This is a genomic window from Rossellomorea sp. y25, assembly GCF_038049935.1.
Classification (GTDB): domain Bacteria; phylum Bacillota; class Bacilli; order Bacillales; family Bacillaceae_B; genus Rossellomorea.
This window is the reverse complement of record NZ_CP145886.1, coordinates 3,876,626-3,934,296: the sequence shown is the minus strand read 5'-3', so window position 1 is coordinate 3,934,296 and position 57,671 is coordinate 3,876,626. Positions and strand designations below refer to the sequence as shown.

Below are 57,671 nucleotides of genomic sequence, written 5' to 3'. Positions count from 1 at the left end.
ACCAGGGCAGCAAGGCCATTAACATAATCATTTGTTTTCTATTCTTCATAGAAGGACACCCTTTTCATCATAGTGGTAAATATATTCTTCCTTTTTTATGAAAAACTTATGTACATTCGTGCACGATTCTTTAATCTAATGGTAGTTCTGAATGAAGTCCTTCTTTTTTCACTCCTAATTAAATATATAAATAATAAAAAGGGGGTAAAAATGTGGCGAATCAAATGATCACGACATGGGAGGAGCACTTATTCTGGCTTGAGGTATTACAGGATCATGCTTATTTCATCAGAGACCACTTATCTGCCGCTGAAGCAGAGTATGTGGGTGTTTCACAGCAGTACATTCAACTATTCGGGGAGCTTATCGACCAATTAAACCGCGTTCCGCGTACAGCAGACCATCAGGATGAAACCATGGTCTGGTTTTCGAATAAGGTGTGGCCGGTGGCCAAAGGTTATTTCGAATTTGAAGGAATGCTGCAATCGTTAAGGATCGATAATAAAGTTAATCTAAATTTATCCCCTACTTACCTAAATGGCACGCTTGCAGAAAACCAGGAATACTTGCGGATTTTAATGTATCTCCAGAAGGGTGAAGAGCCAGAGCCGCTTCCTTTGGTGAATTTGATGGATTTATGGCTTGAAGATCAGCTGGGGCACGCGGTATTATTTCAAAACATACTCGATCCCATAGAAATTAACGCGAGCAGGCAGGCAGAGGCTTATATTAACCAATATCAAGTGTATATCATTCAAAATCGGCATCTGAAAGGATATCTCCGATTTAAGCAGCCTGGCTTCGCCCGGCAGAGGGAATTTGCCCATGAAGTTGGTCAAACGACTTTGGAAATGAGTCAGTATATCTCTGGAATGGTTATGAAATATAATAAGAAAAAACTGCTGAATAAAACCACTCTCCGTTTTTTAGAACATCATTTCCCTGAAACCTGTTATTTCATTAAAAAGCTCAGCTATTATTCTCCAAAGCTCAAGGAGGCTGCCGGGACTTGCTCTTTAAAAAGAGCCACCTATTTATGATAGGTGGAAGGGGATATCTGAAAGGTGATTGGTATTAGATGCCTTTCACGGAAAGAAGTTATGTAGGGTTTAATCATCAGCAGGAGGGTTTTATATAAAGGTTGAACGGCAGTGGTAAGGGAATCTTACTTTTCTAAATAATCAATTCATAAACCGCTCTCAAAATTATTCTTGAATAATTTTGAGAGTTATTTTTTTGAGATGTGAGAAATTCTTTCCAACATTGTTACCGTTCTGTGAATAAACTTCGACGAAATTTCGAAAATCTGTTTAAAGTTAAGTGAAACAAGGGTACCTTTTAATAGAATTTGATAGTATAGGTCTACAGTGATAAATCCGACATAAAGGAAGGTGATTTCCCCTATGTTCAATAAATTCAAGCCATACTTGATTGTCTTGATCAGTCTGGTTTCCTTATTTTTCATCATTATATTCAGTTCGGGAAGTGAAATGATCATTCTCGATCCGAAAGGGCCGGTAGGGGCCGTTCAGAAAGATCTCATCATGCTGTCAATCTACTATATGCTTGGCATCATGGTTGTCGTTCTTTCCTTCTTTACTGTTATTCTCCTAAAATATCGCAGCAGTAAAAAGGATAGCGATTACAAGCCCGAAATGCACGGGAGTACGAAATTAGAAATAATATGGACGCTTATTCCAGTTTTGATTGTTATTGCCTTGTCTATCCCAAATACAAAGGCATTATATGAATTAAAGGAAGCTCCAAAAGCAACTGCTCATAAAGATCCGATTGTGATCCATGCGACTGCTGCTGATTGGAAATGGATCTTCAGTTATCCAGAGGAAGGTATTGAGACAGTTAATTATGTCAATGTACCGGAAGATCATCCCATTTTATTTAAGGTGACGGCTGCAGATTCCATGGCTTCTTTCTGGGTGCCTCAAATCGGCGGACAGATTTATGGTATGCCGGGAATGGTGAATGATTTATACTTACAGGCTGATGAGCCGGGAACGTATGATGGAAGAAATTCAAACTTCACTGGTGAAGGGATGACCCACCAAAAGTTTGATTTTGTTGCGTTAGAAGAAGAGAAGTATAGAGAGTGGGTAAAAGATGCTCAGGAAAATGAGCCGAAGCTGACGGAAGAAACGTATGAAAAGCTCATGCTTCCTGACACCGTAGACAAGATGACTTTCTCATCTACTCACTTATCCATCGTCGACCATGGGAAGAATTCTGAATATGCCATGGCGATCCGTGAGAAATATGGTGTAGAGGCATCTTCACATGGTGCGGATAAAGATGCTGAATCAAGTCATGGAAATCATGGTGATCATGGAGACATGGAGGATCATGATCACCATGAAGACCATGATAATGAAGAGCATAAAGGCCATGAAAATAACGAAGGACATGAACACTAAGAAAGGAGGACTTCTAGATGTTTGATTTTATAAAGGATAATTTAATCCTCAATGATCCGTTGATTCTTGGAGCCAATATTTCCATCGTTTTCACCGTAATCGGGATCGTCGCAACCCTAACATACTTTAAAAAATGGAAATGGCTATGGAACGACTGGATCACGAGTGTTGATCATAAAAAAATCGGTATCATGTATATCATTGCTGCATTGATCATGCTCTTCCGCGGAGGAGTCGATGCACTTTTAATGAGGGCGCAATTAACGGTGCCCAATAATGAATTTTTATCATCACAGCACTACAATGAAATTTTTACGACACATGGTACGATCATGATTCTATTCATGGCAATGCCATTCTTACTTGGACTAATGAACGTCGTAGTCCCTCTCCAAATAGGTGCAAGGGACGTCGCGTTCCCATTCCTGAATAACTTAAGTTTCTGGTCATTCATGTTTGGGGCGATCCTTTTCAATATGTCATTCGTATTCGGTGGATCACCGGATGCCGGATGGACGAACTACGCACCATTGGCAATCGAAGGAAGTCCGGGACCGGGAATTAACTATTACCTTCTTGGCTTGCAGATTTCCGGAATTGGTACATTATTAACGGGGATCAACTTTGTTGTTACGATCATCAAAATGCGTGCACCAGGCATGACGCTTCTTCGTATGCCGATGTTTACGTGGACGACATTGATTACTGCATTCATCATCGTATTTGCTTTCCCGATCTTAACGGTGACATTAGCGTTGATGACATTTGACCGATTATTCGGTACGCATTTCTTCACGCTGACAGCCGGCGGGAATCCGATGCTCTGGTCGAATTTATTCTGGTTATGGGGACACCCGGAAGTATATATCGTTATTTTGCCTGCTTTCGGTATTTTCTCAGAAATCATTGCAACATTTGCAAGAAAAACATTGTTTGGTTATAAATCAATGATTATCTCACTAGTAGCCATTTCAGGGTTAAGCTTCGTTGTGTGGGTTCACCATTTCTTCACGATGGGCGGAAGCGCTGCGGTGAACAGTGTATTCTCGATTTCGACGATGGCGATCGCCATACCGACCGGGATCAAGATATTCAACTGGTTGGGTACTCTTTACAAGGGACGGATTGAATTTACCGTCGCCATGATGTGGTCCGTTGCGTTTATTCCAACCTTCCTGATCGGTGGAGTGACAGGGGTCATGCTCGGTATGGCTGCAGCTGACTTCCAATATCACAACAACTACTTCCTGGTTGCTCACTTCCACTACACGCTGATTGCCGGTGTGGTATTTGCCTGCTTCGCAGGACTCGTATACTGGTATCCAAAAATGTTTGGTCATAAGATGAATGAACGAATCGGAAAATGGGCTTTCTGGTTCTTCTCTATCGGTTTCAATGTATGTTTCTTACCGCAATTCGTCTTAGGGTTTTCCGGTATGCCAAGACGTGTGTACACATACGGACCAGAAGATGGCTGGACAGCATTGAATGTCATCTCTTCTGTCGGGGCTTTCGGAATGGGAGTAGGATTCATGATCATCGTCTATAACGTCTACTATAGCTATCGTTTTGCAAAACGGGAACTATCAGGGGATGCTTGGGATGGACGTACGCTTGAATGGGCGACCAGCTCTGCGATTCCACCCCATTATAACTTCGCTCATGTTCCTGAAGTGAAGAGTGCGGATGCTTTCTACTATATGAAACAAGAGAGAAAAGAATCTGGCAAACCTGAAAAGGTTGAGTATAAACCGATCCATATGCCAAGTAATGCAGGGACACCATTTATCATGTCCGGGTTATTCTTCGTTGGAGGATTCGGCTTGGTGTTTGAACTGTGGTGGATGGCGATTCTTGCCCTTATCGGTATCTTCGGATGCATGGCATACCGTTCACTATTCTCACACAAACAGGATGCTGGTTACTATGTAAGTGTGGAAGAAATAGAAAAAACTGAAAATCCGTATAAGAGGGAGGCGTGAATATGGCACATAGTACAAATGTAGATCCAAATACGCCACTTGAATATCAATCGGAGATCGGCAAACTGAATATTTTCGGATTCTGGGTTTTCCTTGGTGCGGAAGTAGCTCTATTTGCCACTATTTTCGCTACATTCTTTGCCCTTGAAAGCGGCACGGTTGGAGGACCGCTTCCATCTGAAGTATTTGATCTGAAGAATACAATCATCATGACGTTACTATTATTGATCAGTAGTTTCACGTCCGGGTTATCGATAAATGAATTAAGAAGAAGAAATGTCAAAGGGATGATGGTCTGGCTGATCATCACACTGCTCTTTGGAGCAGGATTCCTTTACATGGAAATCACGGAATTCCTTCACCTGATCCATGAGGGAGCAGCCATGGGAACCAATGCATACTGGTCTTCTTTCTATCTATTGACCGGAACGCATGGTCTCCACGTATCACTAGGTATTTTATGGATTATACTGGTTATGTTCCAGGTGAAAAGACAAGGATTAAATCCAGATACCGCTAAAAAACTATTCGTATCCAGCTTGTATTGGCACTTCCTGGACTTTGTATGGATCTTCGTGTTTACAAGCGTGTACTTACTAGGGATGGTGGGATAATGGAACACAATACAGCGAATCATAGTCGTATTCCTTGGACACAGATTATAGGTTTTGTTTTATCCATTGCATTGACATTTTTGGCCGTTTGGTTCGGACTTTACGCAGGACTCGCGTACAATGTGATGGTGGCTCTTGTATTTGTTCTTGCCTTTATCCAGGCGGCAATCCAACTGTTTATGTTCATGCACGTAACAGAAGGAGAAGGCAGATGGCAGGTAGGAAAAATGATGTCAGCTGCATTCATTGCCCTTGTGATCGTACTTGGATCGATTTGGGTATTGAGCAATATGCATTAATGCATTAATGCATTAATTTGAAATAGAGACCGTTGAATTCATTCAACGGTCTCTATTTTTATATTCTCAACAGAAACACAGTATATTCCTATAAATAGAAAAAATAGTAAAATTTTACTGGTGATTTCGCCTCTTATTTCGTCTTGCGAAATAATGTATGATTCAGTATATTCAAACTATTAATCTACCAGGAGGATTTGATTGTTGAAAAAACCGATTGTATCTCTTACTCTTGCCGCCACTTTATCCATTGGAGCCATTGGGTTACAGCCCGCTTTTGCTCAAAGTAGCGAAGTCGGATATCACCATGTTCAAAATGACTTTGATAAGAAACTATTAAAAAAGATTGATGGAGAAAAAATCTATCAAAACATTGATTACTTATCAAAAGTTCCACGTGTAGCCGGGACAGTTTCTGAAGAAAATGCTGTTCACTATATTAAGGAGCAATTTGAATCGTATGGATATGAAGTGGAAATCCAGCCATTTACGTTTTATGGCTACACACCACCTACTACGATTGAGCTATCTGTAGAGAGCCAACAAGGGGAATATGCGCCAAGAGCATTTACATACTCAGTCAGTGGAAATGTAACGGGTGAACTTGTTGATGCGGGTCTTGGAAAGAAGGAAGACCTTCAAGACCATGACCTGACGGGGAAAATTGCCCTTGTTGAACGCGGGGAAATCAGTTTTAGTGAAAAGGTATTAAATGCAGCTGAAAAGGGAGCGGTCGGAGTCATCATTTATAACCATTCAGATGGACCATTAAGCGGTACATTAGGAGAACATAATGATGACTTTGTTCCGGCAGTTGCCCTATCAAAAGCAGAAGGGGAAGCACTTTCAGCTGAGTTGGGAAAATCAGTCACCATTACGATCGAAGGAGCGGAAACAGGAGAAAAAACTTCTCATAATGTGATTGCAACAAAGCATCCAAAAAATAAAAAGAAAGCAACTGACGATATTATTGTCGTAGGTTCTCATCATGATTCGGTAGCTGGAGCTCCTGGAGCAAACGATGATGCCTCAGGAACTGCTATGACTCTCGAGCTTGCACGTGTCCTGAAGAATGAACAGACAGATACGGAAGTTCGCTTTATCACATTCGGAGCAGAAGAAGTAGGCTTACTAGGTTCTTCACACTATGTTGAGACGTTATCAGAAGATGAAATCGATCGTACGGTGGCTAACTTCAACCTTGATATGGTAGGTAGTAAAGATGCAGGTGACCTTGTCATGCTTACTCTCGATGGTAAGCCTAACCTTGTGACGGAGCTTGCCCAGAAATCAAGTGAAAAACTAAACGGTGAGGCGACACCATACGGTCAGGGTGGACGCAGTGATCATGTTCCTTTTGCTGAAGTAGGAATTCCTGCTGCACTATTTATCCATAGCCCTTCAGAACCTTGGTATCATACACCTGAAGACACCATTGATAAAATTAGCAAAGCAAAGCTTCAAGATGTGGCCGAAATCGTGGGATCTGCTGTTTATGACCGTGCCAGAGTGGATTTTAAGGGTCCAAAGGCTAAAAAAGGTCCTAAACTAAAGGCGAAAGAAGAGATGTTTTACGAGCAGGATATTAAATAAACCCTATCAAAAATAATCAGACTTCAATCTTTACCAATCAACTAACAAACTACTAATAATGAAAAATCAGCCCCTAAAAAGGGCTGATTTTTTGAGTTTATTCTTCTTCACTCTCATAGTTAAATTGCCACTGAATACCGAACTTATCGGTCACCTGACCATACAACTTGCTCCAGAATGTCTCCTGAAGCTCCATATCCACCTTCCCGCCTTCTTTCAGTTTGTGGAAACGGGTTGTCAACTCTTCAGTATCGTTGCTTACCAGGGCCAGGGTGATATTGTTTCCTTCCACGAAAGGCATATCAGGAAACACGTCGGAAAACATGACGTTGCTGCCATCGATTGTCAGTCTTGTATGTAACACGAGGTTCCTGGCTTCTTCAGGAAGGGGATAATCAGGGTGGGGAGGTGCTTCTGCAAACGTCATGATCTGCGGTGGCTCCGTACCGAATACCTCTGCATAATACTCCACTGCTTCTCGACAATTCCCATTAAAATTAAGGTAAACATTGACTGACATGTCTATCACTCCTATTGATTATAATGACTACATTTTTTATTGTAGCATCATCTTGTCCTTGTTGGTTAAAAAATATGAATAATCAATCAATTTAACCAAACAAAAGAACGCCAACCTCAACGTCGGAGGTGGCGCTCACTACCTTCACTCTGCTTTCAATTCCTTCAAGACATTGATTCCAAACAAAAGGACACCGACTGTAGTCACTACACCACCGGCAGCAATAACCGGGACGACGCCTTCATTTCCAAGTATTAAGAAAAATAAACCAATCGTCATAAGGGGCAATCCGACATTGTGAAGCCAGAAATGAGCTTTAGCCAGTTTAGTAGAAGATACTGCCGGGAATAAGTGATAAATGAGACCTGCTAACGTTAGGGCAGTCCAGCCTAATAAGTTAATGTGGACATGGACCGGAGACAAACTGTAGTCATGGACCATGGACATATACAGTCCGATACACACACCAATCATAAAGTAGACGACAGAAATTTTGATCAGTTTAATCCCCATCTAATTTCCCTCCTTTTCTCTGGTAATATATGAGAATTTTGACCTATATAGAACTTGGGTTTCCGTCCATGTATCTAATTTAATTTCAAAAAATAGGCAGATAGTGTTTATTAGGTGTTATACTGAAAGAAATGGGTATTCATCTGTCTTTACAGAATTTTCGTGGAAGCCTCTCATAAAGTTCGAGAAGAATGTAAGCGTTTCCTGATGAGTGGAGTTCCTGAAAAAATGAAGGAGTGATAAGGTGGAAACTGAGACATCACTAACCGGCACGATATTCTTAAGTAAACTCATCACTCAATACGCGTATATACATCAAAAAACGGTAGGTAAAACAGCAGATGAATACATTCGTCAAATCGGCCTTCGTACAGGTGAATGGATTGAAGGATTATATGGGGATAAAGGTGAGGATTGGACGGTCGACCGATATGCAGAGGTCATTGTCGATTTGAAAAATTCAATCGGTGGGCATTTTTACATATCTAAAGTATATTCTGATCATGTCGTCGTAAAGGCTACGGCTTGCCCATTTGGAGAAGTCGTTCAGGATGCTCCACATTTGTGCAATATGACATCTAGCGTATTTGGAGGGATTGCATCCCGTCAATTCGGTTATTCTAAAGTGGTTCTGCGAAAACGAATAGCAGCTGGGGACTCAGGCTGTGAAGTAGCGGTATATTTCCGTGAAACAGAAGAAGAAGGAGACGTCTACCGAGACTTACATTATACTCCTAATCACGGTAGTCCATATCATTGGGAAGAAGAAACCATTCGACTATTAAATGAACAGCTAAGGCAAAGTGATGAGCTGGTCATGAAACTTGTTAATGAGCTGGAAGAGTTGAGGGAGCAGGTCAAACAGAATGAATAGATTGCTAGAAAAGCGGGATTTATCTGCAAAGGGTGCAGTTTTCGTGTGCAATTTGATTAAATGACGTATTAAACGTTTCGTGAATCGACACGAGACGTTTTTTTCTAGAATTTCACCTTTTAAGAACCGTTTTTATATGGAGAGTAATGAAATTATTGGGGTTTTGGTATTAATCGTTGCCTACTGTGTCAGGAATTGATAGAATCATCAATTAGAGAAACTGTAATTCGAAAATGGGGAGAAAAAAATGATAAATGTCACTAGTGGATTTAGAATCGAAAAAGATTTTCTTGGAGAAAAAGAAGTACCCGAAGATGTGTACTATGGAATTCAAACCTTACGGGCAGTGGAAAATTTTCCGGTTACGGGGTACAAAATCCATAAAGAGATGATTGATGCCTTAGCAGTCGTGAAGAAAGCGGCAGCATTAGCAAACATGGAAACCACACGTCTTTATGACGGGATCGGTCAAGCCATCGTGCAAGCTTCTGATGAAATATTGGAAGGGAAGCTTCATGAATTCTTCATCGTCGATCCCATTCAGGGAGGGGCAGGGACTTCCATCAACATGAACGCTAATGAAGTCATTGCCAATCGTGCCCTGGAGCTAATGTCCCATCTAAAAGGTGAATATGGAAAGGTAAGCCCGAACAGTCATGTGAATATGTCACAGTCAACGAATGACGTATTCCCGACAGTCATTCATATTTCCACACTGAAGTTATTAGAGAAACTACTTGTCACGATGGAACATATGCTGAACGCCTTTAAAAAGAAAGCACAGGAGTTCGATCACGTCATTAAGATGGGACGTACCCATCTTCAAGATGCTGTTCCGATTCGCCTTGGGCAGGAGTTCGAAGCGTATAGCAGGGTAGTGGAGCGTGATATTAAACGTATCGGACGAACACGGGAGCACCTCTATGAAGTAAACATGGGGGCGACTGCAGTAGGAACTGGATTAAACGCGGATCCTGTATATATCAAGAGTGTCGTGAAACATCTGGCCGATATCAGTGGGTTACCATTAACGGGGGCTGAGCACCTTGTCGATGCTACGCAAAATACCGACGCATACACAGAAGTTTCGGCTGCACTGAAGGTATGTATGGTCAATATGTCCAAGATTGCCAATGACCTGCGTATGATGGCTTCGGGCCCGCGCGCCGGACTTGGTGAAATATCACTGCCATCCAGACAGCCCGGTTCTTCCATCATGCCCGGTAAAGTCAATCCGGTCATGCCTGAACTAATCAATCAAGTAGCCTTTCAGGTCATGGGGAATGATCAGACCATCTCCTTGGCATCAGAAGCGGGCCAGCTTGAACTGAATGTGATGGAACCAGTACTCGTATTTAATCTCCTTCAGTCTATCAGTATCATGAACAATGCGTTCAGAAGCTTTACGGACAATTGTCTTGTGGGAATTGAAGCGAATGAGACACGTATGAAAGAGTATGTGGAAAATAGTGTGGGAATCATTACAGCTGTGAATCCTCACTTGGGGTATGAAGTCGTATCCAGAATCGCCAGGGAAGCCATTCTAAAAGGAAAATCAGTGAGAGAGCTATGCTTGGAATATGATGTTTTGACAGAAGAAGAGCTTGATTTAATTCTGAATCCTTATGAAATGACGAATCCTGGGATTGCGGGACGAGTGCTATTTGATCGGGAATAGGTTTTAACCAGTATAACGAATGAAGAGAAATTTACCTTTATAAATAGGGGAGGTTTCTCTTTTCTTATTTTTAGAAATCACACTTGGGAATGTTTATTAGCGGTCTAATTCTCTTTTCACTACACCCATAAGACTTTTGTAGGGTTTAATTGGTTTATACCATTAAGACCAATTAACTCATAAAATCCTGTACCTTGCCCTCAGAACACATTAATGACAAAAGCTGTCTATTTGAATTTATCACTTTCCTTGAAAAGGTAAAAATGTATATTTATTAATAATTTATATATATTACCCAATAAGATAAGGATAATTACTTCCCATTAATAGCTTATAAGAAACGAATATCCTATGTATAATGATAGATATATACAAGGGGGGAAGTGAAACAATGTCTATAGGCAGGATCATCTACTATCATCGAAAAAAACAAAATAAAACACAAGAGCAGCTTTGCAAGGGGATATGTTCAACCACTCATTTAAGCAAGATTGAGAACAGTTCTAAAGAAGGAAATCTGGAAACATTAGAATTACTTTGTAAGCGACTTGGTGTATCAATCGAAGAGGAAACGGCAAAGACACTTTACTTGAAACGCCAGCTAGCCCAATTCTATGAAGCGATTGAGAGACTTCATCGAGATCATGCCGAAAGACTGTATCAGGAGTTACAAAGACATAAAGACTATATCCAATGTACGGAAATGGTTTACTTATTTGAGCTTTACATGCTTCGATATCAATTATTCACGAACAATCCAACCGAATATGAACAGGCTTCTCTTGGACTCAAAAAGAATATGAGTAAATTTTCATCGTTTGAAAAGTATTTATGGGAGTTCTTTCAGGGAATTTATTACGGACAGAAACAGCAATACTCCAAGGCGCTTTCCATCTTTGATCAAATAGAGGATAGAGCCGATCTCTATAGTGAGAAAGTAACAGATTATTATTATTATAAAGCGGCTAATCATGGGTTATTGAAGCATTTTACATTGTCTCTGCATTACTCACACAAGGCATTGAGGATTTTTCAGAACACTGGGAACATTTTGAGGATACTCCATGTGAAAATCGGATTATCGGCTAACTTGATTTATATTAACGATTTTGAACGTGCAGAAGTCATGTTGCATACGGCCTTAAACGATGCAGAGATGTTAAAGGATAACGAAACGAAAATTACCGCCCTTCATAATTTCGGATTGCTAAATAGAAAAAAAGGAAGGCTGCAAGAGTCGTTAGACTGTTTCTCCCAGTCCCTCAAATTGAAAAAAAAGCATACAATGGGGTATTACGGCACATTGATTGAAATGGTACAAGTGTTGCTGGACTTGAACGAGAGGGAAATAGCAATCAATCTTTTGCAGGAGAACCTAAAAGATTTTAAAGATCAAGAGTCCGTTAAATATACGGAGTTGATGGTGTTGTATTTAGATGCGACAGAGGATGATAAACGGCTTAGCGACTATTTAATCGATCGTGGTCTGCCAATGATGAAGCAATATGATCGTTATAAGGCCGCGTCATTTTCAGAACGACTAGCGGTTTATTTTAAAGAGAAGGGGGACCTGATTTCTTCCAATCACTATCTTCAATTATCGAATGAGCTATTGAAAAAGTTAATCTTTAACCATATTGAACCTCTTCAAATAAAAAAGTAAAAACAAGCGACTGCTATTGGTTGCTTGTTTTTTTACTTTTATAAGAAATTTAATAGGGATTATTCACCTTTCGGTAAAGGGTGTATTTACCTATTTATAAGGGTGTAGGAAATAAAAAATAGGTACAAAGACTAACTCATGCGTAACTTTCCCAACTTTCTTCATGACTTAATAGAGAAATGTCATAAAAAAAATAGAATCTTTAAGATAAATGTCGGAAAGTGTAAAGAATTTTCCCAATTAACAGTCATATTAAAGAAGATTAAAATACAAACTGTAAACAACTCTACGCTAATGGATGAATATAAGAGGGGGAAAAGTATGAATAAGAAACGTTCAGCCAAGATCTTGACGGTTGCACTGGCTACAAGTTTACTAGGCACATCAGGGATGCCATTTAACGTGATGGCAGAAGGTTCGCCAAATCCGTCTAAGTTCACACAGGTAAAAGATGTAGAAAAGACGTTGATGAATCTATCGGATGAGCAGAGAAGTGCTCTTAAACAGATCGAAGCGAAACCGGATTTTGAAATCGCTCCGAATATTAATACAGAAAGCGAAGGACTCGTTGATGTCATCGTTGAATTCAAACAGGCACCTGCTAAAGTGGAAGTGATGAAGCAGGCGGCTAAGGGACTCCGAACGACTACTAAAGCAGCGGCTGAAAAGGTAGAGAAATCTCACAGTGAATTCAAACAAACATTCCATTCTATGAAAAATAAAAAGAGTGCAAGCTCTGGATTACAAGATGCGAAGATCACGAAAGAATATCGTTCCGCCATCAATGGTGTCGCGATGTCCATCCCGGGAAATGAGATTGATAGTTTGCTGGATTCCGGGGTCGTGAAACGTGTATGGAAAGATGAAGTCGTTCAGCTTGAACTTCCGGAAATGGAAGGGGAAGCTTCTGAATCTAAAATGATGGATAGTATCCCGCAAATCAATGTAGATAAACTTCATGATGAAAATATAACGGGTGAAGGAATCAAGGTCGGAGTACTTGATACAGGAATTGACTATCATCATCCTGATTTGCAGGATGCCTATAAGGGTGGTTATGATTTCATTGATAACGATAATGACCCTATGGAAACAACCTATGAAGATTGGCAGAATTCAGGTAAACCTGAGGTCAATCCTGCTTCTGGATCAGCCTACTACACGGAGCATGGTACACATGTCTCGGGAACGATTGGCGGCGAACAGAAGAATACAGTCGACTATGCGGTAAAAGGGGTTGCCCCTAATGTCGATTTATATGGCTATCGTGTTCTTGGTCCGTACGGTGCTGGAACAGCCACAAGTGTCCTTTCAGGAATTGAGCAAGCTGTCATCGATGACATGGACGTCATGAACTTATCTTTGGGTGCTTCAACGAACGATCCGCTATATCCGACTTCGGTTGCAGTTAACAATGCGATGCTCTCAGGAGTGGTGGCAGTAGTGGCAGCAGGAAACAGTGGGCCGGAAGAAGGAACACTTGGAGCTCCAGGTGCAGCGGCCCTCGGCATTACGGTTGGGGCAAGTGATTTTGACATGGATATCCCTACCTTCAAATCCATGAGTGTAAATGGTGAAACATTTGAGAATGTTTTATTATTGGGAAAGAACTTTTCCGATGATTTATCATCTCTTCAAAATCAGTCAAAACAAGTAGTTTTTGCCGGACTTGGATATGAAGCTGATTTTGAAGGGAAAGATCTAACGGGGAAAATTGCCTTGATTCAACGTGGTGAAATTGCCTTTGTGGAGAAAATGAAACAAGCGAAAGAAGCAGGGGCTGAAGCTGTCATCATCTACAATAATATAGACGGTGAGATTCAGGCCTATTTGGGAGAAGGATCAGACTATATCCCGACCTTTCGTATGACAAAAACGGATGGAGAGCGTTTGAAAGGGCTAGGCGATAACGCATCCATTACGTTTGGAGATGTAGCGTCTGTCCAAACAGAAGGGGATAACCTGGCCAGCTTCAGCTCAAGGGGACCTGTGGCTGGAAGCTATGATATTAAACCGGATGTTGTGGCACCTGGGGTAGCGATCTTCTCAACCATTCCAGAATATATCAATAGCCCGGAAGAAGGGGTAGACTATTCTGCAGCCTATACCCGCCTTCAGGGAACATCGATGGCAACACCTCATGTTGCGGGAGTGGTGGCCCTCATGCTTCAAGAAAATCCAAATCTCTCACCATTCGATGTGAAAGCCGCCTTAATGAACACGGCAGAAGATTTGAATGGTGACGTATCCGTATTTGAACAGGGAGCGGGACGTGTGGATGCCTATGATGCAGTACATGCCGATGTATCCATCAAAGTGATGGATACAACAAAAAATCTAAATGAAAATGGTGAAGAGGTCGAGATCGATGAAGAGACGGCATCCATCTCTTTCGGAAGTCACTACAAAGATGACGATGGAATTAAAGCAGACAGCAGGATGAACATCGAGAACAATGGCGGGGAAGACAAGTCATTCAAGGTTGAAGTCGAATACCATGGTGAACGTACAGGTATCAAGGATTCAGCTGCGAACGGCATTCACTTAGACGTTCCGACGAGTGTAGCGGTTGCCGCAAGCGGTTCGAAAGAGATTTCACCAACGATCACGGTTCCGGAAGATGCAGAAGAAGGGCGATATGAAGGATATATTCACCTGACGAATGCAAGTGATGCGAGTGAAACGTACCAGGTTCCGTTTGCGATCCGAGTCACTGGAAAAGGGTTCGACTATCTTGAAACAGACAGGCCCGCTCTTGCGAATAATACGCCTAAGTGGCAGTACTACAATCCATACCTAACAGCAATATTCAAAATGAAAAGCCCACTGACCAAGTTAGACATTATAGTGAAAGATGGACAATCGGGTCAAGCTATTGGATTCATTGCTTCCCTTGAAGATGCGAATGCAAAGCCTGACAAAAAATATTACATTCCTTATGTTTTCTCAGGGGTCGTTTATCCGTTTACAAATGACAATCAAAATCCGATATCAGACCAAAGTATTGATTTGCCTGAAGGGGATTATGAATTAGAATTCATAGGGTACGACGAAGAGGGTAAAACGTATACGATCGACACACCTGTCATCGTCGACAATACAAAACCCCAAGTGACATTTGATAAAGCTTCAGATGTGTATGAAATCAGTGAAGATATGTACACAGAAGAGTTTGGAAAGACAGCATTCTGGCTACACGGAAATGTGCAGGATGAAACAGTGGATGTCCTGCAATCAAAAGGAATGAATTATGATCAATCATCAAACAGATTTTTTATAGCAACTGGCATCCGTCCATACTACAATTGTTGTTTCCCTTCAGCCGATTCAGAAGGGGATACTCAGTTTGGAATCGAACCTTCTGATATTGCAGATGGAGCATTAAGATTAAGTTTAGCCGGTGCTGATATGGCAATGAATGTCAATTACCAAAGTTATATCTTCTTACAAGAGGGCACTGAATATGTAACATCTTATTACAACAAGAATGAAGTTGGGTTAGACGATACAGTGACCATGACTCTGAGCTTGAATAACGTAAAAAATCTTATGTCAGGAGAGTACACGATTCAATATAAAGGGGAAATGTACTCATTTGAATCGGCAAAGTTGAATGATGAATTTAAAGCCTATGCAGAAGAGAACGGGCTTCAGGCATCCCTTCAGGATCCTGTAGTAAGCGATTCTGGATATTACGCTAACGTAACGGTAGGAGCTGCATTGAACGGAGAAGGGTACTCCGGGTTGAATGGTGATATGCCTGTTGTGGATGTGACGTTCAAGGTCACTCAAGATGACTGGTTTTATGGATCTGATAAATTGGATGTCACAAAGTCAAGCTACACAAAGGCCGGTGAAGATAAGGCTGTGTCTCTTCCATATTACAGCACTTCATCCTATGATTTCGTGTCCAAACATTCAAAGGTTGAAGGGAATATCAAACCAGAAGCATTTTTGAAGAAAAGTGGCAGCGGAAATCTCTATTTACCAAATGGTGTAGTTCAAAATATCGGAGCGAAGGTATATGCCCTATCACCGGATGGTGAAAAATACGAAGGCAGCATTGCTGCAAATGGGAAATACACCATTTATGGGGTTCCGGCTTCACGTGAGACATACAATGTCGTAGTGGAAACACCAGGACATATAAAGACTTATACTCCATTCATACCTGGATTTGAATTAAAGGGTGAAGAGTATGGAAGGTTCGTTTCCGGAGGAACCAAAATGGGTCTTGCAGGAGATGTGAATAGTGACAGTTTGATCGACATCAAAGATGTTCAGGATATCGTTGAATATTACGGTAAAGAAAACCCTGAGATTCAAACATATGACCTGAATCAGGATGGAGTAGTAAACGAGACGGACGTTCGATTCATTGAAAAGAACTTCTTAACAAAAGGACCGGATGCGCCTAAAGGGAAATCACCTAAAGAAACCAACGGAAAAAAAGATCTAGCCTATTATTTGAATATGATGGGATTAGAACGAACTGAATAACAAGTAGGCATTAACTAACAAAAGGGAAAGAAATGTTCATGAACATTTCTTTCCCTTTTTCTTATTTCCAATGGGTAGCTTTTTAAACATATAGAGCAATCAGTATGGTGAGTCTATTTTCTTATAATGAATTCTTTTGACATCCTTCTATTCTTTTATTATTAAAATTCCCCTGGTTCCCCCAATTATTTTATAGAATTTTCATTCTTTTTAACTAACAGTCAGGGCTATTTGAAGAGAAATGCAAAAAATGTTGGTATTTTCAGGGTAAAAAGACCCGTTGTGCCCTTGTTGGTAAACCGGAACTCCCCCAACAGGAAACCTGATCACTTAACAGAAATGGTTAGAGTATGGTACTCCGTATTCAAACTGATTGAAGGAGGAGGGGAAGTGAAGGGGGATATTCATGATACTTACACAGGAGTACTGTTTCTTCTATGAGATACGTAAAAAGAAAGATACTATTCTATCAAAAAGGGTGAATACATGATGGTTTCGAAGAAAAGTACGTTATCCATTGGATTGATGTCCGTTCTCCTAAGCAGCAGTATGATTACGCCAGCAAGTGCTGAATTCTATCAGTCTAAGGAAGAAATGGATCCTGCTCATATCCATAAAGGGAAACTCCCATTGATGGATATGGAAAAGAAAGCTACAGATGATCCTTTATACGGACAGGACCTTAAAGCATTCAACTCAAATGAAAGTATTCGCCTAATTGTAGAGGTGGACGTAAATAAGAAACTGAAAACGGCACCTGAAAAGCAGGTAGAGCAAGTGAAAAATACGTTTATGAAAAAGAGGGATGCTTCTTCTAAAATCATACATACGTATTCAACAGGTTTTTATGGATTCAGTATGGAAACGACGATGAAAGACGCAGAGAAAATCAAAGAGCTAGAGGGCGTAAAGGATATTCGTATTGCCAAAACCTATGAGCATATGGATGTAAAGAGCAACGAGCTTGTGGAAGCGATGAATGTATGGACGAAATATAATTACAGCGGCGATGGAATGGTCGTAGCGATCGTGGATTCTGGCATCGACTATCGCCATGAGGCCATGACGCTTTCTGAAAAAGGAAAGAAAAAAGCGAAGTATAATGAACATAACATACAAGAGAAGCTTGATGAGTCGGAAGTAGATGATGTTTGGTATACAGACAAAGTACCGACAGGCTATGACTGGGCAGATAAAGACACCAATGTCATTCCTGCAAGTAATTCCCACGGAACCCACGTAGCAGGAATTGTAGGGGCATACGAAGAATCCCAGAAAAAGGCGATGGGAGTGGCACCGGATGTACAGCTATTGGCCGAAAAAGTATTCTCGGATAGTAGAAGTGGTGCATATGACGATGATATCGTGGCTGGAATCTATCATGCGGTGGAGTTTGGGGCTGATGTCATCAATTTAAGTCTGGGATCTGACGCAGGAAGCGTAGACCCGAATGATCCGGTACAACGTGCCATTCAATATGCAACAGAACATGGGGTATTAGTCGTAGCTGCGGCAGGTAACGCTTCTTATAGTACAAAACAAAACTTGCTGGAAAGATCACAATTACCATGGGCCAAAAATCCTGATATCGGTCTTGTTGGCGACCCTGGTGTAACACCATCCGCACTGCAGGTTGCTTCATCAGAGAATGATCAGATGAGTGTCGATGCTTTAAGTTTGAATGATGGAAGTCAGCTTGGATATCAAACACAATCCAGTTCCAAAAAGCTTAGTGATGAACTCGAAGCCGGTCAAGATTACGAATTGATTTTCGCCGGTGAAGGATTTGGCAGCCATCTGGATGGTTTGGATCTAGAAGGGAAAATTGTAGTTGCAAAACCTGCAAAATCGTATGCTGTTTATTCGACTCTTCAATATGACTCAGCAAAAAAAGGGGCAGTCGGACTGATCGTCATTCCACCGGATAAATATCCATCTTATGCAAATTTAAATTTCTCAAGATACACCATTCCAGCCGTTACGACTGGACATACAGAAGGAGATCAATTAATCGAGCGATTACAAAGCGGAGAGAAGATTTCAGTGCAACTGTCAGATGAAGGTGTTTGGGTACAAAACCCGACAACAGAACCGATGTCTTCATTCTCTTCTTATGGTTCACCAACGGATTTAAGCTTTAAACCAGAAATCACAGCTCCTGGAGGAAAGATCAGCTCGACAGTATTGAACAACGAATATGAAACCATGAGTGGAACATCCATGGCAACTCCACACGTAGCAGCTGGAGCGGCTTTACTTCTTGAGAAGTATTACGAGGAGTTAGGTTTACCAAAAAATGAAGAAACGGTCTTAAAAGCGAAGAATGCATTAATGAACACGTCCCAGGTGTTAACGAATCCCGACGATGAAAATTCCTTATACTCACCAAGACGTCAAGGTTCAGGTTTGATGAAGATTGAACAAGCGATTAAATCTCCTTACCTTGTGGAACATGTAGGTGCCCCTTTGGAAAAGGCTGCATCCGTTGCGTTAAAGGAAGTGGACAGAACGTTCGATTTCACATTGGATGTAGAGCCCTTGGCAAAAAAGCTTGAAAAAGCCAATGACCAATATGAAATCGTAGTAGATGTGTTAATGGATGAGACAGAGAAGAAGACATATGGCGGTGTAGAAAGAGAATATCTAACTTTACATTCGATACCGATAGAGGGAGCGGTCGTTAAAATCAACGGAAAACAGATGGGAGACAAGAAAATTCAATACAAACCACGTCGTGATGGCGAAGTGAAGATCTCTGTCACACTCCCGGAAGGGTTAAGCGAAGGTCGTTTTGTTGAAGGGTTTGTCCGCTTTGTTCCTAAAGGAACCTCTGTAAAAGATTTAGCAACTTTAACGATGCCTTTCATGGGATATTACGGCGATTGGGATTCCCTTAATAATATTGATGTGAGTCCGGTGAATGGAGATCCATACTTAGGATATACCGTTCTTTGGAATGACGTAATGGAGTTGCCTATGGGGTATGATACTTCCACAGGAACATTTGATCCAAATAAGATTGGATATTCTAAGAATGCGGTTGCGTCAGGTATATATCCTTCCTTCACGGCGTTTCGTAATTTGAAAGAAATGTCTCTGAAGGTAGAGGATGAGAATGGAAAAACTGTTGCCAACATCACGAATTTCGGTGAATTTACGGAAGATGGCAGCCCGTACCCATTCAGAAAGAACATTATGGGCTATGGAAATTACTCTTATAAGTTCGATGGGATGTTCTGGAGTGGGGAAGATGACGGCGGGAACCAACTTCCTGACGGGAACTATACGTATGTGTATGAGAGTACATTGAATTATGAGGGAGCAGAGCCTCAACAAACGAAAATTCCGTTTAAACTGGATTCTGTTGCGCCTGTTGTTAAAAATATCAAGATTACAGAACAAACGGATGGGAAGTATAAAATTACGTGGGATGTCACAGAAGAAGGAACGAAACATATCGGAAATTTCATCTGGGTAAATGGCGGTAGTCGTAAAAGCGTATACAGTGATGCAAATGAGTACATTACCGACGAGAAACCTGAAATTGTCATGATATCAGCCATAGATGCTCTCCAAAATGTTGGTGTTGGTTATAATGGAAATGAGGAATTGCTGAATGCAGATCCATTTATCAATTATTGGAATGTGTCACGATCCAATGTGAATGAAACGAAACCGGCTTCCATCTTAATTTTTGGCTATAAACGAATAGATTGGCATATAGAGATTTCTAATTCAGCAGGCGAAGTGATCGAGTATGCCGATATTGAAAATGAACATTCAATTTATGGGTTGAAATGGTATGCTGGCACTGAATATCCGGACGGTGATTATTATGTGACTGTCACAGGAACAGATGAAACGGGATTATCGTTGACTTCCGAACCGAAGAAAATTACGGTTAAACATTAATGAAAAAAGCCAAGAACGTGATATCGTTCTTGGCTTTTTTTATTGATTTACTTTTTTAATAAGGACTAAGGAATTTCGGGTGAAATTGCATTTGTTGATAAAATTGAAAAATGGCCAATTCTTTCTTGTAAAGAAGGAGATTAACCCGGCACTCCCTAAACTAGTTTGCTCTATGAGAATTCCTCCTGACACCTATTCATTAAACAGATACAAGTCATGTGCCTCTAGTACCTTGTGCAAACCAACATACCTATCTTCTAAACTGAAACTCATTTGAGATAAAATTTGAATTTGATGAAATTTTGCAAAAGTTAGATTCTATCAAATCTAAATAGTATGAATATATCATCAGATAAGAAAGAAGGGAAAAGACGGATGAAAAAGAGAATCACCAAAAATGTCACAATGTTGGCACTTAGTGCAGGACTTGTAGGCAGTAGTCTAGCACCAGCCACACTAACACACCAAGTGCATGCACAGCCCTCTTCAGGCATTGATCAAGTACTATCGAAGCTTACTCCGGAGCAGCGTCAAGCGATTAAACAATTACAAACGAATGTCCAAGGAGGACTACAGCTATCCCCTGAGGTAGATCAAAAGAGTGCCGATTCCATTTCTGTCATTGTAGAATTTAAGGATAAGCCGGAAAAGACAGCGGTGCTGGAAGCGGAACTCGAAGGGAAATCCCTGTCTAGGACAAAAGCAAAAGAAAAAGTAGATGCAGCTCATGAAACCTTTCAAAGAGACCTGCAAACAATTTTCGAAAATGAGATGAAACAAAAGAAATCATCTTTCAAAATCAAGCAGTCTTATAAGCATGCCTTTAACGGTGTGGCGATGACCATTCCTGCCAACAAGGCAAAAGAGTTACTTGATTCTAAAGAGGTAAAGGCTGTTTGGAGTGATTTGGAAGTACACGTCGAGCCTCCTGTCACAGAACAAGAAAAATCAGAGAAACAAACAGAACCGAATAAGATGACCACGTTTCCTGGCATCGAAAAGCTTCATCACGAAGGATTCACAGGAGAAGGTGTGAAGGTAGGGATCCTCGATACTGGAATCGACTATAATCATCCTGACTTAAAAGATGCCTATAAAGGCGGATATGATTTCGTGGATAACGATAATGACCCGATGGAAACAACGTATGAAGATTGGGTGAAGGCAGGAAAACCTAAAGGATCTCGAGACTATTTTACGCAGCATGGAACTCATGTGGCTGGAATCGTTGCCGGGCAGGGGGCGAACGAGTCTGACTTAGCGGTGACCGGAGTAGCACCGGATGCTGATATTCATGCGTATCGTGTGCTAGGTCCATTCGGTACTGGTAGCACCGGGGCGATATTAGCCGGTATCGACCAAGCAGTGGAGGACGGTATGGATGTGCTTAATATGTCGCTTGGTGCGAGTTACAACGATCCGTTGTATGTGACGAGTATTGCCGTTAACAATGCCGTGCTTGCCGGTGTAACGGCAGTGGTGTCAGCAGGAAACACAGGAAATGGAATGTATACACTTGGTTCACCAGGTACCTCTCCATTGGCGCTTACTGTCGGGGCGAGTGACACATCTGTTACGATTCCAACATTTAAAGGAACGCTTCATGCAGATGCAAATGTATCAGCTGATTTAAAGCTGGTTGCCAGAGGTTTTGACAATAAAATAGAAGAATTAAAAGGACAAAATTTTCAGGTTATAGATGGAGAAAACGGTTCTTATTTTGACAAAGATGTGGATGGAAAAGTTATCCTTGATACACGCGGATATATTGATCTTCGCTCTATGATAAATAATGCGAAAAAAGGAGGAGCGAAGGCTCTTCTATTATACAACGCCTATCCGCTGGAAGATGTGTATTTAGGAGAAGGGTTTGATTCCATCCCTGTATTCTCACTAAGCGATGAACAAGGAAAAGCAATGAAGCAAGCAATGGATTCAGGGAGTGCAACATTCTCCTTTGATGAAATGGGTGATCCAATTGTAACTGGAGGGGATGTATTAGCTGACTTCAGTTCTCGCGGTCCGTCCCGAGTATTGTATGATATTAAGCCGGAAGTAACCGCACCGGGGGTAGCTGTCATGTCTACAGTACCGTCATATATACATGGAGAAGATCAAATCGGAAACTATCAATATGCGTATGAAGGTTTATCCGGTACATCCATGGCAGCACCAAATGTAGCGGGGGTTGCGGCACTTTTAAAACAAGCTGATCCTGACATGACGCCTGCCGATATCAAAGCGAGGCTCATGAATACGGCAACTCCATTAAATGGAGAATATAGCGTTTTTGAAGTAGGAGCAGGACGTGTGGATCCGTATAAAGCCATTCATGCTCAAACGAGCATTCAAGTAAATGATGAGACGGAAACGAGTGATGGAGGAGCCGCCACTCTTGCAGATGAGGGAATCCAAACGATTAAAGAAACGACCGGTGCTCTCAGCTTTGGCGGCCATGCTGTTGATGGAAAGCATATAAGAGAGACCCGCTCTGTCACACTGATCAACAACAGTAATGAAACGAAAACATATGATGTGAAGGTCGAATTCCAAACATTAGAAGGAAGATTTGCTAATGATTATTCCCGCGAAGCTAACGATGCGGCGGCCAACGGTGTCACCTTGGAGACAAAGAAATCCGTGAAGGTGAAGGCTGGTAAGAAAAAGAAAACTGCGGTGACGATGCTAATTCCAAAAACCGCTGAATTAGGAAATTATGAAGGATACGTTGTGTACACGAATAAAGCTGATCCGGATGAAACGTATCGCGTTCCATTTGGCATTCATACAGCGGAAGAGGGCATTGATCATATCGAGGCAAGTCCTCCTGCGTTTACAGTAGCGAGTGAAGCTGGATATAACGGTATAAAATGGGGTGTCGGGCTTTACTTCCAATTAAAATCTCATATGCGTTCACTGGATCTATTCCTGGTCGATCCGAAAACGAATGAAGAAATCGGATTCCTTGGCTCTTTGGACGGCATGGGTGCAGATGAGCAAATTGAATATCGCCTTGGCGGGGCAATGAACGAAGGGTATTACTATCCATTAACGGGAGACCCGGATAATCCGATTGCGTATGATACGAAACAAACAGAACCAGGGCTGTACAAAATCAAGATGGTAGGGACAAATGATCATGGAAAAACCTTTAGTTCAGATACGCCGGTTTACTTTAGCGTCACGCAGCCAACCCTGGATCTCAACGTGGACTCTGGTGTGGTTGAATATAGTCCGGATCAAACAACAGTCCCATTAACAGGATCTGTTTACGATCCAGGTGTGGAAGAAATGAAAGCTGGGGGTATGGATGTATCACAAGCTAATAATAAATTTGTCTATCAGTTCGGCAGATTTAGCACCGAAGTTCCTTTAGACCCTGACGGAAACTTTACTACAGATCTTCCACTCGTCCCAGGTGTATCAGTGCTACCAGTCAAAATGTATGCAGAAAACATTGCGACAGTACGAAACTATGCTAGTTATAAACAGGTATATTATGTGAAGCAAGGCACTCAATACGGAACAGCTCTTCCGGTTAAAAAGAAAGTAACAGCGGGCGATACGGTGACGCTTACCCTTTCAATGAACAATATGACAAACATGAAGCAAGCAGAATATTCATTTATAAATCCAATGTCAGCGGGTGTCGAGCTTGAAAGCGTTAAACCGCACGAGACATTGAATGGGAAAGTGGATATTGAGACAGTGAATACGGATGTAGAAATAGATGGGTTTACGGGGACAAAAACAGCCATTTCCGCGACATTAACCGGTGATGCGGCACAAACTGGAGTAAGCGGAACGATTCCGATGGTGGATGTCACATATAAAGTGAAAGATGATGCCGATGGTGGAGATGTAAGTATTGATCAATTCAAAGCATCATACACCGATACAGAGGATACGATGAAATCCGTAGAAAGCATCACTATTCCTTATCTGGTGGAACGAACGCACTCTGTTTTGAAGTCTCACGTCAATCCAGAGGCATTTGAGAATCCTTACCTTCCAGGAGAACCATTAACAACATTTGATTACGTAAAAGCTGGTGCAAAAGTGAGAGTAACAGATGAAACAGGAATAGAGTATCCACATACTCTTGGAAGTAGTACAATTAATTATTATTTCAGTTCAAAATTACCAATTACTGATAAGCCATTCACATTAGAGGTAGATATGCCGGGACATTTCACTGTTAAGAGAATCTTTACAGTCGGTTTGAAAGAAAATGGTGAAATAAAGCCTTTTACAGAAACAATTTATTATAATACTGCCCATGCTGGGGATGTGAACAAAGATAATGTGATTGATGTGAAAGACGCGCTTTCTATTCAATCGAGTTGGAACACAGACAAGCGCGAAGCAGACATTAACTTTGATGGTGTAGTAGACGCAATGGATATGCACTTTGTCATCAATAATTACATGAAGCAAAATCCTTGGATGGATAACTCTCCAGAACCTGTGAAAACACATAACGGACAAACATTAGAAAGTGTGTTGGAGGAATTAAATATTCAGTAAGGAAAAAATGTGAGCAACGGCCAATGGTCGTTGCTTTTTTTTGTGAAATAGACCTTGGCAGCAGAATGCAAATGAATGACCTATCAATTATGAGGTGTGAAATATCCAAGGAGATAAACTGCACAGGCTTTGAAAGCCCTATTTTTAAAAAACTATCTTTGATTTTTCGACAACTCAAATTTCACCCTAACTGTTTAGACTATAAGATTGGCATTTTTCGGGGAGAATTTTTCTGGTGATTTTCAGGCCTTAACACCTATTGCTATTGTAATGGTTTAATAAGTTACAGGTTCAGAGGAGAATAGACTCACATTGAAATATTTCTAAGTACCTAAAGCTTTATTCTAGGAAAACAGCTAATTACAGATGCATAAGGAAACTTCAAATAACTACCAATTCGAATTAATTACATGTTCATTATAGATAACGCATCAAGTTCAGAAGTAGATCTTTTTTCCTGTTAGTGATTTAGATTTTATTGTAAAAGCTTGGATATTATCGAACAATTCCCCCCATTGTCGCATTATAGAAGGTTATATAAAATTTGAACTAGGGTACCCATTTGTTTTATATAGATCTATTTATTAGCCGGTGGTCTGTCTCTTCAATCATTCGTAAACAGTTGTATTAGTAGTGATTAACCATTAAAAACAATCAGGGGGAACGTTATGAATACAGGAAAGCTTAAACCTATTTTTAAGGGCACTGTAATTGCCAGTTTGTTAGTTTCCGCAGGTATTCCATCAGGAGCTATCGCTGTAGAAAATTTTCAGAATAAACAGAAAAACGTAGAACAGATGTTGATGAACTTAACGGATCAGCAAAGGAAGGCATTGAAAGAGCTGGAGATCTCGCCTGGATTCACCATATCGCCGGAGATAAACCAAAACAGCTCTGAAATGGTAGACGTAATCGTCGAATTTAATCAGGCTCCTGCAAAAGTAGAGGTCGCAAAGCAAGCTGTCAAAGGGAAAAGAGTGTCTCTATCTTCTGCAAAAGAAAAAGCTGAAAGCGAGCACGATACGTTCAAAAAAGAGTGGAAAAAGGTCAAAAAATTAAATAGACCAGATGATGAAAAAATGGAGGAGGCCAAGATAACGAAAGAATTCCATGCAGCTTTCAATGGGGTAGCGATGACGTTGCCGGCCAGGGCAGTTCAAGAGCTTCTCAGTACGGGAGTCGTGAAGCGAGTGTGGAAGGATAATGAAGTTAAGCTTGATCTCCCACAAGAGGCAAAAGAAATGAATTCAGGGACTCCATCCAATGTCGATGACAGTCTTTCACAAATTGGTGCGGACAAGCTTCACCAAGAGAATATTACAGGTGAGGGGATTAAAGTTGGGGTTATTGATACAGGTATTGACTATAACCATCCGGATTTAAAAGTCTCTTATAAAGGCGGATACGATTTTGTCGATAATGATTCAGATCCCATGGAGGCGACTTATCAGGAGTGGAAGGATTCCGGGAGACCTGAATTCAATGGTTCCAGTTATTATACATACCATGGAACACACGTATCAGGGTCCATCGCAGCATCCAAGGAAAACAGCTCTCCAGCAGCCGTAAAGGGGGTAGCCCCTGATGTCGATCTTTATGCATACCGAGTATTAGGTCCGTATGGGAGTGGGTCAACCGCTGCTGTAATGGCAGGTATTGATAAGTCGGTAACAGATGGTATGGATGTTATCAACCTGTCTCTAGGGTCTAATATCAATGACCCTCTTAATCCGTCGTCTATAGCGGTTAACAATGCAATGCTCTCTGGCGTTGTTACGGTAGTTTCGGCAGGTAACACAGGCCCTAATGAAAAAACACTGGGATCTCCAGGATCGGCTGCATTAGGAATAACAGTTGGTGCCAGCGATGTGTCAGTAACGATCCCGACCATTACTGCCAATTCGGGAGGTCAAGAAATTAAGGATATGAAGCTATTAGCACAAAATTTCACAGATAACTTGGAAGACCTCCAGAATATGACCCTTCCAATTATTGAAGTGGGAATCGGTGCAAAAAGCGATTTTACTAACAAAGATGTAGTTGGTAAGGTAGCGTTCATTGAGCGCGGCCTCATTACTTTCGATGAAAAAGTTCAAAATGCAAAAGATGCAGGTGCTAAAGCCGCGATTATTTATAACAATGTGGATGGTGAAATAGAAGCTTTTATAGGCGAAGGGACTAATTATATACCTGCTTTCCGCATATCAAAGGCTGAAGGGGAACAACTGAAATCACAATCAGAAATTACCTTTGAGTCGTTAGGAAGCGTCAAGACAGGGGGAGATCACTTAGCGGAATTCAGTTCGAGAGGGCCAGCTCACGGGAATGATGACATTAAACCAGATGTCGTAGGACCAGGTGTGGCGATATCCTCAACTTTTCCTGAGTTTATCAATCATCCTGAAGAGGGAGAAAGTTATGATGCTGCATATGGCCGTCTAAGTGGAACATCAATGGCCTCTCCTCACGTAGCAGGTGCTGCAGCACTCATCATGCAAGCTCATCCCGAATACACACCTTTTGAAGTGAAGGAAGCTTTGATGAATACTGCTGATGAAATGAATGGTGACTATTCCGTTAATGAAGTTGGCGCAGGCCGGATTGATGTCCATGAGGCAGTCCATGCGGATACATTGGTGAAGGTTCTGGACAAAACGATGCATGAACAAGATGGCAGCCTTGTCGAAATTGATGAAGAAACGGGTTCCATTGCTTTCGGCACTCACTTTAAAGAGGAAGAAGGACATATTGAAGACAGCAGAAAAGTCGTAATTCAAAATCTAAATGAAAAAGATACGAAGGAATTTATCACAAATGTTGAATTTTTACCGGCTAAGGGACAGATTCAAGATGCCGGCAAGAATGGGGTAGAAGTAACGATGCCCGATACGATTTCTGTAGAAAAAGGAAAATCTGCAGAAATTGAGCCGGTTATTCGTGTTTCAGAAGTTGCGGAAATCGGACGTTATGAAGGATACATTCACCTTGTCAATTCGAAAAATGAAGAAGAGAACTACCAAATCCCTTTTGCCATCCGTGTGACAGATAAGGGATTTGAGAAGATGGAATTGACAAGACCGATGATTACGAATGATCCCATTAATATTCATCCGTATACGACGCCATATACCAATGCAATCATCAATTTATCAAGCCAATTAAAGACGATTGATATGTTGGTGAGAGATGGATCAGGAGAAGCAATTGGATTTATGGGAACCATTGATGCAAGCCATTTAATGACAGGTATTGATTATTGGGGAGAAAAAATTTTTACTGGACTGGTATACCCATTCACCAATGATCCTTCGCAGCCGATTTCTGATAAAAAGGTGAAATTGCCGGAAGGTATTTATACGTTTGAAATGATTGGGTATGATGAGCAGGGTAAAGCATATAGTAAGGACGACATTGTTATGATTGACAATACGCCTCCAAAAGTAGAATTATCCATGGAACCTGGCCTTTATGAAGTGAATGATTCAATGTATACGACAGAAGATGGGTATGATGGCCAAGCAATATGGCTACATGGCAATGTATACGATGATGCCGTCGACAAGCTCAAAGAGAAAGGTATCAATATTGATCAATCAATCCATGGTGTACTTTGGTGGGAATACAGCTTCTATAATCATTTATTTCTTAACCTGGATAGTGAAGGAAACTTTAGATTCCCTGCTATGAAGGAAAGAATTGACAGTATGACCTATTTAGATACCAACCTGTTTGCCTTCAATAATGCTACAGCATCCGAAGCGTATCCACAAGGTATTAAAAATTACAAGTTCATAAAAGAAGGAGCTGAATATGCCGTTCCTACTTATGACAAAGAAAAGCTTCTTATGGGTGACGAAATTACAATGACATTGAATTTAAACAATATTAAGCAATTCGCCTCCGGGGAATACAACGTACCTTTTTATAATAAATTACTTGAATTTCAAAATGTCAAAGTCAATGATACATTTAAACAATATGCCGATGAAAAAGGCGTTAAAGTAAATCTGGATGAGCCAACATTAACTACTGGGAACGTTAAAGTAGGGGCTTCGATCGACCAAAATGGCTTCCTCATTGATAAAGATCTGCCATTCTTAGATGTCACATTTAAAGTCATTAATGATGAATACTATGCTCCAGATGAAATAACATTTGAAACGAGTTCCTTTAAGTATAAGAAAACATCAGATTCCAGTCCTACAATGATTCGTGTAATTAAAGACAAGTCATTTACAATTCTAGCCGGTCACTCTGTTGTGAATGGAACTATTAATCCTGAAGCTTTCTATAAGGAAAATGGACAATTGGCTGCTTCGATCGACTACTCTAAACTTGGTGCAAAAGTATATGCAAAAGCAGCAGATGGGAAAACATATGAAGCGTCTGAGATTTTCGACAATGGTTACTTTACAATCGATAATCTTCCATTATCAGAAGAAGAGTATGAAATCTATGTAAAGGTACCAGGTCACCTCACGACCAAAGCCTCGGCGAAATTAGTGAAAAACGTCGATGGAGATCTCGCCGGGGTACGGATCTTAGTAGATACGGGCAAAGCTCTGGCTGGCGATGTGAATGGGGATAAGGTGGTTGATATACAAGATGCGATCGTCTCGGTTTTCTCATATGGAAAAGAAAATGTAGGGGTTAACAAGGGAGACATAAACCAAGACGGAAAAGTAGATGAATCAGATCTTCGATTTATAGAAAAAAACTTCCTTGAAAAAGGGCCTGATGCCAAAGATAATAAAAAGCCAAAAGAAAAACATGGCAAGGTGACGTTGGAAAAATTATTCCATTCAATCGGTCTTGAAACAAGAAATTAGTGAACTCAAAAAAGCCAGGGGGACATTCCTGGCTTTTTTTGAAAACCATTCTATAATTAATTAATTAATCAGAAAATACTTTTGTCGCCAGCTCAAGAGCTTTATTGGTTTCGTTTGTTTTCATGTAATAATGAAAGAGTTCCTTTTCGTATTGTTGGATCAACGATACATAACCACGCTTCTTAAAGTATGGTAGAGCGTTAGTGATTAGGTAGTTATAATATTCAGTATGTTGATTGTTTAGGAGAAGGTGAAGAAGTTTAAAGCTGAGTGAATATAAATATTCACTGAGCTCCCTTGCAATGGAAATCCCTTCAAAGACAAGGTTTTCTATTTCGGTATTCGCCAATAAATTACCTTTATGGCTGCTCCGGATGAATCCTTCCAGAGAGATTAAATAACAAGTTGATTTTTTTTCTTTTAAGGACATGGATTGTTCGTACAGTCGTTTTGCACATTCATATTTATTTCTATTATAGTATTCATAAGCTAAGTTATGAAGCACCCGTGCCTTCTTGTCAAAAGCATGACATATATCGCAAGTTTGAATTAAAGCATCGTATTGTTCGACTTTCTGTTGAAAATCACTGCATCCGTCACTTTCGCGCGTCATCAACATAATCATTTCTGCGTCGATCATTTTAAGCAAATTATTACTATTGATAAAATATCGCAACGACTTTTCTGCATAGTAATAAGCCATTACCTTTGAACCTGTGGCAAGGTAGGAGCTCGCTAACGTTAAATAGTACTCTTCATTATTGTAATCATCAACGTTAATTGTTCCTAAGGTAGAGAACGCTTTTAATACATCCTTTTTGGATAAGTAATACATGCCTGATAAATGCTTGAGTAAATTTCTTTCGTAGGGTGGCAAATGTTTATGTTTCTTTTTTATAGCTTTTATGATTTTATCGGCCTGTCTTAATTCAGAATGTAGTAGATGGTATCTTGCGTTCAGAAGTTCATAAAGAACTTGATAGTCACTGATCGTTATTAATGGTTCTTTCTCCAGTTCGTTTTTTATCGTTTCGATTTCTTCATCGCGTTGCCTGATCATCGCATCATGCCAGCAATGAAGAAGCCTCTTGATATTTTTGTACCGCATTAACTCCTCTTCAATATCAATTCCGAGCCGTTTAGAAAACAAAGAGGTGATCTCTGAAGAATAATCCGTTTTCCCCTGTTCGATTTTACTAACATGCGTATTTGAACAAATCCCATATCCAAGCTGTTCTTGTGTTAGTTTGGCTTTCTGACGATAAAATTTTATGATTTTTCCCTTATCCATGTCACATCCACTCCATAATTGAAAGAATAGTAATGAATAAATACATTCCATCTAAGGTATCAACAAAGCCTGTTTAGTCCTCTCTAATTGTTACCTTTCTATCATTTTCCTTTGATTATAATTGAATTTGATGGGATAATGTTTTTGAAAAATTCTATCAAATTAACATCAATCAAGGGAGTTTGTTCATGGCAACAGCTCAATTCGTTTTATGAAAAGGAACAGGTGAATCAAATGAATGCTGCTCTCTATCAAGAAATTCAGAAGTATATGCAAATGAAAAATTGGAATAAAACAGAACTTTCCAAGGAATCCGGTATTCATATAAGCGAGATCAGCCGCCTCTTTAATCACAGGCAGCCTCTTTCTTTGCAAAACCTGGATGCTATAACAAACGCACTCGGCTTATCTGATGGTACTCTCTATCAGTACTATTTAGAGGAATGCTTAAATAAAGGTAACCATGCGGACAAACGCAGAAGTATACAGTTCTTGTATAAGTGTGCAGCGGAAGGGTATGTCAACCTTTACAGTGACTTAATAAATCTGATGCTGGAGGAACAGTCTAAAACGGTCAGAAAGAAAAATCTATTATATATATTTAATGTTGCAGAAGATCTTTTTCAGGAAGGAATAGGCGAAAAGGCACTCCCGCTCTATGAGGTGATTATTGAAAGTGAGTCGGATCGCTTTTCAGAAAAAGTTGCAGTAAGTTATTTCAGGAGATTCTATATTGTAAGAGGGACCGACAAAGGACAGCATGCCTTGTCTTTTGTGTTAGATCAATTAGCTTATATGCCGAATGAGATCAGGTTGGAGGCCTATATGTGGATTATGGCAGATTATTATCGGCGTGAGGAATGGAGGCTAGTGCTGAATTACGCAGAGAAATTAAAGAAACTGGCACCCGAAGGCGACTATTATGGACGAGCCTTAATGTATAAGGGACTTGCTCTTTCAAGGATAGGGAATTCCCTTGAAGAAGTATTGAATATAATAGATGAATACTCCATAATAAGCGAGTATTATACGGAAATTGCAGCAGGTAATCGCTATGCAGCCCTGTTGGATTTTGGTAAGTTGGAATATGTAGATGAGTATCTCTCCTGGCTGGAAAAAAGGGAAGATATATATGTGGGACTGCCTAGGATATTTGAGACATACGTTCGATTAGATCGTTTAAATGATGCCAATACACTCATAGAAAGGTTCCAACATGTAATCGACGATATGGCCGAAAGCAAGGAACCATGGCTGAAAGAAAAAATGAATTTAGACTTTCGCTATGCGCACGCCTTGTTCCAATGTAAAAGCAGTCAATTCGAAGAAGGTTTGGATGAACTTATAGAAGTAGCGGACTTATCAAATAGGATTGGGAATATGGAAAGGTTCAAAAAATGTTTGTTAGCCTTTTGGAATTATAGAGTTTATGCGACACCCCAACTTGATAAAAAATATACTAATCTGTTACAAACAGGAAAAATGGAATAATTAATTTGAGGAAAAGAGCTGCAAAATGCTCTTTTTCTTTTTTTGATTTGATTGAATTTTCAAAAAATGATATCCCGTCAAGTCCAAATATAATCGAAATGAGCTTTAGTAAAAGAAGAAGGGAAGAGATGAATGAAGATCAAATTGACAAAAAGTTTAACAACTTTAACGTTAGGCACGGGGTTATTGCTTAATCCTGTTGCCCAGACTCCTCTTGATCAGGTCGCCGCCGCATCAACAGCCTCACCCATTGACCAGGTACTGGCAAAATTGACTCCCGGGCAGCGGCAAGCATTAAATCAATTAAAAGTGAACAATTTAGAAGGACTGCAACTATCCCCAGAAACGAATCTCGAAAGTAAAGAAGAAATATCTGTCATTGTAGAATTTAAGGACAAGCCCGCTGAGACAGCGGTGGTAGAGGCTGCTGCTAATGGTAAGAAGCTGTCACTTGACGAGGCTAAACAAAAAGCTGAAGCAGCACATAAAACATTCAAATCAGATCTGCAAAAGATTTATAAAAATGAAACAAAAAAGAAAAAAGAAGTTTATAAAGTAAAAAGGTCGTATAAAAATGCCTTTAATGGTGTTGCGATTGAACTGCCTGCCAACAAAGTAAAGGCTTTATTGGAATCCAACCAAGTAAAAGCGGTATGGTCAAATGATGAGGTACATGTAGAGCCTCCTGTACAACAAGGTGAATCCTCTAACGAAAATAATGAAACAGGAATGCGTACATTTCCAGGAGTGGAGAAATTACATGCTGAAGGACTAACCGGCGAAGGGATAAAGGTAGGGGTGCTGGATACAGGCGTTGATTATAAACATCCTGATTTAAAGGATGCCTATAAGGGCGGCTATGACTTTGTGGACAATGACAATGATCCGATGGAAACGACGTATGAAGACTGGAAGAACTCAGGATACGGAGAAAGGAATCCCCTCACAGGTGCATACTATTATACTCATCATGGGTCACACGTTTCGGGGATCATTGCCGGTACAGGGGACAACAGTGTCGATCATGCAGTAACGGGGGTAGCGCCAGATGCAGATTTATATGTCTATCGTGTCTTGGGCCCCTATGGTTCCGGATATACAGAAGATGTATTGGCAGGGATTGATCAAGCTGTAGCGGATGATCTGGATGTCATCAATCTTTCACTTGGAGCAAGCTACAACAACCCAATGTATGCAACAAGTATTGCAGTAAATAATGCCGTACTTGCCGGCGTGACAGCTGTCGTATCAGCCGGAAACAGCGGCAGTGGCTTGTATACACTTGGTTCTCCGGGAACTGCCCCATTAGCTATAACGGTTGGTGCCAGTGACACATCCGAAAATGTTGTTACGGCGAAAGGAACACTGCATGCAGACACCACGCTTCCTGCAGATTTGAAATTACTTGGAAAAGGGTATGAAGATAACTTGGAGGAGCTAAGGGGACAAAGTATTCCAGTTATCGATGTTTCCCTCGGATATGAATCCCATTATAATAATAAAAATGTGGAAGGGAAAATCGTTTTAATTCAACGTGGCATTACAAGTTTCGTTGATAAAATTACAATAGCTTATAAAAAAGGTGCAAAAGCTGTTTTGCTCTATAATAATATTCCGGAAGAAGGCTTCATCCCTACCTATTTAGGGGAAGGCTATCAATTTGTCCCGACATTCAATCTATCTTACGAACAAGGAAATGAGCTGAAAAAGAAAGTCTCTGCCGGAGAAGCAACATTCTCTTTTAATGAAATGGGACAAGAAACGACCGAAGGAAACAAATTGGCAGACTTCAGCTCCCGTGGTCCCGCACGTACAACATATGACATTAAACCGGAAGTAACAGCTCCTGGTGTCTCTGTATTCTCAACAATCCCATCCTATATGCATGGAGAAGATCAAATAGGGAAGTATGAATACGCCTACGACCGATTATCCGGAACATCAATGGCAAGTCCAAATGCCGCGGGTGTGGCAGCGTTATTAATACAATCAAATCCAGAATTATCACCATCGGAAGTTAAGCAAATTTTAATGAATACGGCAGATCCGTTAAATGGAGATTACAGTGTGTACGAAGTAGGTTCCGGTGTTGTCGATCCATATGAAGCTGTCCATTCAAACACAAGAATTGAAGTGCTGGGCAAAACGTTGCATCCAGTTGATGGAAAAGAAAAAAGCATAGACAATAACACGGGAGCTATCAGCTTCGGTACATTTGCCCCAAATGGCAAACATCTAACAGAGGATCGTTCCCTTGTCCTATACAACAACAGTAAAGAATCCAAAACATTTGATGTAACGGTACAGTTCCAAAAGGATCGCAGAAGCTCAAAGGATGCTTCGGAAAACGGAGTGAACCTTACAACCAATTCAACAATAAAAGTTAACGGAAATGCCAAGAAGAAAACGAGTGTATTCATGACGATTCCAAAAACAGCAGAGCTGGGCACATATGAAGGATATATCGTGTATACCAATAGAAACAATCCGGATGAATCCTACCAGGTTCCTTTTGCCATTCAAACGGTGGAAGAAGGAATCAATTATTACAACCTTAGCCATGAAGCAATGACCTTTCCTTACAATTATTTTGATGTAAGTATGACTCGATTTATTGACGCAACATTCAATTTAAAATCACATATGAAAACACTTGACCTATTCCTAGTAGATGGAAAAACAAACAAGGAAATCGGGTTTATTGGATCAGTTGATGGATTTGCTTCGAGCTTAACTAATGGTGATTTGACTTTAAAAAATGCCTTTGATGGGATCTACTACCCACTGACAGGAAGTCCAGACAAACCACTTGCTCATCATCCGGAACGTGCTGAGCCTGGTTTTTATAAAGTAAAGGTCGTTGCCACAAACGATGAAGGAAAGACTTTCTCGGAAACGGATACACTATCCATTGACTATAATGCACCAAAGCTTTCTCTAAAACCTGAGTCGGGTGTATATGAATATAAGCCAGAAGAAACAACAGTCAAGATTACAGGTTCAATCTTCGATAAAGAAATTGGGGAAATGAAAGAAGCAGGGGTTGATGTTACTCAAGGAGATAATAAGGTTGTCTATCGCGATTATCTTAATTTCCGAAATAGAGGAGAACTGCCGGTAAATGAAGATGGAACGTTTTCCGTTGACATTCCAATGGACGAAACAAGACCAATGCATCTTGATTTTACCGGGATCGATCCTGCCACTAACAGAACATATGTAGAAAGCAGTGACATTTACTTCATCAGAGAAGGTGAGCCTTATGCACTCGTGCAGCCAGACAGACGGGCAGCATTTATGGGTGAAACTTTGGATGTCGCTCTCTCCTTAAATAATGTGGAGAATGTTAAAGAAGCAGTTTACACATTCAACTATAATAATTATTATGTTGATATTGCAGAGGTTAAACCAGCATCAGGCATGAGTGATAAAATTTCAGTGAAGGTTGAAAATGATAATTCTTCCCCTTATTCTTCACAGTTAGAGGTTACCGCAACCTTGAAGGAAGGACAGCAGCCTTTGTCTGGAGATCTGCCTTTAGTCAACGTGACGTATAAGGTAAAAGATGAGTGGTATGGGGGAACACTTTCACCAAGTAGTCTGAGGACTTCCATTACCGATGCTGAAGGAAACACTCAAGACATGTTGTTTAATGCAGCACCTCATTTTCGTATGAAGCCCGAAGCAAGGGTTGAAGGTACCATTAAAACGGAGGCATTCATGAACCCATATAATGGTGATCCTGCGACGAATATTGACTATTCAACACTCAGTGCAGAAGCAAAAATGACTGGTGTGGATGGAACAGTTTATGAAGGAACTATAGAGAATGGACCAGGGTTTGACTTCAATTTACCTTTAACAGTAATTGATGAACAACTCAATCTGGAATTGAATGTACCAGGTCATTTCACATTCCATAAAACTTTTAAAATGGGTTCTTATGGATATAAAGATATCTTGTTCACAACACTTGAAGCCGGTGATGTAAATAAAGACGATGTTATTGATGTGATGGATGCTGTTTACATTCAAGAGAAGTGGGGGACATCCGATCGTAATGCAGATATTAATTTCGACGGTACCGTTGATGCTGCAGACATTGGATATGTGAAAGAGAATTACCTCATGAAAAATCCAACGGCAGAGAATGCTCCGAAAGCGAAACAGAACTACAAAGGCAAATCATTGGAGAGGATTCTGGAAGAGCTTGGAGTCCAATAAGTTCACAGAACATTGAGCAATATTATAAGAGTCCGTTAGAGTGTTTAAGGTTTAATTCCTTAAACACTCTATTTTTAATGAATGTCCCTTTCCTCTAACACTCATCTAAGAAACAAAGGATCTCTTTTTTAGCACTGTGCCAATTAGAATCATTGTCTTGTTTCAGGCCGAGATTGTTCCCCGCATTTTTCGTAAGATGAGCCATGTAATCACGCTAATTACAATTAAGACACTTTCAAGCGTTAAGATATACCACGGATACGGTCCCAGTACATCAAATAGACTTGGGCTTTTTGGTTTGTGGCGTAAAAACCAATAATTTCCGTCTGCCTGCTTATTCACGAACAAGATGATCGGCATTAGGAGGTTAATAAAGACAATAAGTTTTGTAAACGACCTGAATGTTGGGTGATACCCTTTTACTAACGTAAAATACAACGTTACCCATACGGCGAACAAATGCGAATAGAAAAAGTGAAGAAATCGAAAGTGAGGGAAATCATATGTCAATGCGGGAGTAATGATTGCTTGTGTCGCACCTAAAACAGCAATAAAAAATAATAATTCAAAGAATATTTTTTTTCTGGTCAATAGTAAACAGATACATAAAATGACAGCGATATTACACAACTCCAAAGGCATGGAACGGCCGAATTTCCATACTCCATGTACATACATCCATACATGATTCATGATCTCCATTATAATCAAGGAATAAGCTGTTCCTTTTTCAATTTTTCTCCATTTACTTTCATTCACATTTTTTCGGTAAAGAAAAAGGATGACTGCAATAAATATAAAGATGGCTAATATAATAACGTGACTTACAGAAAACAAGCTAAAATGGAAAGATTGATGACTGTGGCCAAACCAATCCATGATTTCCCACCCCTAGTTTAAATATAGAGCAAACATATGGTGTGCATTTGGGATGGTTTTTATACGGCTATTATGCTTTTTAAACTAAAATATTGAAGTTGAGATTAAGGTAAAAGCAAATAAAAAAAGTGGAAATGAGGATTATCCATCATCATTTCTGATGCAAATACAGTTTCTATTAAATAACAAAAGGATCCATTGTGTCGATTCTAGTGATCGGCACTTTATATTTAGAAATGATGTAAAGAGGTAAGAAAAATCGAGTGAATGATAATATCACTCACTCGATTCTTTTTTCTGATTCTTTTTTCTACGATATAGATCCAGCGTCTTATATCCTTCAGACAAGATTTCAATCATCTGATGGGTTCTTTTGTCACGTGTGGATTGCTGTTTAGCCGAAAAGATTTGCCTTGCCCAGTCTTTTTGATAACCAGGCGTCAGGTTTTGATAGAATTTCAACTCTGCCGGATGGTCTTTTAGTAATGCTTCCACGTCCTTTACATTTCCCTCATAATCTGCAACACATTGACTCGAAGCAGGTGTCTTCGCTACTTTTTTCTTTTCACGTTTCATGCCGATAACCGTAAAGACATCGTCCATACTCACCATACGTGAAAACTTGATATCGCTGTCCCCGATATAACCATCTTTCCCAACATTTATTGCCGGAAACAATTCATCACGGTGAATATAGGTATCAAATCGAGTATTCCCTTTTTTCGGATATGCGAAAAAAAGATAACCTTTTGGAAGCAGGACTTTTTCGTTCTGAAGGATCTTGTTTAAATGTTCATCCATCTCCTCAATCGTTTTAACAAATATAAAGATAGCTTCGTGATTCTCAGAAAGAGATGTCGGCATACCTGTAAAGATAGAATAATCATCGGGCTGATGAAGGACTGCCATATTTTGATATTTGGTTAATCTTAATTTGTCAATGATAGTGGTCAAATGTAATTCCTCCAAAAATTAGAGTAGAGTGAAAGTGAATTCAGTTAAAATGAATAGAGTTCTATTTTTGTGGATCTATTCGGGCGATTACTAGTGGGAACCTTCTTAGCTGATTAAAGCGGAAATCAACCACTGCTCTCCTGGATGATAAGCAGTAAGGTTTACGAGAACAGCGAGACACTACAAGTACCATTCTTGCCCTTATTCCTATTCCTAATTATAGAATATAATTGTTTCTTGTAAAGAATTGGGAGGATTCTTCATCGACCTTACCGACAAATTTGGGGGATTGAGATAGTTATATATGACTGGTTATTTCGTCTCGTGTCGGAATTATTCGTATGTGAATATAGACTTCTTTCATTTCAATCATACATTATATTGGGCATTAATACCTCTAAATTTAGGAGTTCTTCCCCTTGTAAACCCCAATACCCCAAGTTACTGAGTTGTGTAATAATATAAACAGAAATCAGAATCTTAACGAAATTCTGATTAGAATAGAACTTCTTTTACTTCCATCAGAAATTACACACAACACAACTAGAATAGAGGGTGAAATATGGAGCAGGTAGTGAAAATTGTCAAAAAAGTCATACCAATCGTAATTTTTTTACTCATCATGATGATCATCGTTTCCATCTTCATAAGCCTGAACAGCAGTAAACCGCTATCCTTTTTTGGATATAAGCCACTGACCGTATTGTCGAATAGTATGGCTCCTACCTTTGATGCTGGGGACGTGATCATCACTCGAGAAGTGGATGCAAATGTTCTTAAAGAGGGAGATATCATCTCCTATTACAACCAGGAGAAAAACCTGATCACTCACAGAATCACCTCCATTGTTGGAGAAGACGGAGTAAAGCACTTCTATACTCAAGGTGATAACAACAATACGGTGGATGAAGATGTTACAACGGCAAATGAAATAGTAGGGAAGGAACTCTTTCATATTCCAAATCTCGGTTTCCTTTCTCAATATACGAAGGGACCGATGGGTTTCTTACTATTCATCATTGTTCCATTAACGGGGTATGTGTGTATGACGGTTTATGAAAAAATCAAACCGAAGAAGCAAGAGGAGTATACCAAATCATAATAAATAATGGGGGATTGACATGTTTAAGTTGAAGAATGCATTTTTGGGAAGCGCATTAGTAGGAGCAATCGTAGTATCTGGAAGCTTTGGTACATATTCTTGGTTCACATCCGAGACAAATGCCACAGGAGAGATCACAAACGGTACATTGGAGATCAACAACTCACAAGACATGGAAACCAAGATCATCGAAGCTACTGGGTTTGCCCCTTCACAATTAAAGTACGGTGAATGGTTAAAGATTGAAAACACAGGTGATATGGATGCTTATCTTAAAGCTACCTATAACCAGTCTCTCAGTGCAGATGTACCTTTAGATGCCTATAAAGTAGGATATATCGCTTATAAGTTCTCTGAAGGACAAGAAATGACAGACGACATCCTGGAAGAATCAAGAATCTACTTAGATGAGTTATTCAATGGGACAACCAATGAAGTTAGATCTATGTCCAAAGCGATCGCTCCTGGAGTTGAAATGGTTGTCGGATTTGTAGAGGAAGAGGCACAACCTGCTGCAAAAGGCATGAGCGGGAAAGCCAAGATGGTACTTGGGGACGGTTCTAAAGAGGGCGAGAAGCATGAATTTTGGCAATTAAATGATGACCAATACATTGACCTTTCTTTCGCAATCAAACTGGACGAAAAAGCAGGTAATGAGTATCAAGGAATTACCTATACATCGAATTTGAATGTAACAGCCAAGCAAATGGATGATGGTGCAAAAAACTAACGAATCTCTAAAATAGAATAACTTCGTGAATAACGTTTGAAAAGGCAATCGAAAGGAGACAATCCTGATAGATTGTCTTTTTTTTTAAACTCTTAAATAAAGGAGATCGAATGTTAATGAAGAAGTGCTACTGGAGAGTCCTTTTCCTGGTCTTTATGATGGTCATAGGAGGATGTCAGGCAGATCCAGGGGAAAGTACCTATCAGAATGAGGATGAGGCGGTGGAAGAAACGATGAATTCGGCGGTCAAGGTTGATCCATCCATTAATCTTTCAAGTGAGAAGGTTGTTTCCGTTATTATTGAGTTTAAGACAAAACCTGCAAAAATAGCCGTTCTGGAAGCAGAAGCTCAAGGCGTGGATATGACCTTGGACAAAGCCAAGGAACACGTTGAACAGAGTCATCAGGCTTTCGAGCAAGAACTTCATGCCTTCCTGGATGATAATGAAGTGGAATATCGTATCAAACACAGGTATAAAACAGCCTTTAATGGGGTGTCGATAGAATTACCGGCAAATGGAATTAAGAGATTAATGGGTTCTTCCGTTATTTCCAGGATTTATCCAGACCAGGAAATCCAGTTGGATCCTCCTATCCAACCTTCAGATCAAATGTAAAAAAGATAGCCGGCACACCATGAATCAGTCAGGTGCGCCGGCTATCTTTTTTTCTAATTTTAAAAGCCACAATCATTTTCGGAAAATAGCATAAAAAATGTGCAAGCAATCGGGAAAATAGAATAGACTAAAAGACCTAAACTATTTTTATCCAAAAAGCCAGATAATTGAAAGTTTTTCAAATATATAAGATTTATTGCCGATATTTCTTTGTAATTTCCTTTTAATAGTCAATAAAGTAGGGGTGTAAGTAAAAAGAAGCGGGTAAATAGTTTTATTTGAGACTTTAGGAAACCTGCTGAAAACCCCAATTTTTTCATGATCACTTATTAGTATAATAGGAGTATAACCTATATTGAAATAAAAAATTTGGATGTACTGAATTAACGTATACTACGTCACCCTGGAGGTTAAATCATGCACATTGGGACATTTATTAAATATTATCGAATCTTTAAGGGGATGACCCAGAAACAGGTAGGGGATGGAATTTGTACACCTGGCCATATCAGTAAAATTGAAAGCGGACACTTGCAGATTACGAAAGATAAAATCGAATTGTTCAATCAAAGGCTAAATATGAACGTGGAGAAAGAGTTAAAGGCGTATAAAAAATTACGTTTAGATTTGGAATTGTGGCATGATGTCATGATTAAGCAAGTAAATGGAAAGATTGAATTATTGAAGGAGACCATTGAACAAAATCCATTAATCAAAATTGAAACCCTTAATGGCACCTTTAAGCTACTGAAAGCAAGGTACTTTATTATGAAAGGGGAGGTTAAAGAAGCTGCATTCTATTTAAGTCAGTTTTCTAATAAACGTCTGTCCTTCCATATGTTCGATTATGATTTTCAGTTATATTATCATATAAAAGGCATGTATGAGCTTGCAAAAGGAAATCCGCAAACAGCCATAACGTATTTGGAGAAAATAGATCGGGATATTTATTCCAATCCTGAAGCCTATTATCACATGTCAGTTGGCTATCAAGATCTTGGGCAACTTGACAAATCCCTACGATATAGTCAGCTGGCTCTGAACTATTTCAAGGAAACGTTTAATTTTACAAGGTGCGTAGATGCTGCTACGATTCAGTTGGTAGCGGAAGGCAGAAGCGAAGGAGCGAGTCTGGCGTCGTTAGTAGAGAAATATGACGAGTTGATCCAACATTGTGATAATCTCCATGATCATAAAAGAAAAGCCGTTCTTCATCTGAATTTAGGGAATCTTTATCGAGACGTAATGGAGGATAGAAAGGCGAGAGATGCATTTCAAATGGCATATGGATTATTAAAGCATGAGTCTGATAGAGATATATATTTAAACAGCCTCTTTGGTTATATTGATAGTTCCATGAATGTAGACGATTCAGCAAATAATGAAAAATATGCAAGTTTAATAGAAGAAGGACAGGCATCTGTGACAGATATGAAAAATCCCCAAATGGAAACTTTTTTTACGATGCTTGAGATCAGGGTCCAAGAGGGAGAAGAAGCATATTATCAATATATAGAGAATGTCATCATCCCTCTATTGAAGGAAGAAGGGCAATACGCTAAGTGCAACTATTACATTCAAAAGCTCTACAATCATAATCGAATGGATGGTAGAGAGGCAAAAGGAAAAGAATGCGTTTTAAGCTGACGGTAATATGATTAGAAATGACACAGAAAGGAGAGATTTGATGGAAAACCCGGATCGATTAATTTCATCATTTGATGAGGTGACATTAAGTGATTATAAAATGCCCATCATCTGTATTTATTCCAGTCCCAAAGATTATCAAGGCATGTTTGTAGCAAGGCTATTCGATGTCAATCAGCCCACTCATTATATTTTGATGAGACCTACATTAGAAGCAATCAGAAGTGAAATTCCAGAACGTTTCTCGCTAGTACCGAAAGCACAAGGGGAAGATTCCAGTATCGTCGAAACATGGATTTAATTCCTGGTAAAAAAGCTTCATCTCTTTTATGAGATGAAGCTTTTTACGTGTTTTTATTAGCAGAAGGATAGAATTTACTTTCGATTTTCTTATATTCTCTAAGGTTTTCAGTTAGACGTGCCAGCTTATGAACTTCCTGCAGAAGAAAGGTTTTATCTAATTCGTAAATGACCTCCCTTTCAATATGATCAATGGTATTACAGGCGAATTCCCATATGGCTTTGTGCTTAGAGGGGTCAATGGACTCTGCAATAAGAGCGAGTGCCCGAACGATGTCAGTAATGATGAGATGATTTTCTTTTGCATAATGCCTGATATAGCCAAATCCCCGATATAGATAGTATTCAAATGCTTCTGTCTGGAGAATGACTCGTATTTTTCCTTCTTGATCGATTAAATACGGGGTGAAGGATAGGTGATCTTCAACTGTTATCATCAGATCGGCCATTTGATCAATCGTATTGGAGGCTGTTTTAGGATCATCATTTCCAAGGGATTTGATTGCTACTTCTGCAAGCTTATGAATTCCCATTTGCAGGTCTTGAATTTCCGTCTCCTTATGGCCCATTTCGATAAAGTCGAGATAGTGATTAGTAGAAATATCCTTGGTTTCAGGTCCCCAAATGCTCACCAATTCATTCCCCGCCAAAACATAATCCCCGACTTTATAGTGGAGCTGTATGACAAGTTGATCATTTTTTGCCGCTTCAATCATTCCATGAAAATCAATCAACTGTATATATCCCGACTCTCTTGACTTCACATGAATGATATTCTCCTTATAGTGCTCCATTATATCGCCGGTGTTTCTAGTTCGGTGGGCTTCTAGGTCATGTTTCAGCGTTTGATTGATCATCACCTCAGAAACCTGCTTCATATTGTACGTAATATTGTGCACCTGCATCCAAGTAGAGGCATGGTTAATGAAGAATATAAAAGTGACTGCAGTAAGGAATGCAAGTCCAATCGTCATGATCGGGGCAGCAACAAACAGTTCTTCCTTTGAATTTCCGATAAATAGAAAGAGGAGCAATACATATACAAAACTGCCATTGAAAATTCCAAGGGCATGCTGCGTTTGTTTGTCCGAAATGAAATCCAGGAGCATCCTCGGTGAAAATTGACCACTGAACATCGTTAGTACAACAAGCAGCGAATTCAGGGTGAAAGCACTGAGTGTGAGAATGCCCCCGATGAGTGTACTGACAAGCATGCGTGTAACAGATGCATCCATACTTAATAAATCAAATGTATACTGAGAGATGTCAGCATATAAATCTAAATAGAGGGTGAGTGCTACAAGGAGTATGGAAAAACAAATATAAAAGAATGGCATATACCAAATGGTCAGTCGGATCTCTCGCATTCGTTGCCGTTTTGACATGAGCAGATATTTTCTGATGGATAAGGGAAGCAGTTTTTTCAGCATAATAGATTCGGTTCCTTTCAAATCAAGGGATATGGATTAGTTTTCCCTGCCAGATCATGTTAAAACGTCTCTCTGCAAATTAGATTTATAGGCTTCTAGATGGAGTCGAATCTTAAGTAAACCAATAGGAATTACCCTACCTATTGACATTAGAAAGAATTTTTGAAAAATACCAAAAATGGTATTGACGAAGGAATGAATCCCCTATATAATCCAATTCATACTCAAATAGCAAGTAATACCAAAACGAAACGATATATCTCTTATCAAGAGCGGCGGAGGGATAGGCCCGATGAAGCCCGGCAACCTACAGGATCAGACTGTAAAGGTGCCAATTCCTACAGATCTATACGGATCTGGAAGATAAGGGGAGGAGCATGATTATTTAGCCCTCTTCTTAAAAAGAAGAGGGCTTTTCTGTATACCCTCTTTCTTTCCCACATTGCTCTCTTCGACTCTCAGGGTGGATCTTCAAAGGAATGAATCAAGCAAGTGAAAAATTGAAAAAAAGATACTTAGGAGGCTGAAGCATGTCAACGATAAATGTGGCACTTCTGGGGTTTGGAACAGTCGGGCAAGGAGTCTGTGAAGCCATTGATACCCATCAGGAAAGAATAAGGGAAGTCCTCGGTAAAGAGGTAAAGGTAAGGGCCATCCTTATTAAGGATCCTGTTAAACAACGAAACATTGATTCGTCAATTAAGGTCACAACGGATTTTCAAGAAATTCTGGATATCCCGGATCTTCATGTGATCTTTGAAGCAATCGTAGGTGAAGAACCGGGTCATACGTATTTAACCAAAGCCATCGAGAAAGGAATTCATATTGTCACAGCAAATAAAGCCATGTTTGCTAAATATGGTCCGGATCTATTGGAAAAGGCGAGAAATAATGGGGTAACCATAGGTTTCGAAGCGACGACAGCGGGGGGGATTCCCGTGATCGGCAGTATCAGGCAGCTTCTTAAGGTGAATGAGATTGAACGGGTTCAAGGAATTCTGAATGGGACGTCCAATTTCATCTTATCGCAAATGAGAAAACGTGGAATCTCCTTTGAGACAGCGTTAAAGCAATCCCAGGAGAAGGGGTATGCTGAAGCTGATCCGACCAGTGATATTGAAGGCTATGATGCTTTCTATAAACTTCTCATTTTAAGTCAAACGGCATTTGGCAGGCAGCCGGACTGGAAGGATATCAGACGAAAAGGAATATCACACCTGACTGCAGAATGGCTTCAAGCAGCGGAATCATTTCGATTGCGATTTAAGCATGTAGGTTCCCTTGAACGGGATTCTTCAAATCATATCACGGGTGAAGTCGAACCAATCCTTGTCCATGACACCCATCCGTTTTACGGTGTGGAGGATGTGGAAAATGCCATCTCGCTAAAGGGCAGCCTTGTAGGCAGGATCACCCTGCTGGGTCCCGGGGCCGGTAAATTACCTACCGGAAGCGCCATGGTAGAGGATTTTCTTTCATTGATAGAACGGAAGTATACGGACTCTGCCCAAAGCACAGTGAGCACCGGGGAAGTTCATCAAGAGAGCAGCCACCAATGGGTTCTGAGGATCCGTGAAAATGAAGATTATCAAAGCTGGATCCCATCGTTTACATTAAAGGATCGCATTCAGCTGGACGATTACTTGTATGTTTTTGTTGAAGGTAGCAAAGACACACTTCAAACTCTTCTAAGGACACATGACGATATTCAAGCCGTTTCTATTCTAAAAGAAATTCCGTTGGAAAATGAGGTGAAAACTGGCGTCGCCGTTTCATAAAAAAAGTATTAACCAAGTATCATATCGATCGTTGTTTAAAGGAAATGTTTATCACGATGTTGATTGGAGCGGCAGATGCTTGACTCCCGAGGGAAGCGAGCACCAGGAGCGGAAAGCAGCCATTAGTGAAAAATAGCTTCAAAAAAAGGTCTGATAGAAAGTAGGGGGATCACTTGAGTATTATTGTTCAAAAGTTTGGTGGAACCTCTGTTGGTTCTACAGATCGAATCAAACGGATGGTCTTCAATGTCTTGAAAGAAAAAGAAAAGGGGCATGACGTTGTCGTAGTGGTTTCAGCTATGAATAAAACGACTGATACCCTCGTGAAATTGGCAGGGGAACTTTCCACAGAGCCAAGCAAGAGAGAAATGGATATGCTCTTAAGCACTGGGGAGCAGGTGACGATTGCCCTTTTGACGATGGCCCTCGAACATCAAGGAGTAGAAGCAGTGTCCCTGACAGGCAGGCAGGCGGGGATCCGAACCGACGGAGTATTCGGAAATGCGAAGATTACCTCAATCGATACGCATCGGATCAAAACGGAGTTATCAGACGGACGAATCGTCGTAGTAGCCGGCTTTCAAGGGATTACGAAAGGAGGAGAGGTGACCACATTAGGGAGGGGCGGTTCGGATACGACGGCAGCTGCTCTTGCATCGGCGTTAAAAGCCGTCAGATGTGATATCTATACAGATGTGGATGGTGTGTATACATCGGATCCCCGGGTCGTTCCCCTGGCATCGAAAATTGATACCCTCTCCTATGAGGAGATGCTGCGCTTAGCCACCATGGGAGCGGGTGTCCTGCATCCAAGAGCCATCAAACATGCGAGGGAACATCACGTGCCGCTTGTTGTTTGTTCCAGTTTGAATGAGGGGCGTGGAACCTTGATCAGTGGGAAAACTCATAGAAATGCTTCAATAGTCGGAGTGGCCCATCAGGAAGACATCTCTGTTCTCACAATATTTGATTGCCAGGGAGGAGAGTCATTGATTCTTTATGATCTCGATTCACACCATATCGAGACAGAAATAGTAAAGTACGGGGAAAACCTTGTCCTCATCGTTAAAGAACAGGATTTTCAAGCAGTAAAGAGAATCGTCGAACAATATAATCAGGCCTACTCCCATATAGAACAAAGAGAAGATCTATCTAAAGTATCTGTGATTGGACGCATCAACTCATCCCATGAGGTGAAAGAGAAGGTTACCAACGTTTTTCATGACTACCATATTTCAAAGGTGTCTATATGGGAATCTTCAGTAGGATTAAGTGCTCTTGTGGAAAAAAGGGATGTGGAAAAGGCGGCCAGAGTCCTTCATATGCACTTTGGACTGGATTATATAGAAACAAAGAGAGCTGTCTTATAAAGGAAAGAGTGGTGATGCCATCTGACTGTCACCACTTCCCAAATGGAGAAGTGTATAGGCATCCCTATACACTTCTTCTATGGACTGATCAACACAGGTGTACCGATCGGAATGAGGCCTGCCAACTCCTCAACGTCTTTATTATACATGCGTATACACCCTCTGGACACGGCATTCCCAATGGAACTGGGGTCATTTGTTCCATGGATCCCATAACTCTCTTTTGATAAACTCATCCACATCGTTCCAAAGGGGCCACCGGGATTCGGTGCTTTATTAATGATGATGAATTCCCCAATTGGGGTTTCGAAGAGTACTCTACCCACTGCAATGGGGTACTGCTTGATTTGGATGCCGTCTTTGAATAAACGCAGCCAGCGGTTGTTAACAGAGACTTGAATACGGTAGGGATTCGCAGTAGCGTCAGGAATCCCCGGTATGGTGATCGTTTGTCCGGGATAAATATTATCTGGGTCAATACCTGGGTTAGCATTAAGGATGACGGCCAAGGGAGTCCGGTAGTCCCTTGATATCTGACTAAGTGTTTCTCCTGTCTTTACTGTGTGTACCAACTCAAACACCTCCCAATTTCACTTTCTTTCTTAGTCTATGTACATGTGAAAAAGTCGGTTCATCAGACGAGCCGGGACATAAAAAAGCCTGCATCCAAAGAAGGCGCAGGCGTAAATAGCAGCTTATTGAGGGGGGGTCTGCTGTGGAACTGTCGTATAGCTTTGCAGCATAAGCGTCATATCCTGTTCATTTAGCTGAGGAACCTGATAATAGCCATGCTTGTTTTGATAGAGGAAAATCTCATAACTCATTTCAATGAAGTTCGGTACACTGTCTGCCACAACGCGGCGTAATACGGGATTTGTCATTTCAAGAGCCGTCATGGCAAGCAGGGTGGCCAGAGATTTCGTTTGTCCAAGCATATAAGCAGACAAGCCTTTATCTGAAAGCTCATTGACGGATTGGTTTGGTTTTTTGGGTGTTCCTGGTTTTACCCCATAAGTAGTGGCGTGGGATTGGGTCATTTTGTATTGTTGGGTTGGTACAGCAGGGTCATGCCCTGTAGAAAAGCTTCCCACAATCGTATTATACATAGTCGTCACGAAAGTTGACTGCCTCTTTAGAATATCCTTAAGTTCAGGATCCTGGATGTGTTGATCATACATTTGATACTGATCCAGCATGCTGATGATCCCGGCAATAATTTCGTGGGCATCAAATAGTTCATGGCCACCATGATCTTTACTTTGGTTATTCATCATATTGGGTGGCATTTGAGTTCCAGGTTGAGGCGGCATATTAGGTTGATTTTGCATGAGTGTTTTCCTCCTATTTAAGTGACATCGTTGATTAGAATAACCACATATTTGTCAATTATGTATTTCTTCACCCCAGAATGGTTTAATACTCACCGGCCTGTCCGAATACAATAGGAAGAAGTCATTTTGAAGGTGGTCTTAGAATGAGTATATTTCTGAGTTATATCGTTTTGGGATTATCTCTGTCTGCACCCATGGGACCGATTAATGCCGCTCAATTGGACAAGGGGATTCGCTTCGGGTTCTTCCACGCCTGGCTTGTGGGAGTAGGCGGCATGGTGGCGGACGGAGTATTTATGCTCCTCATTTATTTTGGACTGGCTCAATTCGTTGATACCCCGTTGATAAAATTATTTTTATGGGCCTTTGGTTTTTTTGTCCTGACGTATACTGGGATTGAAAGCATCTTAAAGTCGGGTTCCCTCACCTCATCCTCAAGTGGTGATCCATACGAAACGAAAGGGAAAGCGTTTCGTACAGGCTTTTTTATGGCAATTTCAAATCCATTAAGTATTTTATTCTGGCTAGGAATCTATGGTTCTATTCTGGCTCAGACTTCAAGCTCTTATGAAGCGGGGCAACTATTTCTGTATAGCATGGGGATATTTCTCGGGATCACACTTTGGGACCTGACGATGGCAAGTGTTGCGACGGGTGCGGGAAAGCTGGTCAGTCCCCGGATCCTGCGATTGATCTCCATCATTTCCGGATTCATCTTGATGGGATTCGGTATTTATTTTGGTGTGAACGCCTGCCGTTTATTGTTCGGCTAGACAGACACCCATAAGGCTCCCTCCTAATAGGATAAATGTGTAATCTTTAGGAGGGATCGGCTATATGTTACGTTCGAAAAGTTGGATCGATCAACACATGGATGAACTTACAAACTGGCAGCAATCAGCCTATAATCATTTCTCGGCTGTGATGTCCGACGAACATCATCCCTATCCATGTGTGCCTGGAAAACAAGGCTTTCAGTCAGATACATTACGTTTCGGCTTTGCAGATGATCCGAGGAATGAAGCGGCATCTGAAGAGCTGGCGGGCTTGCTCAAACAATATGGAAAAATCTCAAGGGATACAGGGACTTACGCATCTCTTGTCGTGTTTTTTAATTCAGAAGGAATAGGGGAAGACAGCCATTCCATTGATTCGTATCAACATATATTCTGGACTCTATTAAATAGGATACATGAATTAGATGAAACACCTTGGCCGGACGGTATAGCAAAGGATCCCCATCATCATACATGGGAGTTTTGTTTTGAGGGTGAACCGTATTTTGCCTTCTGTGCAACACCGGCTCACATCGTAAGGAAAAGCCGTCACTTTCCCTACTTTCTTGTAGCCTTCCAGCCCCGATGGGTGTTTGATGAAATTAACTCTTCCACTGCATTCGGACAGAAATTAAAGAAAGTCATTCGGAAGCGTCTTATTGAATATGATGAGGCAGAGCCGCATCCAAGCCTGAAATGGTATGGGCAGGAAGATAACTACGAATGGAAACAATATTATCTTAGTGACGACGATTCTTCACTTTCGAAATGTCCATTTTTAAATAGCCAAAAGAAAATCAAGAGTTAAAGCGTTCCGGCTTTAGCTCTTTTTCCTTTTATGAATGTCGCTATCGCAATCACCATGATGAATCCGATGCTTACAAAGAACCCTATGCGACTCACATGATCAAGTAGTGTACCGCTGATGGCCAATAAAATGAGAGTGAGAGCAAAGAGTGTTTGGATGCGGTCCCAACCGGTTTTGCTCATCAGCTTGTGAAAGGAAGCGAGAATGAATATCCATGTGTAAAGGAGCATGAGCCCCGCCGCTGTAGTGACATACTCGAATAGTTTATCCGGCAGGAGCATGGCAATCACAATCGAAAGAGCGACAACCAGGGTAGTGAGTCCGAAAGCAGGCAGGGGAACCTTCATTTTCCCTTTTTTGGCGAAAACCTTCGGAGCATCTCCTTCTTCTGCCAATGCCACGAGCATCGTCGTGACCGCGTACAAAGAAGCGACCATGGTGGAGAACCCGGCAATAATCAGAATGGCATTGAATACATGCGGGACCCAGGGAAGGTCATATTGTTTAAGGGCCGTAAGAAATGGACTTTCATTCGAATCAATCCTGCCGAGAGGAACGAGCTTTAATACGAGATAAAAGGATAAAAGATAAAGGATCGTTAAAATGAGAAGCATGATATTCCCGGACTTTGGTGCCTCCTTGGGATCCTTGAGCTCCTGAGCCATTAAACCCATCACTTCAATTCCTCCAAATCCATAAAAGGCAAAAAGAAGGGCGAGCCAAAGCCCTTTCCCATCTTGTGGAAGAACTTCTTTTAATGGAGATTGAAGCTGCTGAGCCGCCCCACCGATTCCTAGCCACCCGAACATGGAAGCACAAGCGATGATGACAAACATCAAGATGGCCGCTACTTTCATGATTCCAAACAGATTCTCCATTTGCTCTACTTTCTGCACACCCATCAGGATAATCAATAATCCAAGACCTGCAAATACTGCGGTGAAGATCCACAGAGGAATAGTAGGAAACCAGAATTGGGCAAAGAGAGCAAGAGCGGTTAGTTGACTCCCCATGATGAGCATTTCTGCCGACCAATAGACCCAGCCGTTACTGAACCCTGCCCATGATCCGTAAGCCTGCTTTGCATAAGTACGGAAGGACCCCTTTTCAGGATGATGGGCCGTTAACTTTGCAAGGGCCTGAAACACCATCCATGTTCCAATTCCGGCCACTAAATAGGCAATCAGAACGGAGGGGCCCGCCTTTTGAATGGGGATGGCTGACCCCAGGAAGTACCCTGTTCCGATGATACAGCCCACTCCAATCAAGGAAAGCTGCCACCATGATAGATTCGTTTGATTTGTACACTTACTCATATGTTTTTCACCTGACCTTTAACCTTCATAGTTTGACATTGGGACTCATGAATTATGTGAAGCGAACAGAATGATTTCCATGAGAAAGGAAAAAGTAAGGATGACTGAAACTAAGGAGGCTGGATCATCTTGAAGATTAATCCGAATTGCTGGAGTGAACATGGAGAATTAAAGACGGTGTTGGTGTGTTCGCCTTCTACATCGGATGTACCCGATCAAAGAACCGCGGATTATGTGGGATGGGAGAAGCCCGTTAACCAGGAAAAAGCTCAAGAAAACCACGTGGGAATGATCAGGGCGATGGAAGACGCGGGGGTAACGGTCATTAATTACTCTGAATACCTGACGGGTGAGAATGCTGCACTCAATCACCAGCTGATCAACCGGGTATTTGTACGCGATTTGGCCTGTGTGTACGGAAATACTGTGATTCCAGGAGATGCGGGGATTACAATGAGAGCCCCTGAATACATTCATAGTCATGAGCTGTTTCAATCGTGGTTGGACGAAAAGACGTTTTCAATCAGCGATAATAATGGTTTGAAGGCATTGGAAAACGGTGATGTATTCGTTTTGAATAAAGACGCTGTCTTTATCAATACGGGAATGCGTACAAGTATTGAAAGTATAGAGAAGATAAAGCAGAAAGTCTTTCAAGCAGGATTTTCTGAGATTGGAATCATCGATCTACCTCGAACGGGGGAAACCATGCATTTGGATATGAACTGCAATGTGGCCGGGTCAGACCTGATGATTGCGAAGAGTTATATGAGACTTTTCCCAGTACAAATCATCAATGAAAAGGGTGGCCGGTATGTGATGATGGAGGAATTTATTAAGCGCCAGGGCTTTGAGGTTCTATGGACGGATGACGTAAAGCATACGGTTGCTGATATTAATTTCTTAAATCTTGACCCCGAAACCCTTTTGGTAAGCACGAAAGCGAGTAAAAAAATAGTGAAAGATCACCCGAAATTGAAAGGCAAGAATTTGATTGAAGTGGATGTGAATGAGCTTGAAAAGGGCGGTGGTGGGATCAGGTGTATGACGCTGCCTTTCGAGCGGGGATAACGGATAGAAAATCACATATATTGGTTATCCTGAAAAATACATAAAGTGTATTTTAACGACACCATCCTTGGTCAACCGACATCATTTCCTGGGAAAAGATGTTGAATATTGTAGGGAATATAGAGTTGACAAACCTTTGCTTCAAGACCTTTTATTGAAAAAGGAAAGCCTGCGATCTTAAATCTGATCGCAGGCTTTGTTTGTAAGGGGAAAAATTAGTCCAACTGCATTCCATTCTGTTTTATTTTGCTTATTCCTCCATTATCAAAAGAGTTTACATAGTTGTTCATGTGTTCAGGTACATGGTGGAATAAGGAAAGATTCAGTTTGATTTTGTTACAGGATTTGGTATGATGAATGTGAAATTATTCACAAATGAAATGGGTTGATACTGTGGAAAAGAAAATCGTCATAGCGGGGGGAACAGGTTTTATCGGCCAGTATCTTCAGAAGAAATTCCTTGAGAAGGGCTATAAAGTGACCATCATTTCAAGACAGTCTCCCCATGTTTCCTGGGATCGTCCCAATGACATTGTTCAGTCATTAGAAGATGCGGATATGCTCATCAATCTTGCAGGAAAATCAGTCGACTGCCGTTACAATGAAAAAAATAAAGACGAAATTTTCAGGTCCAGGACGGAAACAACGAAAATATTGGGGAATGCCCTTTTACAGTGTCAGAATCCACCTCCTTTATGGATCAATTCCAGCACTGCAACGATTTATCGTCATGCAGAGGACCGGCCCATGACGGAGGAAAATGGAGATATCGGTACGGGCTTCTCTGTTGAAGTAGCAAAAAAATGGGAGAAAGCATTCTTCTCTTTTTCATTACCAGCAACCAGGCAGGCGGCTTTGAGAATCGCCATCGTATTAGGGCCGGATGGCGGTGTGATGACACCATATAAGAATCTGGTCAAATTTGGTCTGGGAGGTGTGCAGGGGCCTGGCGATCAGAGATTCAGTTGGATCCATGTAGAAGATCTGTTTCAGATCATTCTTTTTCTGAATGAAGAGAAGGAGTTAAATGGAGTGTTTAACTGTTCATCTCCAAATCCAGTCACCAACCGTGAATTGATGGCACACGTAAGGAGCGTTATGAACAAGAAGATAGGGCTCCCGACCCCTAAATGGATGCTTGAAGCAGGTGCCTTGTTAATCAAAACAGAAACCGAACTGGTCCTGAAAAGCAGATGGGTCATTCCGGAACGGTTGGAAAAAGCAGGATTCGTTTTTCAATATGGTACATTGGAAAAGGCTCTCAGGCAGATTCTATCCAAATAATCATGAAAGGACTTGTCTTCTGTGACAAGTCCTTTTTAGTGCTACTGATTATTCTCCATAAAATTATAAGTCGTCCAACAGCGATTCATCTCGATCCCTTTTTGCTCCGCATACTCATCGCCCCATTTACACATTTCAAAAAGAGTTGTTTGCAGCTTCTTCCCCATATCTGTCGTAGAATACTCGACCTTCGGCGGGATTTCCTGATAGACCATCCGCGTGACCAGGCCGTGCTCTTCCAGCTCCCGAAGCTGCTGGGTAAGCATTTTTTGAGTGATGTTCGGGAGAGAACGCTTCAATTCGTTAAATCTCTTCACCCCTTCGTTTAAATTCCACAGTATGAGTACTTTCCATTTACCTCCTATAACATCGATGACCAAGTCAATGGCGCATTGGTATTCGGGGTTTAGTTGTTTCATTTGAGTACCTCCTTGGTTTCTAAACGGTAACTAGGATACTAAATAGTGCCTGCTTGTGTAACAAGTATATAGTATATATTATATACCATATACAAAAATTAATTATAAACTCTAATGGGAGATGAATAGATATGAAAGCATTACTTTTACACGATAAAGGTTTATGGAAAGACATGAAGGTGGAGGAAATCGAAACACCTTCGCCACAAAAGGGAGAACTTCTTGTGGAAGTCCATGCAGTCGGGTTGAATCCGGTTGATTATAAGACAGCGACCAATGGGATGCCTGCCTGGTCCTATCCGCATATTCTCGGTCTTGATGTGGCAGGAGTGGTAGTAGAGACAGGTGAGGGAGTGACCGAATGGAAGAAGGGAGATCGAGTCGTTTACCACGGTGACTTTACCAAAAAAGGAGGATATGCGGAATACGCGATTATCAATGCGCATACCGTTTCACGCATTCCTGAAAGTGTGTCATTTGAAGATGCTGCGGCTCTTCCGACGGCAGGTTACACAGCTTATCAGGCACTTCATCGTAAATTACCGTTCGATCAGGTAAATACAATTCTGATCCATGGCGGTGCCGGTGGAGTAGGAGGGTTTGGCGTGCAGCTTGCGAAACTTGCAGGTAAGACTGTCATATCCACTGCTTCCGGTCACAATCATGAATATGTAAAATCCCTCGGGGCAGATTTCGTCATCGATTATCGTGAAGAAGACGTGAATGCAAAAGTGTTGGAAATAACCAATGGACGGGGAGTGGATGCCGTGGTGGACGCGGTCAGCAGACAGAGTGCAACAGACTCTCTAGATGCTCTGGCATACATGGGTCACATGGTATACATTGCTGGTGCGCCTGATTTCACCAAAATCAAATCATTCACTAAAGTGGTTTCTTACCATGAGATTGCCCTGGCGGCAGCACACCAATCAAATGATGTCATCGCTCAGAAAGATTTTGCCGTCATCGGGGATGACATGCTTTCCTTATTGGAACAAGGAAAATTAGATGCGATGCTGAAAGAAACCATCCGACCTGAAGAAGTTCCTAAAGCATTGAGCCGTTTATCAGAACGCCATGTGAAAGGGAAAATAGTGGCCAAAATAATATAATGTAAAAAGGAGAGCCTGTTGGTCAGGCTCTCCTTTTTACATTATATGTTGTTTTGACGCAAATAATCCAAACTCATCCTGACGCTTTCAATAGGGGAAATCTTGGACTGATCCTGTTCGACGATCCACCAATCCACATCACTATGGATACCATAGTCGAGAACAGAAGCGAGGTCCACACCTCCCGTTCCCAGTTCAGCAAAAAATCGTTCCCCGTCCAACGTCATATCTTTCAAATGTACAAGAGGGGTTCGTCCCTGATATCGTTTCAACCATTCCACCGGCTTTTCTCCAGCAAAGGTCAGCCAGTAAATATCAAACTCTGCCTTTACCCAGTGAGGGTTCGTTTCATTCAAAATCATTTCCAGTGCCGGTTTTCCCGTCGATAGGGTGGTTAGTTCAAAATCGTGATTGTGATAGCAAAGGGTGATCCCTTCGTTAAAACATAATTCCCCAATTGAATTTAAATCATCAATCAAATGAACATAATGCTTCTCTGTTCTCTCTTCAGGTGGAAGATAAGGACAGACAATATAGCTGCTGCCCAGCTCCAATTGATCATGAATCACTTTCTGGACATCGTTTCTCAGTTCAGAGAGAGGAATATGACTTGAAGCGACACGGAGATCCAAACTATCGAGTGTGCCCTTAAGTTCTTTCGCGGATAACCCGCCATGGCCGGCCAGCTCAACACCCTCATATCCCAACCCGGCCACTTGTTGAAGTGTCCCTGTAAAATCCTTTTCCGTTTCATTTCGCAGAGTATACATTTGCAGGGCAATCGGTATTTTTTTCATGGTCACACTCCTATTAAGTAATGGTTTTTATTTTCTTGAAATGTTCTCATTCATTTGGGAAAGGACGCTCTTATATACTTCTAAATTCTCCTCCGATATACCTTTAAGAATCGTTCCGTCGTATAAACCTTCTATAAAAGGGGACAGCTCATCCTTGGCAGACATGCCTTTCTGCGAGATAAAAATTAAAAATGACCTTCTATCTTCCAGGTTCCTCTGTTTGTATATCAGTTCTTTCCGTTCCAAGATGTCCAGGATTCTCGTCAGGGTTGGCTGATCTTTTTCTGATTTGATGGCAAGTTCTTTCTGACTGATTCCATCCTGTTCCGCTAAGCGCTTTAGAACCGTCCACTGTTCGGGCGTAACATCAAATTCCTTCAGATGCAGGGTAAGGAATCGAATAATATTCTTCACTGTATGGCTCGTGTACAAGCCGATAGATTCATCGCGGGACATAGTCACTGTTTTCACCTACTGCATTCAATTTTTCTTCCTTTTATCATACATGAAATGGAGGGTTTTAGAGAGGTTTAATAAAAGAAAACGAAATTACTTGTCACAACAACTACATTTACAAATATACATGTTGTGGATATAATTAGTATAACAACTAATTAAACGAAGGAGAATTTTATGAGTCATTCAACTCCATCAACTATATGGACACGACCATTTTTTATGGCACTAGTAAACAACTTTCTTATATTTCTTGTATTTTATTCGTTGTTAACGGTCCTACCCCTTTACGTGATCGATGAACTTCAAGGAACGGAAGGGGAGGCAGGACTCGCTACTACCATCTTTTTATTATCAGCGATCATTGTCCGACCATTTTCCGGTAAAATGATTGAATGGTTAGGGAAACGCAAAACGCTCATCATCAGCGTTTTATTTTTTGGCATCTCCTCATTCTTGTACTTTTGGGTCAATGATTTTTATCTGTTAATGGGGCTTCGCTTTTTTCATGGGATTTGGTTTAGTATCAGCTCGACGGTTTTAGTCGTGATCGCC

41 protein-coding genes and 1 riboswitch (2 of these 42 running past the window's edge) are annotated in these 57,671 nt (G+C 40.9%); of the genes, 28 read left to right on the top strand and 13 right to left on the bottom strand.

From position 1 onward, the window contains the following. Positions 1-49, bottom strand: partial view of a hypothetical protein gene (locus AAEM60_RS19830; protein ID WP_299743369.1) — the 5' end (the start) only. It extends 440 nt beyond the left edge of the window; only the first 49 of its 489 coding nucleotides appear in the window; the start codon lies at positions 47-49; the stop codon falls past the left edge of the window. Positions 50-212: 163 nt separating this feature from the next. Here AAEM60_RS19830 and AAEM60_RS19825 point away from each other — a divergent pair, with 163 nt between their 5' ends. The 6 genes from AAEM60_RS19825 to AAEM60_RS19800 all read left to right on the top strand — a co-directional run bounded on the left by AAEM60_RS19825 (position 213) and on the right by AAEM60_RS19800 (position 6,917). Next, the gene (locus AAEM60_RS19825) at positions 213-1,040 is read left to right on the top strand and encodes a DUF2935 domain-containing protein (protein WP_299743370.1); all 828 of its coding nucleotides are present in this window, start codon (positions 213-215) and stop codon (positions 1,038-1,040) included. A gap of 363 nt (positions 1,041-1,403) precedes the next feature. After that, positions 1,404-2,429, top strand: a complete 1,026-nt coding sequence (qoxA, locus tag AAEM60_RS19820; RefSeq protein WP_299743383.1) for a cytochrome aa3 quinol oxidase subunit II — start codon at positions 1,404-1,406, stop codon at positions 2,427-2,429. A gap of 17 nt (positions 2,430-2,446) precedes the next feature. Continuing rightward, positions 2,447-4,411: a cytochrome aa3 quinol oxidase subunit I gene (gene qoxB, locus AAEM60_RS19815; protein ID WP_299743385.1), complete on the top strand. Its 1,965-nt coding sequence runs from the start codon at positions 2,447-2,449 to the stop codon at positions 4,409-4,411. Between the two features lie 2 nt (positions 4,412-4,413). Continuing rightward, the gene (gene qoxC / locus AAEM60_RS19810; RefSeq protein WP_148970166.1) at positions 4,414-5,025 is read left to right on the top strand and encodes a cytochrome aa3 quinol oxidase subunit III; all 612 of its coding nucleotides are present in this window, start codon (positions 4,414-4,416) and stop codon (positions 5,023-5,025) included. Beyond that, complete coding sequence (qoxD, locus tag AAEM60_RS19805; protein WP_188048567.1) at positions 5,022-5,324, top strand: cytochrome aa3 quinol oxidase subunit IV; 303 nt, start codon at positions 5,022-5,024, stop codon at positions 5,322-5,324. The genes qoxC and qoxD overlap by 4 nt, the downstream gene beginning before the upstream one ends. A 204-nt stretch (positions 5,325-5,528) precedes the next feature. Beyond that, entirely contained in the window at positions 5,529-6,917 is a 1,389-nt protein-coding gene (locus tag AAEM60_RS19800) for a M20/M25/M40 family metallo-hydrolase (RefSeq protein ID WP_341356946.1), read from the top strand. 97 nt (positions 6,918-7,014) lie between these two features. On the opposite strand, the gene AAEM60_RS19795 is transcribed toward AAEM60_RS19800, so the two are convergent. Beyond that, entirely contained in the window at positions 7,015-7,437 is a 423-nt protein-coding gene (locus AAEM60_RS19795) for a VOC family protein (RefSeq protein ID WP_299743389.1), read from the bottom strand. Between the two features lie 144 nt (positions 7,438-7,581). Then, positions 7,582-7,950: a cytochrome-c oxidase gene (locus tag AAEM60_RS19790; protein ID WP_341356945.1), complete on the bottom strand. Its 369-nt coding sequence runs from the start codon at positions 7,948-7,950 to the stop codon at positions 7,582-7,584. Between the two features lie 244 nt (positions 7,951-8,194). Here AAEM60_RS19790 and AAEM60_RS19785 point away from each other — a divergent pair, with 244 nt between their 5' ends. The 7 genes from AAEM60_RS19785 (at position 8,195) to AAEM60_RS19755 (ending at position 29,933) form a co-directional block, all read left to right on the top strand. Next, positions 8,195-8,824 (top strand): methanogen output domain 1-containing protein, encoded by a 630-nt coding sequence (locus AAEM60_RS19785; protein ID WP_299743393.1) that lies wholly within the window; start codon positions 8,195-8,197, stop codon positions 8,822-8,824. A gap of 247 nt (positions 8,825-9,071) precedes the next feature. After that, positions 9,072-10,502, top strand: coding sequence for an aspartate ammonia-lyase (gene aspA, locus AAEM60_RS19780; RefSeq protein ID WP_341356944.1), 1,431 nt, complete (start codon positions 9,072-9,074; stop codon positions 10,500-10,502). A 391-nt stretch (positions 10,503-10,893) separates the two neighbouring features. After that, positions 10,894-12,165 carry a helix-turn-helix transcriptional regulator gene (locus AAEM60_RS19775; protein ID WP_341356943.1) on the top strand — a complete coding sequence of 424 codons (1,272 nt, stop codon included), beginning with the start codon at positions 10,894-10,896 and terminating at the stop codon, positions 12,163-12,165. Positions 12,166-12,486: 321 nt separating this feature from the next. Beyond that, positions 12,487-16,665, top strand: a complete 4,179-nt coding sequence (locus AAEM60_RS19770; protein WP_341356942.1) for a S8 family serine peptidase — start codon at positions 12,487-12,489, stop codon at positions 16,663-16,665. 486 nt (positions 16,666-17,151) lie between these two features. After that, entirely contained in the window at positions 17,152-20,577 is a 3,426-nt protein-coding gene (locus AAEM60_RS19765) for a S8 family serine peptidase (protein WP_341356941.1), read from the top strand. Between the two features lie 375 nt (positions 20,578-20,952). Beyond that, positions 20,953-25,104, top strand: a complete 4,152-nt coding sequence (locus AAEM60_RS19760; protein WP_341356940.1) for a S8 family serine peptidase — start codon at positions 20,953-20,955, stop codon at positions 25,102-25,104. A 668-nt stretch (positions 25,105-25,772) separates the two neighbouring features. Beyond that, complete coding sequence (locus AAEM60_RS19755; RefSeq protein WP_341356939.1) at positions 25,773-29,933, top strand: S8 family serine peptidase; 4,161 nt, start codon at positions 25,773-25,775, stop codon at positions 29,931-29,933. Positions 29,934-29,997: 64 nt separating this feature from the next. On the opposite strand, the gene AAEM60_RS19750 is transcribed toward AAEM60_RS19755, so the two are convergent. After that, a complete protein-coding gene (locus AAEM60_RS19750; RefSeq protein WP_341356938.1) occupies positions 29,998-31,224 on the bottom strand; it encodes a helix-turn-helix transcriptional regulator in 1,227 nt (408 codons plus the stop codon). 144 nt (positions 31,225-31,368) lie between these two features. Here AAEM60_RS19750 and AAEM60_RS19745 point away from each other — a divergent pair, with 144 nt between their 5' ends. Beyond that, positions 31,369-32,715, top strand: coding sequence for a helix-turn-helix transcriptional regulator (locus AAEM60_RS19745; RefSeq protein ID WP_341356937.1), 1,347 nt, complete (start codon positions 31,369-31,371; stop codon positions 32,713-32,715). Positions 32,716-32,847: 132 nt separating this feature from the next. Beyond that, positions 32,848-36,939, top strand: a complete 4,092-nt coding sequence (locus AAEM60_RS19740) for a S8 family serine peptidase (RefSeq protein WP_341356936.1) — start codon at positions 32,848-32,850, stop codon at positions 36,937-36,939. Positions 36,940-37,101: 162 nt separating this feature from the next. On the opposite strand, the gene AAEM60_RS19735 is transcribed toward AAEM60_RS19740, so the two are convergent. Further along, entirely contained in the window at positions 37,102-37,818 is a 717-nt protein-coding gene (locus tag AAEM60_RS19735) for a TIGR02206 family membrane protein (protein ID WP_341356935.1), read from the bottom strand. Between the two features lie 276 nt (positions 37,819-38,094). After that, a complete protein-coding gene (locus AAEM60_RS19730) occupies positions 38,095-38,727 on the bottom strand; it encodes a YdeI/OmpD-associated family protein (protein ID WP_341358028.1) in 633 nt (210 codons plus the stop codon). 607 nt (positions 38,728-39,334) lie between these two features. Between AAEM60_RS19730 and AAEM60_RS19725 the strand changes: the two genes are divergently transcribed. The 5 genes from AAEM60_RS19725 (at position 39,335) to AAEM60_RS19705 (ending at position 43,169) form a co-directional block, all read left to right on the top strand. After that, positions 39,335-39,874 carry a signal peptidase I gene (locus AAEM60_RS19725; RefSeq protein ID WP_341356934.1) on the top strand — a complete coding sequence of 180 codons (540 nt, stop codon included), beginning with the start codon at positions 39,335-39,337 and terminating at the stop codon, positions 39,872-39,874. 19 nt (positions 39,875-39,893) lie between these two features. Then, complete coding sequence (locus AAEM60_RS19720) at positions 39,894-40,604, top strand: hypothetical protein (RefSeq protein WP_299743412.1); 711 nt, start codon at positions 39,894-39,896, stop codon at positions 40,602-40,604. A gap of 110 nt (positions 40,605-40,714) precedes the next feature. Next, the gene (locus AAEM60_RS19715) at positions 40,715-41,221 is read left to right on the top strand and encodes a protease inhibitor I9 family protein (RefSeq protein ID WP_341356933.1); all 507 of its coding nucleotides are present in this window, start codon (positions 40,715-40,717) and stop codon (positions 41,219-41,221) included. A 417-nt stretch (positions 41,222-41,638) separates the two neighbouring features. After that, positions 41,639-42,868, top strand: a complete 1,230-nt coding sequence (locus AAEM60_RS19710) for a helix-turn-helix transcriptional regulator (protein WP_341356932.1) — start codon at positions 41,639-41,641, stop codon at positions 42,866-42,868. 40 nt (positions 42,869-42,908) lie between these two features. Next, a complete protein-coding gene (locus AAEM60_RS19705; protein WP_299743419.1) occupies positions 42,909-43,169 on the top strand; it encodes a hypothetical protein in 261 nt (86 codons plus the stop codon). Positions 43,170-43,212: 43 nt separating this feature from the next. Here the strand turns inward: AAEM60_RS19705 and AAEM60_RS19700 are convergent, their stop codons facing one another. Beyond that, positions 43,213-44,598 carry a DUF2254 domain-containing protein gene (locus AAEM60_RS19700; RefSeq protein WP_341356931.1) on the bottom strand — a complete coding sequence of 462 codons (1,386 nt, stop codon included), beginning with the start codon at positions 44,596-44,598 and terminating at the stop codon, positions 43,213-43,215. Between the two features lie 260 nt (positions 44,599-44,858). Further along, positions 44,859-44,968, top strand: a riboswitch (SAM riboswitch). Between the two features lie 160 nt (positions 44,969-45,128). Between AAEM60_RS19700 and AAEM60_RS19695 the strand changes: the two genes are divergently transcribed. Both AAEM60_RS19695 and AAEM60_RS19690 read left to right on the top strand, forming a co-directional pair. Continuing rightward, a complete protein-coding gene (locus AAEM60_RS19695; RefSeq protein ID WP_341356930.1) occupies positions 45,129-46,376 on the top strand; it encodes a homoserine dehydrogenase in 1,248 nt (415 codons plus the stop codon). 173 nt (positions 46,377-46,549) lie between these two features. Beyond that, positions 46,550-47,746, top strand: coding sequence for an aspartate kinase (locus AAEM60_RS19690; protein ID WP_341356929.1), 1,197 nt, complete (start codon positions 46,550-46,552; stop codon positions 47,744-47,746). Positions 47,747-47,823: 77 nt separating this feature from the next. Here AAEM60_RS19690 and AAEM60_RS19685 read toward each other — a convergent pair whose 3' ends face one another. Next, the gene (locus AAEM60_RS19685; protein WP_299743429.1) at positions 47,824-48,318 is read right to left on the bottom strand and encodes a L,D-transpeptidase family protein; all 495 of its coding nucleotides are present in this window, start codon (positions 48,316-48,318) and stop codon (positions 47,824-47,826) included. A 123-nt stretch (positions 48,319-48,441) separates the two neighbouring features. Further along, positions 48,442-49,074: a spore coat protein gene (locus tag AAEM60_RS19680; protein WP_341356928.1), complete on the bottom strand. Its 633-nt coding sequence runs from the start codon at positions 49,072-49,074 to the stop codon at positions 48,442-48,444. Between the two features lie 146 nt (positions 49,075-49,220). On the opposite strand from AAEM60_RS19680, the gene AAEM60_RS19675 reads away from it, so the two are divergent. Next, positions 49,221-49,850: a LysE family transporter gene (locus AAEM60_RS19675; RefSeq protein ID WP_341356927.1), complete on the top strand. Its 630-nt coding sequence runs from the start codon at positions 49,221-49,223 to the stop codon at positions 49,848-49,850. Between the two features lie 64 nt (positions 49,851-49,914). Beyond that, complete coding sequence (locus tag AAEM60_RS19670; protein WP_299743438.1) at positions 49,915-50,661, top strand: YqcI/YcgG family protein; 747 nt, start codon at positions 49,915-49,917, stop codon at positions 50,659-50,661. On the opposite strand, the gene AAEM60_RS19665 is transcribed toward AAEM60_RS19670, so the two are convergent. Then, positions 50,658-51,977, bottom strand: a complete 1,320-nt coding sequence (locus AAEM60_RS19665) for an amino acid permease (RefSeq protein WP_341356926.1) — start codon at positions 51,975-51,977, stop codon at positions 50,658-50,660. The genes AAEM60_RS19670 and AAEM60_RS19665 overlap by 4 nt on opposite strands. 129 nt (positions 51,978-52,106) lie before the next feature. On the opposite strand from AAEM60_RS19665, the gene AAEM60_RS19660 reads away from it, so the two are divergent. Together AAEM60_RS19660 and AAEM60_RS19655 are read left to right on the top strand one after the other, a co-directional pair. Then, positions 52,107-53,048 carry an arginine deiminase family protein gene (locus AAEM60_RS19660; protein ID WP_341356925.1) on the top strand — a complete coding sequence of 314 codons (942 nt, stop codon included), beginning with the start codon at positions 52,107-52,109 and terminating at the stop codon, positions 53,046-53,048. Between the two features lie 393 nt (positions 53,049-53,441). Beyond that, the gene (locus AAEM60_RS19655; protein WP_299743444.1) at positions 53,442-54,332 is read left to right on the top strand and encodes a TIGR01777 family oxidoreductase; all 891 of its coding nucleotides are present in this window, start codon (positions 53,442-53,444) and stop codon (positions 54,330-54,332) included. 41 nt (positions 54,333-54,373) lie between these two features. Here AAEM60_RS19655 and AAEM60_RS19650 read toward each other — a convergent pair whose 3' ends face one another. Further along, positions 54,374-54,751: a helix-turn-helix domain-containing protein gene (locus AAEM60_RS19650; RefSeq protein ID WP_341356924.1), complete on the bottom strand. Its 378-nt coding sequence runs from the start codon at positions 54,749-54,751 to the stop codon at positions 54,374-54,376. 131 nt (positions 54,752-54,882) lie between these two features. Between AAEM60_RS19650 and AAEM60_RS19645 the strand changes: the two genes are divergently transcribed. Continuing rightward, positions 54,883-55,863, top strand: coding sequence for a zinc-binding dehydrogenase (locus tag AAEM60_RS19645; RefSeq protein ID WP_341356923.1), 981 nt, complete (start codon positions 54,883-54,885; stop codon positions 55,861-55,863). Positions 55,864-55,904: 41 nt separating this feature from the next. On the opposite strand, the gene AAEM60_RS19640 is transcribed toward AAEM60_RS19645, so the two are convergent. After that, positions 55,905-56,660, bottom strand: coding sequence for a sugar phosphate isomerase/epimerase (locus AAEM60_RS19640; protein ID WP_341356922.1), 756 nt, complete (start codon positions 56,658-56,660; stop codon positions 55,905-55,907). Positions 56,661-56,687: 27 nt separating this feature from the next. Beyond that, entirely contained in the window at positions 56,688-57,116 is a 429-nt protein-coding gene (locus AAEM60_RS19635; RefSeq protein WP_299744006.1) for a MarR family transcriptional regulator, read from the bottom strand. Positions 57,117-57,293: 177 nt separating this feature from the next. Here AAEM60_RS19635 and AAEM60_RS19630 point away from each other — a divergent pair, with 177 nt between their 5' ends. Continuing rightward, on the top strand, positions 57,294-57,671 hold the start of the coding sequence (locus AAEM60_RS19630) for an MFS transporter (RefSeq protein ID WP_341356921.1). Its footprint extends 828 nt past the window's final position; only the first 378 of its 1,206 coding nucleotides appear in the window; it begins with the start codon at positions 57,294-57,296; its stop codon lies off the right edge, out of view.

Coding starts and splice junctions, on each gene's coding strand:
- AAEM60_RS19725 (WP_341356934.1), top strand. CDS start 39,335: ATGGAGCAGGTAGTGAAAATTGTCAAAAAAGTCATACCAATCGTAATT.
- AAEM60_RS19715 (WP_341356933.1), top strand. CDS start 40,715: ATGTTAATGAAGAAGTGCTACTGGAGAGTCCTTTTCCTGGTCTTTATG.
- AAEM60_RS19705 (WP_299743419.1), top strand. CDS start 42,909: ATGGAAAACCCGGATCGATTAATTTCATCATTTGATGAGGTGACATTA.
- AAEM60_RS19735 (WP_341356935.1), bottom strand. CDS start 37,818: ATGGATTGGTTTGGCCACAGTCATCAATCTTTCCATTTTAGCTTGTTT.
- qoxC (WP_148970166.1), top strand. CDS start 4,414: ATGGCACATAGTACAAATGTAGATCCAAATACGCCACTTGAATATCAA.
- AAEM60_RS19695 (WP_341356930.1), top strand. CDS start 45,129: ATGTCAACGATAAATGTGGCACTTCTGGGGTTTGGAACAGTCGGGCAA.
- qoxB (WP_299743385.1), top strand. CDS start 2,447: ATGTTTGATTTTATAAAGGATAATTTAATCCTCAATGATCCGTTGATT.
- AAEM60_RS19770 (WP_341356942.1), top strand. CDS start 12,487: ATGAATAAGAAACGTTCAGCCAAGATCTTGACGGTTGCACTGGCTACA.
- AAEM60_RS19730 (WP_341358028.1), bottom strand. CDS start 38,727: ATGGCAGTCCTTCATCAGCCCGATGATTATTCTATCTTTACAGGTATG.
- AAEM60_RS19675 (WP_341356927.1), top strand. CDS start 49,221: ATGAGTATATTTCTGAGTTATATCGTTTTGGGATTATCTCTGTCTGCA.
- AAEM60_RS19650 (WP_341356924.1), bottom strand. CDS start 54,751: ATGAAACAACTAAACCCCGAATACCAATGCGCCATTGACTTGGTCATC.
- AAEM60_RS19760 (WP_341356940.1), top strand. CDS start 20,953: ATGAAAAAGAGAATCACCAAAAATGTCACAATGTTGGCACTTAGTGCA.
- AAEM60_RS19670 (WP_299743438.1), top strand. CDS start 49,915: ATGTTACGTTCGAAAAGTTGGATCGATCAACACATGGATGAACTTACA.
- AAEM60_RS19790 (WP_341356945.1), bottom strand. CDS start 7,950: ATGGGGATTAAACTGATCAAAATTTCTGTCGTCTACTTTATGATTGGT.
- AAEM60_RS19765 (WP_341356941.1), top strand. CDS start 17,152: ATGATGGTTTCGAAGAAAAGTACGTTATCCATTGGATTGATGTCCGTT.
- AAEM60_RS19640 (WP_341356922.1), bottom strand. CDS start 56,660: ATGAAAAAAATACCGATTGCCCTGCAAATGTATACTCTGCGAAATGAA.
- AAEM60_RS19635 (WP_299744006.1), bottom strand. CDS start 57,116: ATGTCCCGCGATGAATCTATCGGCTTGTACACGAGCCATACAGTGAAG.
- aspA (WP_341356944.1), top strand. CDS start 9,072: ATGATAAATGTCACTAGTGGATTTAGAATCGAAAAAGATTTTCTTGGA.
- qoxA (WP_299743383.1), top strand. CDS start 1,404: ATGTTCAATAAATTCAAGCCATACTTGATTGTCTTGATCAGTCTGGTT.
- AAEM60_RS19710 (WP_341356932.1), top strand. CDS start 41,639: ATGCACATTGGGACATTTATTAAATATTATCGAATCTTTAAGGGGATG.
- AAEM60_RS19645 (WP_341356923.1), top strand. CDS start 54,883: ATGAAAGCATTACTTTTACACGATAAAGGTTTATGGAAAGACATGAAG.
- AAEM60_RS19665 (WP_341356926.1), bottom strand. CDS start 51,977: ATGAGTAAGTGTACAAATCAAACGAATCTATCATGGTGGCAGCTTTCC.
- AAEM60_RS19775 (WP_341356943.1), top strand. CDS start 10,894: ATGTCTATAGGCAGGATCATCTACTATCATCGAAAAAAACAAAATAAA.
- AAEM60_RS19740 (WP_341356936.1), top strand. CDS start 32,848: ATGAAGATCAAATTGACAAAAAGTTTAACAACTTTAACGTTAGGCACG.
- AAEM60_RS19700 (WP_341356931.1), bottom strand. CDS start 44,598: ATGCTGAAAAAACTGCTTCCCTTATCCATCAGAAAATATCTGCTCATG.
- AAEM60_RS19720 (WP_299743412.1), top strand. CDS start 39,894: ATGTTTAAGTTGAAGAATGCATTTTTGGGAAGCGCATTAGTAGGAGCA.
- AAEM60_RS19750 (WP_341356938.1), bottom strand. CDS start 31,224: ATGGATAAGGGAAAAATCATAAAATTTTATCGTCAGAAAGCCAAACTA.
- AAEM60_RS19755 (WP_341356939.1), top strand. CDS start 25,773: ATGAATACAGGAAAGCTTAAACCTATTTTTAAGGGCACTGTAATTGCC.
- AAEM60_RS19680 (WP_341356928.1), bottom strand. CDS start 49,074: ATGCAAAATCAACCTAATATGCCGCCTCAACCTGGAACTCAAATGCCA.
- AAEM60_RS19795 (WP_299743389.1), bottom strand. CDS start 7,437: ATGTCAGTCAATGTTTACCTTAATTTTAATGGGAATTGTCGAGAAGCA.